Annotated in this window: 54 protein-coding genes, 6 pseudogenes and 1 riboswitch (2 of these 61 running past the window's edge); of the genes and pseudogenes, 28 read left to right on the top strand and 32 right to left on the bottom strand. The window is 59.8% G+C overall.

Annotation, left to right across the window (positions count from 1 at the left end):
- A protein-coding gene (locus LPU83_RS63240) for an NAD(P)H-dependent oxidoreductase (protein ID WP_024315618.1) crosses the window boundary here: on the top strand, positions 1-364 show its 3' portion. It extends 218 nt beyond the left edge of the window; 364 of the gene's 582 nt are visible here — the last part of the coding sequence; its start codon lies off the left edge, out of view; it ends in the stop codon at positions 362-364.
- 51 nt (positions 365-415) lie between these two features.
- Here the strand turns inward: LPU83_RS63240 and LPU83_RS63245 are convergent, their stop codons facing one another.
- Positions 416-805 (bottom strand): RidA family protein, encoded by a 390-nt coding sequence (locus LPU83_RS63245; protein ID WP_024315617.1) that lies wholly within the window; start codon positions 803-805, stop codon positions 416-418.
- A gap of 48 nt (positions 806-853) precedes the next feature.
- Positions 854-1,546, bottom strand: a complete 693-nt coding sequence (locus LPU83_RS63250) for a GntR family transcriptional regulator (protein ID WP_082321301.1) — start codon at positions 1,544-1,546, stop codon at positions 854-856.
- A gap of 301 nt (positions 1,547-1,847) precedes the next feature.
- Here LPU83_RS63250 and LPU83_RS63255 point away from each other — a divergent pair, with 301 nt between their 5' ends.
- The 10 genes and pseudogenes from LPU83_RS63255 (at position 1,848) to LPU83_RS63300 (ending at position 10,563) form a co-directional block, all read left to right on the top strand.
- Positions 1,848-2,972 carry a BMP family ABC transporter substrate-binding protein gene (locus LPU83_RS63255; protein WP_024315615.1) on the top strand — a complete coding sequence of 375 codons (1,125 nt, stop codon included), beginning with the start codon at positions 1,848-1,850 and terminating at the stop codon, positions 2,970-2,972.
- Positions 2,973-2,990: 18 nt separating this feature from the next.
- The gene (locus LPU83_RS63260; RefSeq protein WP_024315614.1) at positions 2,991-4,121 is read left to right on the top strand and encodes an ABC transporter permease; all 1,131 of its coding nucleotides are present in this window, start codon (positions 2,991-2,993) and stop codon (positions 4,119-4,121) included.
- Positions 4,121-5,047, top strand: coding sequence for an ABC transporter permease (locus LPU83_RS63265; RefSeq protein ID WP_024315613.1), 927 nt, complete (start codon positions 4,121-4,123; stop codon positions 5,045-5,047). Before LPU83_RS63260 ends, LPU83_RS63265 begins: the two co-directional genes overlap by 1 nt.
- Positions 5,048-5,057: 10 nt before the next feature.
- Positions 5,058-6,073: pseudogene (locus LPU83_RS63270) on the top strand (formamidase).
- A 9-nt stretch (positions 6,074-6,082) separates the two neighbouring features.
- Complete coding sequence (biuH, locus tag LPU83_RS63275) at positions 6,083-6,784, top strand: biuret amidohydrolase (RefSeq protein WP_024315610.1); 702 nt, start codon at positions 6,083-6,085, stop codon at positions 6,782-6,784.
- The gene (gene atzD, locus LPU83_RS63280; RefSeq protein WP_024315609.1) at positions 6,784-7,839 is read left to right on the top strand and encodes a cyanuric acid amidohydrolase; all 1,056 of its coding nucleotides are present in this window, start codon (positions 6,784-6,786) and stop codon (positions 7,837-7,839) included. Before biuH ends, atzD begins: the two co-directional genes overlap by 1 nt.
- Before the next feature lies 1 nt (position 7,840).
- Positions 7,841-9,391 (top strand): ABC transporter ATP-binding protein, encoded by a 1,551-nt coding sequence (locus tag LPU83_RS63285; RefSeq protein WP_040680828.1) that lies wholly within the window; start codon positions 7,841-7,843, stop codon positions 9,389-9,391.
- Between the two features lie 2 nt (positions 9,392-9,393).
- Positions 9,394-10,062 carry a cysteine hydrolase family protein gene (locus tag LPU83_RS63290; protein ID WP_024315607.1) on the top strand — a complete coding sequence of 223 codons (669 nt, stop codon included), beginning with the start codon at positions 9,394-9,396 and terminating at the stop codon, positions 10,060-10,062.
- On the top strand, positions 10,055-10,408 hold the full coding sequence (locus LPU83_RS63295) for a cupin domain-containing protein (RefSeq protein ID WP_024315606.1): 354 nt from the start codon (positions 10,055-10,057) through the stop codon (positions 10,406-10,408). Before LPU83_RS63290 ends, LPU83_RS63295 begins: the two co-directional genes overlap by 8 nt.
- Complete coding sequence (locus LPU83_RS63300; RefSeq protein WP_157997384.1) at positions 10,405-10,563, top strand: hypothetical protein; 159 nt, start codon at positions 10,405-10,407, stop codon at positions 10,561-10,563. Before LPU83_RS63295 ends, LPU83_RS63300 begins: the two co-directional genes overlap by 4 nt.
- Before the next feature lie 678 nt (positions 10,564-11,241).
- Here LPU83_RS63300 and LPU83_RS63305 read toward each other — a convergent pair.
- Positions 11,242-11,586, bottom strand: coding sequence for a hypothetical protein (locus tag LPU83_RS63305; protein ID WP_024315604.1), 345 nt, complete (start codon positions 11,584-11,586; stop codon positions 11,242-11,244).
- Between the two features lie 432 nt (positions 11,587-12,018).
- On the opposite strand from LPU83_RS63305, the gene LPU83_RS63310 reads away from it, so the two are divergent.
- Positions 12,019-12,228 carry a dodecin gene (locus tag LPU83_RS63310; protein WP_024315603.1) on the top strand — a complete coding sequence of 70 codons (210 nt, stop codon included), beginning with the start codon at positions 12,019-12,021 and terminating at the stop codon, positions 12,226-12,228.
- A 118-nt stretch (positions 12,229-12,346) separates the two neighbouring features.
- A pseudogene (locus LPU83_RS75950) lies at positions 12,347-12,433 on the top strand (VOC family protein); the annotation flags it as partial.
- A 119-nt stretch (positions 12,434-12,552) separates the two neighbouring features.
- On the opposite strand, the gene LPU83_RS63315 reads toward LPU83_RS75950, so the two are convergent.
- Entirely contained in the window at positions 12,553-12,912 is a 360-nt protein-coding gene (locus LPU83_RS63315; RefSeq protein WP_051166680.1) for a TetR/AcrR family transcriptional regulator C-terminal domain-containing protein, read from the bottom strand.
- A gap of 117 nt (positions 12,913-13,029) precedes the next feature.
- On the opposite strand from LPU83_RS63315, the pseudogene LPU83_RS63320 reads away from it, so the two are divergent.
- A pseudogene (locus LPU83_RS63320) lies at positions 13,030-13,231 on the top strand (flagellar basal body rod C-terminal domain-containing protein); the annotation flags it as partial.
- 189 nt (positions 13,232-13,420) lie between these two features.
- Here the strand turns inward: LPU83_RS63320 and ribB are convergent.
- From ribB to LPU83_RS63355, 7 genes are all read right to left on the bottom strand, one after another.
- On the bottom strand, positions 13,421-14,050 hold the full coding sequence (ribB, locus tag LPU83_RS63325) for a 3,4-dihydroxy-2-butanone-4-phosphate synthase (protein ID WP_029710111.1): 630 nt from the start codon (positions 14,048-14,050) through the stop codon (positions 13,421-13,423).
- A gap of 113 nt (positions 14,051-14,163) precedes the next feature.
- Positions 14,164-14,310: riboswitch (FMN riboswitch) on the bottom strand.
- Between the two features lie 105 nt (positions 14,311-14,415).
- Positions 14,416-15,198, bottom strand: coding sequence for a glucose 1-dehydrogenase (locus LPU83_RS63330; protein ID WP_024315602.1), 783 nt, complete (start codon positions 15,196-15,198; stop codon positions 14,416-14,418).
- A gap of 71 nt (positions 15,199-15,269) precedes the next feature.
- Positions 15,270-16,004, bottom strand: a complete 735-nt coding sequence (gene tpiA, locus LPU83_RS63335; protein ID WP_024315601.1) for a triose-phosphate isomerase — start codon at positions 16,002-16,004, stop codon at positions 15,270-15,272.
- 4 nt (positions 16,005-16,008) lie between these two features.
- A complete protein-coding gene (locus LPU83_RS63340; RefSeq protein WP_024315600.1) occupies positions 16,009-16,797 on the bottom strand; it encodes an SDR family oxidoreductase in 789 nt (262 codons plus the stop codon).
- Between the two features lie 21 nt (positions 16,798-16,818).
- Complete coding sequence (locus LPU83_RS63345; RefSeq protein ID WP_024315599.1) at positions 16,819-18,297, bottom strand: sugar ABC transporter ATP-binding protein; 1,479 nt, start codon at positions 18,295-18,297, stop codon at positions 16,819-16,821.
- A gap of 28 nt (positions 18,298-18,325) precedes the next feature.
- Positions 18,326-19,255 carry a sugar ABC transporter substrate-binding protein gene (locus LPU83_RS63350; RefSeq protein ID WP_024315598.1) on the bottom strand — a complete coding sequence of 310 codons (930 nt, stop codon included), beginning with the start codon at positions 19,253-19,255 and terminating at the stop codon, positions 18,326-18,328.
- A gap of 117 nt (positions 19,256-19,372) precedes the next feature.
- A complete protein-coding gene (locus LPU83_RS63355) occupies positions 19,373-20,353 on the bottom strand; it encodes an ABC transporter permease (protein WP_024315597.1) in 981 nt (326 codons plus the stop codon).
- Positions 20,354-20,565: 212 nt separating this feature from the next.
- Between LPU83_RS63355 and LPU83_RS63360 the strand changes: the two genes are divergently transcribed.
- The 4 genes from LPU83_RS63360 to LPU83_RS63375 all read left to right on the top strand — a co-directional run bounded on the left by LPU83_RS63360 (position 20,566) and on the right by LPU83_RS63375 (position 24,839).
- On the top strand, positions 20,566-21,375 hold the full coding sequence (locus LPU83_RS63360; protein ID WP_024315596.1) for a transketolase: 810 nt from the start codon (positions 20,566-20,568) through the stop codon (positions 21,373-21,375).
- Entirely contained in the window at positions 21,375-22,331 is a 957-nt protein-coding gene (locus LPU83_RS63365; protein WP_024315595.1) for a transketolase family protein, read from the top strand. The genes LPU83_RS63360 and LPU83_RS63365 overlap by 1 nt, the downstream gene beginning before the upstream one ends.
- Before the next feature lie 66 nt (positions 22,332-22,397).
- Positions 22,398-23,864 carry an FGGY-family carbohydrate kinase gene (locus LPU83_RS63370; RefSeq protein WP_024315594.1) on the top strand — a complete coding sequence of 489 codons (1,467 nt, stop codon included), beginning with the start codon at positions 22,398-22,400 and terminating at the stop codon, positions 23,862-23,864.
- Positions 23,865-23,885: 21 nt separating this feature from the next.
- A complete protein-coding gene (locus LPU83_RS63375) occupies positions 23,886-24,839 on the top strand; it encodes a sugar-binding transcriptional regulator (protein ID WP_024315593.1) in 954 nt (317 codons plus the stop codon).
- A 401-nt stretch (positions 24,840-25,240) separates the two neighbouring features.
- Here LPU83_RS63375 and ctlX read toward each other — a convergent pair whose 3' ends face one another.
- Together ctlX and LPU83_RS63385 are read right to left on the bottom strand one after the other, a co-directional pair.
- Positions 25,241-26,170 carry a citrulline utilization hydrolase CtlX gene (gene ctlX, locus LPU83_RS63380; protein ID WP_024315592.1) on the bottom strand — a complete coding sequence of 310 codons (930 nt, stop codon included), beginning with the start codon at positions 26,168-26,170 and terminating at the stop codon, positions 25,241-25,243.
- A gap of 11 nt (positions 26,171-26,181) precedes the next feature.
- Complete coding sequence (locus LPU83_RS63385) at positions 26,182-27,237, bottom strand: ornithine cyclodeaminase (protein ID WP_024315591.1); 1,056 nt, start codon at positions 27,235-27,237, stop codon at positions 26,182-26,184.
- A 141-nt stretch (positions 27,238-27,378) separates the two neighbouring features.
- On the opposite strand from LPU83_RS63385, the gene LPU83_RS63390 reads away from it, so the two are divergent.
- On the top strand, positions 27,379-27,816 hold the full coding sequence (locus LPU83_RS63390) for an Lrp/AsnC family transcriptional regulator (RefSeq protein ID WP_024315590.1): 438 nt from the start codon (positions 27,379-27,381) through the stop codon (positions 27,814-27,816).
- 479 nt (positions 27,817-28,295) lie between these two features.
- Here the strand turns inward: LPU83_RS63390 and otnK are convergent, their stop codons facing one another.
- From otnK to LPU83_RS63410, 4 genes are all read right to left on the bottom strand, one after another.
- Positions 28,296-29,576 (bottom strand): 3-oxo-tetronate kinase, encoded by a 1,281-nt coding sequence (gene otnK / locus LPU83_RS63395; protein ID WP_024315589.1) that lies wholly within the window; start codon positions 29,574-29,576, stop codon positions 28,296-28,298.
- A 3-nt stretch (positions 29,577-29,579) separates the two neighbouring features.
- Positions 29,580-30,356 carry a 2-oxo-tetronate isomerase gene (gene otnI / locus LPU83_RS63400; RefSeq protein WP_024315588.1) on the bottom strand — a complete coding sequence of 259 codons (777 nt, stop codon included), beginning with the start codon at positions 30,354-30,356 and terminating at the stop codon, positions 29,580-29,582.
- A gap of 12 nt (positions 30,357-30,368) precedes the next feature.
- Complete coding sequence (gene ltnD / locus LPU83_RS63405) at positions 30,369-31,304, bottom strand: L-threonate dehydrogenase (protein ID WP_024315587.1); 936 nt, start codon at positions 31,302-31,304, stop codon at positions 30,369-30,371.
- Between the two features lie 81 nt (positions 31,305-31,385).
- Positions 31,386-32,702 carry an MFS transporter gene (locus LPU83_RS63410; protein WP_024315586.1) on the bottom strand — a complete coding sequence of 439 codons (1,317 nt, stop codon included), beginning with the start codon at positions 32,700-32,702 and terminating at the stop codon, positions 31,386-31,388.
- Positions 32,703-32,924: 222 nt separating this feature from the next.
- On the opposite strand from LPU83_RS63410, the gene LPU83_RS63415 reads away from it, so the two are divergent.
- Both LPU83_RS63415 and otnC read left to right on the top strand, forming a co-directional pair.
- Entirely contained in the window at positions 32,925-33,923 is a 999-nt protein-coding gene (locus LPU83_RS63415; protein ID WP_024315585.1) for a LacI family DNA-binding transcriptional regulator, read from the top strand.
- Between the two features lie 16 nt (positions 33,924-33,939).
- Positions 33,940-34,614 carry a 3-oxo-tetronate 4-phosphate decarboxylase gene (gene otnC, locus LPU83_RS63420; RefSeq protein WP_024315584.1) on the top strand — a complete coding sequence of 225 codons (675 nt, stop codon included), beginning with the start codon at positions 33,940-33,942 and terminating at the stop codon, positions 34,612-34,614.
- A gap of 27 nt (positions 34,615-34,641) precedes the next feature.
- On the opposite strand, the pseudogene LPU83_RS63425 reads toward otnC, so the two are convergent.
- Positions 34,642-34,844 (bottom strand): annotated as a pseudogene (locus LPU83_RS63425) (carbohydrate ABC transporter permease); the annotation flags it as partial.
- A 1,097-nt stretch (positions 34,845-35,941) separates the two neighbouring features.
- Between LPU83_RS63425 and LPU83_RS63430 the strand changes: the two are divergent.
- The 3 genes from LPU83_RS63430 to LPU83_RS63440 all read left to right on the top strand — a co-directional run bounded on the left by LPU83_RS63430 (position 35,942) and on the right by LPU83_RS63440 (position 37,543).
- The gene (locus LPU83_RS63430; protein WP_024315582.1) at positions 35,942-36,292 is read left to right on the top strand and encodes a hypothetical protein; all 351 of its coding nucleotides are present in this window, start codon (positions 35,942-35,944) and stop codon (positions 36,290-36,292) included.
- 199 nt (positions 36,293-36,491) lie between these two features.
- Entirely contained in the window at positions 36,492-37,058 is a 567-nt protein-coding gene (locus tag LPU83_RS73525) for a hypothetical protein (RefSeq protein ID WP_024315581.1), read from the top strand.
- 167 nt (positions 37,059-37,225) lie between these two features.
- Positions 37,226-37,543 carry a hypothetical protein gene (locus LPU83_RS63440; protein ID WP_024315580.1) on the top strand — a complete coding sequence of 106 codons (318 nt, stop codon included), beginning with the start codon at positions 37,226-37,228 and terminating at the stop codon, positions 37,541-37,543.
- Positions 37,544-37,936: 393 nt separating this feature from the next.
- On the opposite strand, the pseudogene LPU83_RS63445 reads toward LPU83_RS63440, so the two are convergent.
- The 10 genes and pseudogenes from LPU83_RS63445 to LPU83_RS63490 form a co-directional block, all read right to left on the bottom strand.
- Positions 37,937-38,736, bottom strand: a pseudogene (locus LPU83_RS63445) (transglutaminase-like domain-containing protein).
- A gap of 465 nt (positions 38,737-39,201) precedes the next feature.
- On the bottom strand, positions 39,202-39,447 hold the full coding sequence (locus LPU83_RS63450; protein ID WP_024315579.1) for a hypothetical protein: 246 nt from the start codon (positions 39,445-39,447) through the stop codon (positions 39,202-39,204).
- Between the two features lie 910 nt (positions 39,448-40,357).
- Positions 40,358-41,956 (bottom strand): dihydroxyacetone kinase subunit DhaK, encoded by a 1,599-nt coding sequence (locus tag LPU83_RS63455; protein ID WP_231052439.1) that lies wholly within the window; start codon positions 41,954-41,956, stop codon positions 40,358-40,360.
- A 31-nt stretch (positions 41,957-41,987) separates the two neighbouring features.
- The gene (locus LPU83_RS63460) at positions 41,988-42,704 is read right to left on the bottom strand and encodes an amino acid ABC transporter permease (RefSeq protein WP_024315577.1); all 717 of its coding nucleotides are present in this window, start codon (positions 42,702-42,704) and stop codon (positions 41,988-41,990) included.
- A gap of 1 nt (position 42,705) precedes the next feature.
- A complete protein-coding gene (locus tag LPU83_RS63465) occupies positions 42,706-43,353 on the bottom strand; it encodes an amino acid ABC transporter permease (RefSeq protein WP_024315576.1) in 648 nt (215 codons plus the stop codon).
- Positions 43,350-44,125: pseudogene (locus tag LPU83_RS63470) on the bottom strand (amino acid ABC transporter ATP-binding protein). The gene LPU83_RS63465 and the pseudogene LPU83_RS63470 overlap by 4 nt, the downstream one beginning before the upstream one ends.
- 55 nt (positions 44,126-44,180) lie before the next feature.
- Positions 44,181-45,068 carry a substrate-binding periplasmic protein gene (locus LPU83_RS63475; RefSeq protein ID WP_024315575.1) on the bottom strand — a complete coding sequence of 296 codons (888 nt, stop codon included), beginning with the start codon at positions 45,066-45,068 and terminating at the stop codon, positions 44,181-44,183.
- 33 nt (positions 45,069-45,101) lie between these two features.
- Positions 45,102-46,256, bottom strand: a complete 1,155-nt coding sequence (locus LPU83_RS63480) for an NAD(P)/FAD-dependent oxidoreductase (protein WP_024315574.1) — start codon at positions 46,254-46,256, stop codon at positions 45,102-45,104.
- Positions 46,243-47,628, bottom strand: coding sequence for an FAD/NAD(P)-dependent oxidoreductase (locus LPU83_RS63485; RefSeq protein ID WP_040680831.1), 1,386 nt, complete (start codon positions 47,626-47,628; stop codon positions 46,243-46,245). The genes LPU83_RS63480 and LPU83_RS63485 overlap by 14 nt, the downstream gene beginning before the upstream one ends.
- The gene (locus LPU83_RS63490; protein ID WP_024315572.1) at positions 47,625-47,939 is read right to left on the bottom strand and encodes a (2Fe-2S)-binding protein; all 315 of its coding nucleotides are present in this window, start codon (positions 47,937-47,939) and stop codon (positions 47,625-47,627) included. The genes LPU83_RS63485 and LPU83_RS63490 overlap by 4 nt, the downstream gene beginning before the upstream one ends.
- A gap of 144 nt (positions 47,940-48,083) precedes the next feature.
- On the opposite strand from LPU83_RS63490, the gene LPU83_RS63495 reads away from it, so the two are divergent.
- Together LPU83_RS63495 and LPU83_RS63500 are read left to right on the top strand one after the other, a co-directional pair.
- Complete coding sequence (locus LPU83_RS63495; RefSeq protein WP_024315571.1) at positions 48,084-49,415, top strand: MmgE/PrpD family protein; 1,332 nt, start codon at positions 48,084-48,086, stop codon at positions 49,413-49,415.
- Positions 49,416-49,478: 63 nt separating this feature from the next.
- On the top strand, positions 49,479-50,309 hold the full coding sequence (locus LPU83_RS63500; RefSeq protein ID WP_024315570.1) for an IclR family transcriptional regulator: 831 nt from the start codon (positions 49,479-49,481) through the stop codon (positions 50,307-50,309).
- A gap of 36 nt (positions 50,310-50,345) precedes the next feature.
- Here LPU83_RS63500 and LPU83_RS63505 read toward each other — a convergent pair whose 3' ends face one another.
- The 3 genes from LPU83_RS63505 to alr are packed head-to-tail and all read right to left on the bottom strand — an operon-like array spanning position 50,346 to position 53,187.
- Positions 50,346-51,227 carry a TIGR01459 family HAD-type hydrolase gene (locus LPU83_RS63505; protein ID WP_024315569.1) on the bottom strand — a complete coding sequence of 294 codons (882 nt, stop codon included), beginning with the start codon at positions 51,225-51,227 and terminating at the stop codon, positions 50,346-50,348.
- A complete protein-coding gene (locus LPU83_RS63510; RefSeq protein ID WP_024315568.1) occupies positions 51,224-52,102 on the bottom strand; it encodes a DMT family transporter in 879 nt (292 codons plus the stop codon). Before LPU83_RS63510 ends, LPU83_RS63505 begins: the two co-directional genes overlap by 4 nt.
- A complete protein-coding gene (gene alr / locus LPU83_RS63515) occupies positions 52,099-53,187 on the bottom strand; it encodes an alanine racemase (RefSeq protein ID WP_040680832.1) in 1,089 nt (362 codons plus the stop codon). Before alr ends, LPU83_RS63510 begins: the two co-directional genes overlap by 4 nt.
- A 129-nt stretch (positions 53,188-53,316) precedes the next feature.
- On the opposite strand from alr, the gene LPU83_RS63520 reads away from it, so the two are divergent.
- Positions 53,317-54,480: a Rossmann-fold NAD(P)-binding domain-containing protein gene (locus tag LPU83_RS63520; protein ID WP_024315566.1), complete on the top strand. Its 1,164-nt coding sequence runs from the start codon at positions 53,317-53,319 to the stop codon at positions 54,478-54,480.
- Here the strand turns inward: LPU83_RS63520 and LPU83_RS63525 are convergent.
- Positions 54,477-55,544, bottom strand: a complete 1,068-nt coding sequence (locus tag LPU83_RS63525; protein WP_082321304.1) for a C45 family autoproteolytic acyltransferase/hydrolase — start codon at positions 55,542-55,544, stop codon at positions 54,477-54,479. The two genes, LPU83_RS63520 and LPU83_RS63525, sit on opposite strands and share 4 nt — an antisense overlap.
- Positions 55,545-56,123: 579 nt before the next feature.
- On the opposite strand from LPU83_RS63525, the gene LPU83_RS75220 reads away from it, so the two are divergent.
- Positions 56,124-56,188 carry the start of a hypothetical protein gene (locus tag LPU83_RS75220; RefSeq protein ID WP_258579645.1) on the top strand. The gene runs 67 nt beyond the window's last position, so the window shows 65 of its 132 coding nt (coding positions 1-65); the start codon lies at positions 56,124-56,126; the stop codon falls past the right edge of the window.

Consider the following 56,188-nt stretch of genomic DNA (forward strand, 5'->3'; position numbering starts at 1 on the left):
GAAGCGAGCGGAGGGCCTGGTGATCGTCACGCCGGTCTGGAACTTCGGCTTCCCGGCAATCTTGAAAGGCTATTTCGACCGCGTCTGGCTTCCCGGCGTTTCCTTCGAACTCGTCAACGGCAAGGTGGAATCTCGACTGCGCTATATCCGCAAGCTCGGTGCGGTGCTGACTTACGGCGCGACACCTTTCCGCGCCTTCGTTGCCGGTAATCCGCCGAAAAAGATCGTCAAGCGGGTGCTGCGTGCGCAGATCAATCCGGTGCGACCGGTGACCTTTCTGGCGCATTACGACATGAACAACTGCACCGACCAGACGCGGGCCGCCTTTCTCAGCAAGGTGAAGGCGACAATGGAGCGGTTCTGATACCACAAACCCGCAGGGTCAAACTGCGGCTTAAGCTCCGGCGTTTCCCGATCAAACCACCTTGGCTGCGGTTACCTCAACTTCGACCAGAAACTCCGGCCGTGTAAACCCGCCGACGACAATAAGCGTCGAGACAGGTTTGGGCTCAAGCGTATAGCGATCGCGCACCGCCATATAGGCCGGAAAATCTTCTCTCTTTGTGACATAGCCAGAGATGCGTATGACGTCCGCAAAGGTCATGCCGGCCTCTTCGAGGATCGCATCGATCGCCTTGAAGCAAAGTTCTGCCTGAGCAGTCACATCCTTCGGGATTACATCATCAACGCCGATCCCGAGCTGACCCGATGTGACGAGAAGCGACGCACCTGGGGGCACCAGCAGCCCATGATTGTAGTTCCCGAAGGGCGTGCGGACAGAGGGCGGATTGAATACGCTTTTCATAAAACATCCATGCGAAACAAGGGTTGCAGTCCTGGAAATACTTAGGAATCAATTTCCTTTGGTCGACGCAAAGACGATGCTGGCATCGCTAACGATCGCAACATGGGAATACGCCGCCTGGCCGGCTGCCGCTGCCTCCCCCCGCATGATCGCCGTCACGATGACGTCGTGTTCATCATAGGATCGGGCAAGGCGCCCCGGCAACCTGAACTGCGCGCGACGGAACGGCGCCAATCGTGCACGGGTCTGCGTCACCAGCTCGAATATGTGATCGTTGTGAGCCCCGCGATAGAGGCGCGTATGAAATTCGGTATTGTAAGAGGCATAGTCTTCATCGGCACCCGCATGCACGAGTTTTGCCGATGCCCGGTGCGCGAGCTCTAGAAAACGCCGCTCCTCGACTGTCATGCGTTCGGCCGACAGGCGCGCGCAGATGGCTTCCAGTTCTGACATCGCCTCGAACATGGAGTGGAGATAGCCTTCCGTTACATTTGCAACGACGGCGCTTCGGTTCGGCTCGCGATCAACCAGCCCCATGGCGCCGAGTTCGCGCAGCGCTTCCCGGACCGGTGTCCGGGAAACGTCGAAGCGGGTGGCCAGCGAGAGCTCATCCATTCTTTCACCTGGAGCGAAAACCCCGGTTACGATCATGTCCGCTATGGCGCGCACCATCTGTTCCACGGTGGTGCCCGCCCTCGTTAGTTGCTTGCGCTTAATCTGTGACACGGAAGAGTTCTGCATTTGTCGACTGTATACAGATGCACTTACCGCGAAAAAAAGTCAATTACCCTGTATTTTTAAGATATTAAACGGAGGCGCTGGAAGGGTCGTAGGGCAGCCCGGCTTACGGATTTGGCACTAGAATTAATCACCGGTTATTTTTTGTTCATCAGTTCCATGAAACTGCATACAGTTTGCACATGTCAAGACATACTTGTAAAGTTTTTCATTTATATTCAGTTACTTATGGCTTGGCATGGCCATTGCATACAGTTTCTTGCAACGTTTTTTCGAACCGGCACTCGCCGCAAGGAGCATTCCGATGACCAAACTCCTTTCCATGAACCGTCGCCATTTCTTGCAAGCATCCGCTGCCGGCGCACTGACCCTGGCGCCCGGCCTGCTGCCGGGCCGTGCCATTGCCCAGAACGCGCTGACGGTCGGCTTCATCTATGTCGGACCCAAGGACGACTACGGCTACAACCAGGCGCATGCCGAAGGTGCGGCCGCCCTGAAGGCGTTGCCTGGCGTGACGATCGTCGAGGAAGAAAATGTGCCGGAGACGGTCGATGTCCAGAAGACCATGGAGTCGATGATTAACCTCGACGGTGCGACGCTGATCTTCCCGACATCATTCGGTTATTTCGACCCGCATATGCTGGCGATGGCCGCAAAGTACCCCGACATTCAGTTCCGCCACTGCGGCGGGCTCTGGCAGGAAGGACAGAACGCTACGAACACGGGTTCCTATTTCGGCTACATTTTCCAGGGCCAGTATCTCAACGGTGTCGCGGCCGGCTACACCTCAAAGAGCAAGAAAATCGGCTTCGTCGCCGCCAAGCCCATTCCGCAGGTGCTGCAGAATATCAATGCCTTCCTACTTGGCGCGCGCTCGGTCGATCCGTCGATCACCTGCCAGGTCATTTTCACCGGCGAATGGTCGCTGGCCGTTAAAGAAGCAGAGGCCACCAACGCGCTGATCGACCAGGGCGCAGATGTAATCACCTGCCACGTCGACAGCCCGAAGGTGGTCGTCGAAACGGCTGCCGGTCGCGGCGCTTTCGTCTGCGGCTACCATGCAAACCAGAGCCCGTTGGCACCTGAAAAGTATTTGACCGGCGCCGAATGGGCGTGGGGCAACGTCTACACCGGTTTCGCCAAGAAGGCGCAGGCTGGCGAAAAGCTCGGCAACTTCGTGCGCGGCGGCCTCAAAGACGGCTTCGTCAAGATGAGCCCGCTCGGGCCTGCCGTGCCGGCGGAAGGCCGTACGAAGTTCGACGCCACGTTCGCCGAGATGATGACCGGCAAGTTCTCCGTCTTCAAGGGGCCGATCAAGGACAACAAGGGCAACGTCGTCGTTGCGGCCGACAAGAGCTATGCCGAAGACGCCATCGAGCTCGAGAGCATGGGCTACCTCGTGGAAGGCATCGTCGGATCCACGGCTTAAGCCTGAGGGAGAAGCGTCATGACAGTCGAGGCGAACACTTCCGCAATATCCATCGCGTCCGAACGATCGTCCGTGCTCAGACCTATCCTCGAGTGGCTGGCACGGCGGGCGGAACCGATTGTCATCAGTTTCGGCGCGATCCTCTTCGGGCTGGTACTCTTCTCCATCTTCATTCTGGTGATCGGCAAATCGCCGGCCACCTTGTTCCGACTGATGTACACGGGCGGCTTCGGCAGCTGGTTCTCGATCGAGAACAGCCTTAGCCGGGCGGCTCCGCTTCTTCTGACAGCATTGTGTGTCGCCTTGCCGGCTCGTTTGGGGCTCGTCATCATTGGCGGCGAGGGTGCCGTGGTGTTGGGTGGCGTTGCTGCTGCGGCCGCCGCGTTACCGTTCGTCGGAACGTTGCCGGCCCTCCTCGTCCTGCTGCTGATGGCTGCGGCAGCCATGATCGTCGGCGGCATTTGGATTGGCCTTGCGGGCTTCCTGCGACACTATCGCGGCGTCAACGAAACGATCTCCTCGCTACTGCTCGCCTATATCGCCATCGCTCTGATGAACCAGTTCGTCGAAGGCCCGCTGCGCGACCCGGCGAGCCTGAACAAACCCTCCACGTCTCCCCTGCCCGCCGAATACATGCTCGGCAAAATACCTGGGATGGACGTGCATTGGGGGCTCGCGATCGGCGTCATCGCCTGCATCGCGTCCTGGGTGTTGATCGAGGTGACGAGCTACGGTTTTGCGGCGCGCATCGCCGGCGGCAACGTTCGCGCCGCACAGATCCAGGGGTTGCCTGTCGGCCGCCTGATCGTCGGTTTCACGGCGATCGCCGGCAGCTTTGCCGGCCTTGCCGGAATGATCGAGGTTGCCGCCGTCCAAGGCAGTGCCAATGCCTCGCTTGCAGCGGGCTATGGCTATACGGGCATCCTCGTCGCCTTCTTGGCGCGGCACAATCCGCTGGCGATTATTCCGGTCGCCATCTTGCTTGGCGGCATCGATGCGTCGGGCGGCCTGATCCAGCGCCGCATGGCATTGCCTGATGCGACCGTACTGGTGCTGCAGGGCACGCTCTTCGTCGTCATCCTCTTCTGCGAGACGTTTTACGGCCGTTTCAAGGTCTTCAATCCCGACCTCTGGAAAAGGAGCGCCTGATGGAAGCGACCGGCATCGGCATCTGGGGCGTACCCATAGCCATCTTCGCGGGCGCGATTCGCGTTTCGACGCCCTTCATCTTTGTCAGCCTTGGCGAGACAATCACCGAGCGATCCGGCCGTATCAATCTTGGGCTGGAAGGGACGCTGGTCTTCGGCGCGATGACCGCCTATGCGATCGCTGTCCTCAGCGGTTCGCCCTGGCTCGGCGTGCTGGCGGCCATGGCGACCGGCGCCATCTTCGGGCTGGGACACGGCTGGATCTGCAAGTGGCCGAAGGTCAACGACATCGCGATCGGCATCGCCATGATGCAGTTTGGACTGGGGTTCGCCTTCTTCCTTGGCAAGCCCTTCATCCAGCCGGCAGCGCCGCATCTGCCGTCGATCCCGTTCGGCGCCTGGTCCAATCTTCCGCAACTTCAGGCGGCCCTGAACATCAACGTGCTTTTCATTCTGGGCGGCATACTTGCGCTCTTTTTGTGGTGGGCGTTCAGGAACACACGTATCGGACTTGTGTTGCGCGTCGTCGGCGACAGCACCGATGCGGCGCGTGCGATGGGGATTAGCCCAGACCGCGTGCGTCTGCTCGCCACAGCCGTCGGCGGATCGCTTGCCGCCGTTGGCGGAGCCTATCTCTCGCTCTATTACCCCGGCTCATGGAACGAAGGCATTTCCTCCGGGCAGGGCCTGATGGCGGTGGCGCTGGTGATCTTCGCGCGCTGGAACCCGATCGGTTGTTTTCTGGCGGCGCTTCTGTTCGGTGGCGCAGGTGCTCTGGGCCCTGCCCTGCAGTCGGTCGGCGTCACACAGGGCTACTACCTGTTCTACGCGGCACCCTACGTGCTGACGCTTGTCATTCTGATCGCCACCTCCTCGCCCACCCGCTCGCTTGCCGGAGCGCCCGGCGCATTGTCGCTCACGAAATGAAGGATCTGCCATGAATGGTCTCGGCGGTCTCAACAAGTCCGAACATGGCGTCGGCATCGGTCTCGTCCAACTGCAGCTTCCGGTTACGGTGACAAACGACGACCTTGCGCGACAGACGCAGGTGATCGTCGATCTGGTCGCCAAGGCGCGGCGCAACCAGGCGGGCTTGGATCTGGTCGTTTTCCCGGAATATGCGCTGCATGGCCTGTCGATGGCTATCAATCCGGAGATCATGTGCTCGCTCGATGGGCCAGAGGTGGCTGCCTTCAAGAAGGCCTGCTGCGACAACCGCATCTGGGGTTGCTTCTCCATCATGGAGCACAATCCTGACGGGATGCCGTACAATTCCGGCATCGTCATCGACGCTGCCGGCGAGTTGAAGCTTTACTATCGCAAGATGCATCCCTGGGTTCCGGTCGAGCCCTGGGAGCCTGGCAATATCGGCATTCCCGTCATCGACGGCCCTCGGGGCGTGAAACTGGCGCTCATCATCTGCCATGACGGTATGTTCCCGGAAATGGCGCGAGAATGCGCCTACAAGGGCGCCGAGATCATGATCCGGACGGCAGGCTATACGGCTCCGATCCGCGAGAGCTGGAAGTTCACCAACCAGTCAAACGCCTTCTGCAATCTCATGGTCACCGCCAGCGTCTGCATGTGTGGTTCGGATGGCACATTCGACTCTATGGGCGAAGGCATGATCTGCAATTTCGACGGCACGATCATCGCCCACGGCAGGTCCGGCCGCCGAATGAGATCATCACCGCCGAAGTGCGGCCAGACCTGGTGCGAGAGGCACGGCGCAACTGGGGCGTGGAGAACAACATCTACCAGTTCGGCCACCGCGGCTACGCCGCTGTTGCCGGCGGCGCGGGCGATGCCCCTTACACCTACATGCACGACCTCATCGCTGGCCGATACCGGCTGCCCTGGGAGGATGAGGTCACGGTCACCGATGGCACGTCTTGCGGCTTCGACAAGCCGGCAAGGCGCTATGGGGAAACATTCAAGCTTGCAGGGGAATAGGAGAAGACGATGGACGCGTTGGTCGAAACCAAGGGACACTATATCAATGCCGATCCCTATGCCTGGCCCTACAATGGTGCATTAAGGCCCGATAACACGGCGCTCATCATCATCGACATGCAGACTGACTTCTGCGGTCCGGGCGGCTATGTCGATCACATGGGCTACGACCTGTCGCTGGTGCGCGCGCCGATCGAGCCGATCAAAAAGGTGCTCGCGGCCATGCGCGCCAAGGGATACCACGTCATCCACACCCGGGAGGGCCACCGGCCGGATCTCGCCGATTTGCCCGCGAACAAACGCTGGCGCTCGCAGCGCATCAACGCCGGCATCGGCGACGCCGGCCCCTGCGGCCGCATCCTCGTCCGTGGCGAACCCGGCTGGGATATCATCGACGAACTGAAGCCGATCGAGGGCGAGATCATCATCGACAAGCCCGGCAAAGGTTCCTTCTGCGCGACGGACCTGGAACTCATCCTCAACCAGAAGCGTATCGAGAACATCATCCTGACGGGCATCACCACTGATGTCTGCGTCCACACGACGATGCGTGAGGCGAACGACCGCGGCTTCGAGTGCCTGCTTGTCGAGGACTGCTGCGGCGCCACCGACTACGGCAATCACCTCGCCGCCATCAAGATGGTGAAGATGCAGGGCGGCGTCTTCGGTTCCGTCTCCAATTCGGCCATTCTGATCGAGGCGCTCCCCTGATGCCTTCCTTGCGTGCCCATGTCTTTCGCGTACCGGCAGATGGCCCGGACGATGTATCCCTCGTCGAGGCATTGTTTGCTGACCGCATTGACGTCGGCAATGTGGTCGCCGTGCTCGGCAAGACCGAGGGGAACGGCTGCGTCAACGATTTCACCCGCGGCTACGCGACCCAGAGCTTCGAGCGGCTGTTCGGAAAACACAATGTCGAAGGCGTGTCGATCATCATGTCGGGCGGCACGGAAGGTGCGCTTTCGCCGCACTGGACCGTGTTTGCGCGCGAGCAGGTCAATGAGCCCGGAGAAGGAGCGCTCGCGATCGGCGTGGCGCGGACCGCTGCCCTGCCGCCTGAACATCTCGGCCGGCGCGAACAGGTCTGCATGGTCGCGGCTGCGGTGACCGAGGCGATCCGGGATGCCGGCATCGAGGATGTCGCAGACGTTCATTTCGTGCAGATCAAATGCCCGCTGCTTACCTCGCAACGGATTGCGGACGCGGAAGCAGCGGGCAAGACGACCGCGACGCGCGACACCTTGAAATCGATGGCGTTGTCACGCGGCGCCTCCGCCCTCGGCGTCGCCGTGGCGCTCGGCGAGCTCGAGATCGACGCGATTGCCGACAGTGACATATGCAGCCGCTTCGACCTCTATTCCCGGTGTGCCTCCGCTTCCGCTGGCGTCGAACTCCTCGATCATGAAATCATCGTGCTGGGCATGAGCGCGAAATGGTCGGGGCCACTTGCCATCGACCATGCCGTCATGCACGACGCAATCGACACGCGATCCGTTCGCGCCGCCTGGGAGCGCCTGCCGGCTGACGGCAAGCTGGCGGCGGTACTGGCCAAAGCAGAGCCTGACCCATCGGGTCAGGTCGGCGGCAGACGTCACACCATGCTGAATGATTCCGATATCGCCGGCACGCGTCACGCCCGCGCCTTCGTCGGCGGCGTGCTCGCCGGCATCTTCGGTATGACCGACTTGTACGTCTCGGGCGGAGCTGAACATCAGGGGCCGCCGGGCGGCGGGCCGGTCGCAATCATCGTCGAAAAGGAGATTTGAAGTGAGCATCGTACGCGATACGCCTCTTCCGAAGGCCGGCAAGGCCGTCGGCATCCAAACCCTCGACATGACCATGCGGTTCGGCAGCTTCACGGCGCTGGACCATGTATCGATCGACATTCCGGCCGGCACTTTTCACGCGCTTCTCGGCGAGAACGGCGCGGGCAAATCGACGCTCGTCAAATGCATTATGGGCTTCTATCACCAGACCTCCGGTTTGGTTTCAGTTGATGGCCGTGAGGCGGCGGTCACCTCGCCCAAGGACGCCGCGACCTATGGTCTTGGCATGGTCTACCAGCATTTCACGCTGGTGCCATCGCTCACAGGTGCCGAGAACCTGGTCATAAGCCGCGCAGCAGTGCCGACGGTGATCAACTGGGCCAAGGAGCGCAAGGATCTCGCCGCCTTCATGGTGCGGATGCCGTTCAAGATTCCGCTCGATCGCCCCGTCAGCGAACTCGCGGCCGGCGAAAAGCAGAAGCTGGAAATCGTCAAGCAACTCTACCTCGGCCGTAGCTTCCTCGTGCTGGACGAGCCGACATCTGTGCTGACGCCGGCCGAGGCGGACGAAATGCTCGGGCACGTGCGCGGCATGACGGAGCGCGGCGAGCTGACCGTGCTGATGATCTCGCACAAGTTCCATGAGGTTACAAAATTCGCTGACGCCGTCTCGATCCTGCGGCGCGGCAAGCTGGTCGGCGGCGGCAAGGTTGGCGAATTGTCGACGGCGAAGATGGCTTCCATGATGATCGGCGACGTCAAGCTCGCCGAACTCGACACGCGCGTGCCGGTATCCGAAATGGCGAAACCCGTTCTCAAGGTGGAGAAGGTCAAGGCGCCTGACCGCTCCGGGCTGAAGACGATCGAGATCGAGAGCCTGATGGTTCGCTCCGGCGAGATCGTCGGCATCGCCGGCATATCGGGGAACGGCCAGAAGGAGTTGACGGAGATCCTTGCCGGTCAGCGGCCGACTGAGACAGGCAGCGTGCTGGTAAACGGCGGTGCCTACGGCGCAACGCGGCTGGAAACGCGCAGGAACAATGTGCGGTTCATACCGGAGGAACCCCTGCAGAATGCCTGCGCACCACGCATGACCGTGAGCGAGAACCTGGCCTTCCGTACGTTCGATCTGAAACGGGATGGCAAGGACGCGATCTGGCTCAACAAGGGCAGGATGAAGAAGCGTGCGACGGACCTGATCGCCGACTTCAAGGTCAAGACCGCCTCGTCTGCATCGCCAATTGCGGCACTGTCCGGCGGCAACGTGCAGCGGGCGGTTCTGGCACGCGAGCTGACGGGAGAGGTCGATCTTCTGATCGTTTCCAACCCATGTTTCGGCCTCGACTTCTCGGCCGTGGCGGAAATTCGCGCCCGCATCATGAGAGCGCGCAACTCCGGCGCAGCGGTGCTGCTACTGTCTGAAGACCTCGACGAGTTGCTGGAGATGTCGGACCGCATCATGGTCATCTCGGAAGGCAAGCTCGTCTATGAAACCGCAGCGAGAGCGGCCGACATTTCCGTTATCGGTGCGCATATGGCAGGGCATCACTGATGATGTTTGAGATCAAGGCGCAACCTTTTGCCTTTCCAACAAGACGCGACCAGCTGGCGCTCATCGTGATCGATATGCAGCGCGATTTCGCCGAGCCGGGCGGCTTCGGCGCGAGCCTCGGCAATGATGTCAGCCGGGTCGCGAAGATCGTCCCGGACGTCAAGCGACTGCTTCAAGGGTTTCGCGATGCCGGGCTGCCGGTCATTCACACGATGGAGTGCCACAAGCCTGATCTTTCCGATCTCCCGTCTGCCAAGCGCGATCGCGGCAAGCCGAGCCTCAGGATCGGCGACGACGGACCGATGGGCCGGATCCTGATTGCCGGCGAGGCCGGCACGGCGATCCTGCCCGAGCTTGCCCCGATCGACGGCGAGATCGTGATCGAGAAGCCGGGAAAAGGTGCGTTTTATGCGACCGAACTCGGCGACGTCCTGAAAGCGAAGGGCATCAGCCAGCTCGTCTTTGCGGGTGTCACCACCGAGGTCTGCGTACAGACGACAATACGAGAAGCCAACGATCGCGGATATGAGTGCCTTCTCGCCGAAGAGGCAACCGAGAGCTATTTTCCCGAATTCAAGGAGGCCGCCATCGCCATGATCCGCGCCCAGGGCGCGATCGTCGGTTGGACCGCGCATGTGGACGACATATTGGAGGTAATCGGCCATGCCTGAGACAACGCGTGAATTGTTGAGTCCGGACGCCTGGAAAGACCTGACATTCGGTCCATTTCGAGGGGATGTCACAATCCACTGGATCCGTCCCTTCGAAGGCGACCAGCCGGGTGTCGCCCTCTTGAAATACGAGGCTGGCGCCTCGGTTCCGCGGCATCGCCATGAAGGTCTCGAAACCATCCTGGTTCTGGAAGGCATGCAATCCGACGAAGCCGGCGATTACGGCCGCGGCAGTTACATCGTCAATGCAGCAGGCACGGAACACTCCGTCTGGAGCGACACCGGCTGCGTCGTGCTGATCCAGTGGGATCGGCCCGTGAAAATCCTGGAAGAGGAAATAGCATGACCGGCGCACCGGCCTTCGATATCGCATCGCTGCACGAATTCTACGCCGGCAGCGGAACCATTGGCGAGGTTATCGACCGCGTCTTCGCACGCATCGCCGAGATAAACGATAAGGGTATTTTCCTGCATCTTTCGCGTCGGGGGTCTCCTTCGTAGAGAACGGCGCCCGTGCTGGAGACCACCAGGCGCTCTGGGGGGCGCCCGAGAAAAGTCTCACTCTTTCGCACCGTGACGGTCAAGTCGGGCCGAACAAGGGCTATCGTTGATGAACCATGTTACATTCCAACTAAGGCGATGGTGATTTCTCACACTCACACGAGAGATTGTTGCGGTAGTTGCGCCCTTTCCAGCCCTCTAGAATTCCCGGGCTTCCGTTTAGTATTTGCGTATATACGGCTCGACCCGTCATTCGCTATCATCGTATCATAATCGTCGTCGGCTATCCGACAGGTAGGTACAAAGCCCCTGATGGGCAAGCAGCGGCTCTTGCACCTCCGGTCCATTGCCGCTCCACAGCCATTCTCCCTCATCGGGCCTGCCGCTTCGTAACGTATCAGGCCGACCGGCCTTCCCCATCCTACCCTTGGAAGTCTTGCCGCTGTTTGCCGTCCAGGCCGGTCTCACCTTGCCAGGTCACCAGCTATATTCGGTTGGTATTTGGGCGTGCGCACAGGGCACCTTGAAGACGTTGCCGGCCGCCGCTTGTCGATGGTTTGGATTATCGCTCCGCCCGAGCGTCGTGACAGAAGGCGTTGTTCGTCGGCCGCGTCCCCGCTGCTTGGCAATCGGGCTGCCGTGCTGGGTCAATTTGTGCGGACAATATTGAATCACTTGCTAAAATGTCTTCACAAGCTGGTATTCATTCGCTTCCCAGGCTCGGAGTTCGCCGGCTTCGCAAGTGTAGTTCTCGTCCGTTTCGACTAGTCCGACGCCGATGCCGTCAATGTTCGGATCGTCGAATGTCACGTAGATCTTTGACTTGCGGATTTTTCGCTCCTGAAAGTCCTTCAGTATGTAAGCGAGGCATTGAACGTTCTGCCTCGTGTTGCCGCGTTGAATGTGGCTCTCAATTTTGCGATCAACTTTCGAGAGCTGAAGCGTGTCCGCCCGAGCTGCTACTGATACAAGCATGGCCGGCAAGGCTAGCATGAAGATCCTTATCAAACGCAATTTCATCATCTCAGAGTCCCTCGTCTGCTAGCAATAAGTGGCAATGTGGATGCCTGCTTTGATGGCCGCATTCCGGGCCTTTCGAGCCGACTGCGTAGGTTCTAATCTCGACACGCGAGCATACCGGCTTGGCGGCTGCTCAACGGTGGGACCGGTGTCAGGTATGTCAGACCCTGCTTGTTCTGTCGCATGGTAGCCCTCTTCGACGCATTTTCATCAACGATGATCGCACTTTTGGAAGTTTGATCTGAACGTTGGTCGCCAACCAAAACTGTCCGATCGCCTCGTCTCGTAGTCTGAACTCGGCGCATTTGACATCAAGAGATTATTATCTGATCCTTGGCTTGATCAAGCCAAAGCAGACAGAACGCACGCTCGAATACTGGTCGCAGGTGAGCGGCCATTAGGATTGAGCCGCCAGCGCCGAAACCGGAGGATCGAATGAGCGATCATGTATACAAAAAGGTGGAACTTATCGGCAGTTCAAAAGTATCGGTCACAGAGGCTATTGAGACCGCAATCGCGCGAGCCTCGAAGACGATGCGAAATCTCGATTGGTTCGAAGTCGATCAAATTCGAGGTCACATCAAGGATGGCGCGGTAGAACACTACCAAGTGGTAATGAAGGTCGGATTTCGAATTGACGACTGATGTATCTAGGATCGTGTCAGGCGATGTCATGACGGCCCGTGTCGTTCTCGAGGCAACTGTGGAGACACCACGCTCTTTCGAGCAATCTCCAAATTGTCCTTTGAGGCGGGTCCGGACTGGCACCGACAAAGCAAAGCGCGCGTTTGAAGCCATGATCACGATGAGGAAAATCGACGTCGCCGCGATCGAGGCGGTGCGGAGGTGATGAAAGGTCACCAAAGCCTTACCGTAGTACTTATGCGTACCCAAAAATCAAGGTGCTGTCCCTCTCATAAAAACCATGATGCACAGCCGAAGCTGTTCCATCTTCTGCTCCGGGCTGCTCTATCCATCGGGCGGTTCCATGCCTCCGAAGATCATGTCCATTAACAGGCGCGCACCACTCAGCGGGTCGTCGAGGCGCAGCAAGCCTTTCTCGACCTGCCCGCTTAGCCATTCGGCCAGGTCTTGCCTGGAGCGAAGAACCTCGTTTGTACCCAGCGCTTCCGCCAGTTCGGGAACACCAGACGAGTCCCTGACAATCGTCCGGACAAGGATTGCCTGATCGTCGCCGCCCCGGTCAATGCGGAATATCCTCGCGATCATCTCCTCGATCGGCGCCCAAAGTGGTCGGGCGCCGGATGCATTGACCTGCACGACTACGCGCAGGCTACAAATCACGACATTCGAAACAACGTCAACCATTTGCCACTAAAAGCGAACGCTGGCAGGACTTTCCACGGTTTTGCGGTGTAACCGTTGGGGATCGAAGTTCAACGGCCACAGAAAATAATAGATGATTTCAGGGATTGAAGGCGTCCAGGCGCCTCTGGCGTGACGTTCACCGGTTTTCCGCAATCGAATGGCCTTGGCTCCATCCAATCGGGTGCGCTGGAAAGTTCGAACGTCGATCTCGCCGGCGAATTGACCGAAATGATCGAGGCCAGCGTTCCTACACGGCCAATTCCAAGATGTCCAAACGGGCTCCGACATCATGGACTTGCTCGTCAACCTGAAGAGATAAGGACAGCCCGTAATGTGACAGGCTGGGCGTCACCGGCACACCGGTACTTGCGGCAACGTACTCGACGATCGTCCAGGCCCTTGCGCGTCCTCAGTGGGTCCGAGAATGGGGCGAAATGCCGACCCATGAGTACGGGCGCCGATTCAAGGGAGAGATCGCATCCCAACCGAACGCGATCTCTACGAAAGTTCAAGCCGCTCTCTCGGATAAGGTCATCGCGGTTCTATAGGCTATCAAGTCTTCGATCGTAACGAGATGGAGGCGATGGCGCTCAGCAAACGCCTCGAGTTCCGGTAATCGCGACATCGTACCGTCGTCGTTGGCCACTTCGCAGATTACGCCCGATGGAACCAGACCAGCAAGCTTGGCGAGATCTACCGCAGCTTCGGTATGGCCAGGACGGGAAAGAACCCCATTAGAATGAGCTCGAAGCGGGAAGATATGCCCCGGCCGCGCGAAGTCCTCCGGACGTGAGCCACCAGTGACAAGCGCTTGCACGGTTGCGGCACGGTCGGCAGCAGATATCCCGGTCGTCGTTTCCGGAATATAGTCCACGGAAACAGTGAAGGCGGTCTTGAGCACTTCGGTATTGCGCGGCACCATTAGAGGGATATCGAGCTCATCGAGCCTTTCGCCTTCCATCGCGACGCAGATGAGGCCACGTGCGTGGTTCATCATAAACGCGATCGCCTGCGGAGTAATTGCCTCTGACGCAATCACGAGATCACCTTCGTTTTCCCGGTCACGGTCATCGACAACGACGACAATTTCACCGCGCGCAATCGCGGCCACCGCATCGTCAATTTTGGAAATCGTCACTTTCTTGCCTTTCAAGGGTTAGCCGTTGTGAGTGGCGTGCATGGCCTGTCAAAGCCACCATTTTCCCTTGGGCGAACAAGCGTCCGGTTCCGCCCATATAGCGGAATCGTCTGCATTGCTCTCTTCCATCCGGACTGTAACCGTCGGCTCCGGCATCTCACCGGATCTGCTGACCCTCCGTTTATCCACGAAGGCGCTCGCGGGCTCCGAGTTGCCTCGATACCGCCGGTGGGGAGTTGCACCCCGCCCTGAGAACACCAGTAACATAGGGGATCGATGCGTTGTTTTGCAAGAGGCTTCCAGCCGCCGAGCAATCGAGAATATGATTCTTCTCGTGAACGCACCGTTCCCCATTGTCGAATAAGCTACGACATGATCAGGCCGCCATCGACATTGATCGTCTGGCCGGTGATGTAGGCAGCATCGTCGCTGGCGAGGAAGGTGACGAGACCGGCGACGTCCTCGCCCGACCCTGCCCGCTTCATCGGAATGCCTTCGACCCATTCCTTCATGAGTTCCCCAGGGCCATAGTTGCCGAGGAGCTTTCCCCAGGCCTGATCGTTGTAGGCCCACATGTCCGTCTCGATGATGCCAGGGCAAAAGGCGTTGACGGTGATATTTTCGGTCGCGACCTCCTTGGCGAGGCTCTGGGTGATCCCGACGACGCCCATCTTCGATGCGGCGTAGTGTGGCGTATAGACGAAGCCCTCGCGCGCTTGGCCGGAGGCGGTGTTGATGATGCGGCCGGCGCGTCCATGCTTACGCATGCGCAGAATTGCTTCTTGTGCGCACAAGAATACGCCCTTCGTGTTGACCGCCATGACTTTGTCCCACTCGCCTTCCGTCATGTCTTCGATGCGCGCGATGGTGATGACGCCGGCGTTTTGGATCGACACGTCGACGGTGCCGAAAGCCTTCTCCGCCGCGTCATAGAGGGCCTTTACGCTAGCCTTGTCGGTGACGTCTCCGACGAATGAGACAGCATTGCCGCCATCGGCCTTGATCTGCTCGGCGACCGCATGGACCGACTCTTCATTAGCGGAGACCACTAGATTGGCCCCTTCCCTTGCGAAGCGCTTGGCGATCCCAGCACCGATGCCGCGGCTGCCTCCGGTGATGACGACGGTCTTGTTTTCGAAGCGTTTCATACTCTCTTCCTTTCGCGGTGCCTGACGATGTCGGGCGGCCGCAAAGCAGCCCAAGTGCGTCACGCCTTCTTTCAAGCGGCTGCAGATATGATCCCGGCGAACTCTGTCGCCTTCAGCGATGCGCCTCCGACCAAGGCTCCATCCACGTTTTCCGCCCCGAAGATGGCGGCGGCATTCGAGGCCTTCACAGAGCCACCGTAAGGAATCCTTACGTTGCGCCGATCTTCGCCAAGCTCTTCGAGCCTCTGCCTTATCGAAGAATGGATCTCCTCGATCTGCTCTATGGTCGGAACCAGACCGGTTCCAATCGCCCAGACCGGTTCATATGCAATGACCAGGTTCGAACTGGAAGCACCCGCGGGAACTGACGCGCGTAGCTGTGCGCCAACGACTTCGATCGCCTTTCCGTCACCGCGTTCACTACGGGTCTCGCCGACACAGATGATTGCGGTCAGTCCGGCCGTGCGAGCTGCGGTGACCTTGGTCGCGACCATGGCATCGGTCTCGTGGTGGAATACGCGACGTTCGGAATGACCTAGAATTACGAAGCGTGCGCCTGGATCGACGAGCATCTCCGCCGACACGTCTCCAGTATAGGCGTCCGAAATCTGCCGGTGGCAGTCTTGCGCGCCAATAGCGACGGTCGAATCCTTTGCTCGTTCGGCGGCCTTTTCTAGCAGCGTGAAGGGCGGGCAGACGACGATATCGCACGCCGCCTCGCCCGTGAGCCCCTTCAGCGCCTCGATCTCAGCCAGGGAGGAAGCGAGACCGTACATTTTCCAGTTGCCGGCAACCAACTTTCTCATCACATCACCAGCAGCAAAAGCCGCCGTCGACAAGCAGGTCAACGCCCGTCACAAAGCTTGCCGCATTCGACAGCAGGAACACCGCCGGACCGACAATTTCGTCGACCGTCGCCATGCGCTGCATTGGCGTCTGCTCTTCGAAGAGTCTGGTCTGATCGATCATCTCGGGGCGCGTGTTCATCGGCGTCGCGGTGTATCCGGGCGAGATTGTGTTGACGCGGATGCCGCGGTCGACCCATTCCATCGCCAGGGATTTCGACATGTGAATCACGCCGGCCTTGGAAGCGTTATAATGCGCCTGGCTCAGTCCCCGATTGACGATCACGCCGGACATGGAAGCGATGTTGACGATGGACCCGCCTCCGTTCTTCAACATGGCGCGAGCCTCGGCCTGGCAAGAGAGGAAGACCCCTTTCAGGTTGATGTCCATCAACGTCTGATATTGTTCCTCCTCCATCTCCTCGGCGGGGTTGGCGTTGGCGATACCTGCGGCGTTGACTGCAAGTGTCAGTGCACCGAGTTCCGCCTCAATGCGAGCCACCGCATCCCCAAGGGAAGACTTGCTCGTGACGTCAGCTGCGATCTGGATAGAACGACGGCCAGTGGCCTGAATGTGATGAGCGGTATTGGCCAGCCCGTCGTCGGTTCGACGGTCGAGCAGCGCGACGTCGGCGCCGCACTGTGCGAGGCCGATGGCAATGCGCTGCCCAATCCCGCTGCCGGCGCCGGTGACGACGGCGACCTGGCCGCTGAGGTCGAAAAGCTTCGGGGCGTTCAGAGTGATGTCGGACACCGCTCTTCCTTTCTCTGTCTGTTAGATTGTAGCTAGCTCCATGACCGAGACGTCATTTGCCTCGTCACGATTGAGAATGCCTGCTTGCTTTCCCTGGGCAAGCACGAGAATGCGATTGGACACGCCGAGAACTTCCTCGAGGTCGGAGCTCACGACGATGACCGCGACGCCCCGTTTCGCAAGATTGACGATGATGTCATAGATGCCCGCCCGGGCGCCGACGTCGATGCCTCTCGTGGGTTCGTCGAGCACAACGACCTTGGGATCGCGCATAAGCCATTTCGCGATCACGACCTTCTGCTGGTTGCCGCCGGACAGGTCCGAGGCATACTGCTCGGCGCGACCTTTTACGCCGAACTTGGCGACAGCTATTTCCGCGAACGAACGCTTGACGCGCGGCGTGATCCAACGCCCGCCAAGCTTGTCGAGGTTGGCGTAGATGATGTTCTCGCCGATCCGGTGACCGACGACCAGGCCCTGGTCCTTTCGGTCTTCCGGAACCATTACGATCCCTTTGGCGATCGCGTCCGTAGGATCACGCAGCCTAAGTTCTTCGCCTTCCAGCCTGATCGAGCCTGCGCTGATCGGATCCGCTCCCGAAATGGCGCGGACAAGTTCCGTGCGGCCGGCGCCGACCAGTCCGGCGATTCCAAGGATTTCTCCTCCCTTGACGTCGAAGGTAACGTCGCGGAACGAATTGGCCGGAGAACTCAGCCCGGACACCTGAAGTATTGGCCGATCGGTCGGCACCGGCAGCGTCGGGAACAAGCGGTCAAGCGAGCGTCCGACCATGCTCTCGACGATGGTTCGCACGGGTGTCGCGCTGTCGGCGAATTCCTGCACGCGCTCCCCGTCACGAAGTACGACGATCCGGTCGGTGATCTTTTTGATCTCCTCCATGCGGTGGGAGATATAGATGATGCCGACGCCCTCCGACCGAAGCTTCCTAACCTGTTCGAAGAGGGCTTCCGTCTCCGCGCCGCCAAGAGCCGCCGTCGGCTCGTCGAGGATCAGGAGCTTCGCATTGAGAGCCAACGCCTTCGCGATCTCGATGAGCTGTTGATTTGCGGTCGAAAGCCCTGCGACTTTCCGCGTTGCCGGTATGTGAAGGTTCAGGCGAGCGAGCTGCTCCTGGGCGCGACGAACCATCTGGGCACGGTCGACGACGCCGTTCTTCATGGGCCAACGTCCGATGAAGACGTTCTCCGCGATGGAGAGCTGCGGCAGAAGCTGCAGCTCCTGATGGATCAGGACGACGCCCTTGTCGATCGCCTCTCTTGGGGTGGCGGGGGCATAGGGCTGCCCCAGCCATGTCATCGACCCTTCGGACGGCGTGCGTGACCCGGCGATGATGCCGGAAAGCGTTGACTTGCCTGCTCCGTTCTCACCGAGAAGTGCAACCACTTCGCCCGGATAGACGTCCAAGCTGACATTCTTCAGAACCTGGAGCGGTCCATACCACTTCGATATGCCCTTCAGGGAAAGAACCGGATCAGTCACGGCACACCTCCTCAAGACCTTGACTATGTTACGGGTGGCTGGCGATGAAGCCTGCGACGTTTTCCTTTGTCGTCAGCGTGGCGTCCATAAGCTGTACCGGAGGCACCTTCTCTCCGGCGACAAGCTTGGCGGCGTTTGCCACCGCATCGCGGCCCATCTTCTGCGTCTGCTGTGTCGCAGTCACGTCGAAGACGCCCCTGCCCAGAGCTTCGAGTGCTGCAGTGTCACCGTCGAAGCCGCCAACGACGATCTTCTGGGAGGGATTGGCGACCTTGATGGCCTGCGCGGCGCCAAGTGCGAGCGCGTCGGCCTGCGCGAACACGATCGAGACGTCCGGATTTGCCTGGAGCATGTTCTGCATGATCTGGAAGCCCTCGTCCTGGCTCCAGATATTCGAGTACTGTTCGGCAACAACCTTTACATCAGGATTTGCCTTGAGGGACTCAGCACATCCCTTGGAGCGGTCCACCTCGGGCGTCGTGCCCTTCTGACCATGGATGATGACCATTTTGCCCTTGCCACCGGCTTGCTTCAGAATGTAGTCGCAGACGGCCTTGGCGGACGCTACGGAATCCGTTGCAAGGAAGGTGTCGCCCGGTGCGCCGTCGGCGTTGCGGTCGACGTTCACCACCGGAACGCCGGCACTCTTAGCAAGTTTGACCGGAACGGTCGCAGCGGCGGCTCCCGCCGGAATGTAGATCAGTGCATCGATGTTCTGGGTTAGAAGGTCCTGGATCTGGTTGACCTGCGTCGGTCCGTCGCCCTTCGCATCGACGGTGACGACTTCGATGCCACGCTTTTTGGCTTCGTCTTCGACCGACTGCTTGATCTGATTGAAGAAGTTTGCCTGAAGGTTGGCAACGGCGAGGCCGACTTTCTTCAGCTCTGCGGCGTGTACAGGTCCGAGCGTAAGACCGAGTAGTGCGGCAGATGCGAGCATGGTGCGCGCAATTTTCATTGTATTTCCTCCGTTGTTTGATGGGACCCTCGGGTAATACCTCCCCCTCGGGGTATTGATCCGCTCCAACCCTTTGGGGCGGAATTCCAGGGCTTTGCCGACCTGGCGGCCCCTTCGTCAGGCGCGACGCCGACGAATAGTCTCCGCGCCGACCGCAAGTACGATGACGATTCCGATGATCACCTGCTGAAGGAACGGCGAGACATTGAGAAGGTTGAGACCGTTACGAAGGACGCCGATGATAAGGACACCGATGAGGGTTCCTCCGATACCCCCGGCTCCGCCGGAGAGCGAAGTGCCGCCGATAACGACCGCAGCGATCGTATCTAGCTCATAGCCGAAACCACTGGACGGCTGGACCGAGTCAAGGCGGGCGGCCAGCACGATGCCAGCGAGTCCTGCAAGGACCGCACTCGCCACGTAAACGCCGATCGTCACGAGCTTGACGTTGATACCCGCAAGGCGGGCGACCTCCGGATTTCCACCCACTGCGTAGAGCATACGACCTTCGGAACGGAAATGCAGGAAAAGCCAGGCCACGAGGACGACGGCAAGCATCAGGAAGACAGTGGCCGTCAGCACGCCGAAATGGCGGTCGATTGCAAGCATCATGAACCAGTCGGGGAATCCTACGATCTGCTGACCATCCGTGATCATGTTCGCGACGCCGCGAGCTGCGGACATCATGGCCAGAGTGGCGATGAACGCCGGAACCTTGAACTGCGTCACGAGCAGGCCGACGATCAGCCCCGAAATGCCGGAGGCAATTAGGCCGAAAGCGATCCCGACGGCGAGTGGAAGGCCGGCGATGTTGGCGGTCCAACCCATCACCATCATAGCGAGCGCAAGCACCGAACCGACCGACAGATCGATGCCGCCGATGAGGATGACGAAGGTCATTCCAACCGCCATGATGCCAAGGACGGTGATCTGATCGAGGATGTTGAGGCCGTTTCGAACTGAGAGAAACGCGTCTGTGCTGAAGCTTAGGAAGGCGCAAAGTGCGAGCAGCCCCACGAGTGGACCGGTAGCTCCCTTGACCTTACCAAGCCAGGTGCCGGCCGAAAGCCTCTGTTCATTGATATCGAGCGCCACCATCGTTCCTCCCTAGGTCTAGGCTGGTTGTCAATATTTGTTCAGGGCAGAATAATTATGCACGCCTGCTGGAAAATTCATTAACAAGTTGCTTTAAGGCTGTCAACAACATTTGTCCGTGCTCCTCCTGGCATGATGTTTGCCTGAGGGGGTTGACTAAACGCGCTCGTATGCAAAAATATTGAGAACTGAATATTTATGCATGAGAGGAACCCATGGATACGACAGAACTCGAGCGCCTCGCTCGCGAGATCCGATTGCGCGATCTTCAGGCAGTCTTCGAATCAGGCGCTGGCCATATCGGCGGGGAGATGTCGGTCATCGATATCCTGACGGCCCTTTATTTCCGCGTGCTGAACGTTTGGCCGGACCAGCCGAAGCACCCCGCTCGGGACAGGTTCGTTCTTTCCAAGGGGCATACGGCGTGCGCCCTGTATGTGACGCTCGCAAAGCGCGGTTTCATTCCGGAAGAGGAGATTTCCACCTTCCTGCAGCCGCACTCGAGACTGAATGGGCATCCCAACTGCAACAAGGTTCCAGGTGTCGAAACAAACACCGGCCCGCTCGGCCATGGTCTGCCAGTTTCGGTGGGCATGGCGAAGGCCGCCAAGCTCTCCGGCGCAAAGTATCATACGTACGTTGTCACCGGCGACGGAGAGATGCAGGAAGGTTCCAACTGGGAGGCGATCATGGCCGCGGCCCAATTCAAACTGGATAACCTGACGCTGGTCATCGACCACAACAGGTTCCAGCAGGGCGCCGCTCTGGCCGACACCAACGATCTCGCGCCGCTCCGTCCGAAGCTCGAAGCCTTCGACTGGGAAGTCACCGAGATCAACGGAAACAAAATGAGCGAGGTCGTGCCGGCCCTCGAACACCGGGGATCGCGACCGCACTGCATCGTGGCCCACACCAACAAGGGTCATGGAATCTCGTTCATGCAGGATCGCGTCGACTGGCACCACAAGGTCCCGAGCAAGGAACAGTACGAAATCGCATTGGCAGAACTGTCGGAGGCACTGTGATGAACGCGCCAGTAAACGCACCCAAGCTCTACGATTGCCGCGACGCGTTCGCAGCGACGCTCGAGCGCCTGGCAGCCGAGAACGAAACGATCGTCGCGGTCTGCAATGACTCCGTAGGCTCCTCCAAGCTCGGCGGCTTCAAGTCGAAGTTTCCGGAGCGCCTGGTAAATGTCGGCATCGCGGAACAGAACATGGTCGGCGTTGGGGCAGGCCTCGCCAACGGCGGGCGCCTTCCATACGTCTGCGGCGCCTCTCCCTTTCTAACCGGACGATCGCTTGAGCAGATCAAGGCCGACATTTCCTACTCGAACGCGAACGTTAAACTCGTGGGCATTTCCTCTGGTATGGCCTATGGCGAGCTGGGGCCGACCCACCATTCGATCGAAGACTTCGCCTGGACTCGCGTCCTGCCCAATCTTCCTGTGATCGCGCCCTGCGACCGCATCGAAACCGCCGCGGCCGTCGAGTGGGCGGCGACCTACCACGGGCCATGCTTCCTCCGCCTGTCGCGCGTGGGCGTGCCCGACCTTCTTCCGGAAGGTCACAAGTTCGAGCTTGGCAAGGCAAATCTCCTGCGCGAGGGTTCGGACGTCACGCTCATTGCCAACGGCACTTTGACTCATCGCATGTTGAAAGCTGCCGAACTCCTCGCAGTACGTGGCATCAGCGCCAGGGTGCTCAACCTTGCAACGGTTCGCCCGATCGACGAGGAGGCCATCATCGCCGCAGCGAAGGAAACGGGCGCAATCGTCACGGCCGAAGAGCATTCGATCTTTGGCGGGCTTGGCTCTGCGGTTGCCGAAGTGGTGGTCGACAATGCTCCGGTCCCGATGAAGCGTCTGGGTGTTCCCGGCATCTACGCTCCGACCGGATCGGCGGAGTTCCTACTCGACGAGTTCGGCATGGCACCCTCGGCAATCGCCGACGCCGCGCAGTCGCTGATCAAGCGCAAGTAAACTAGTAGTACCTCATCAACCCGGGGCACACTCCGCCGCCCCGGTCGAATGATCTGGGAGGATACGATGCGGGCTATTCTGGCGATCGACCAGGGCACGACCAATTCCAAGGCAGTTCTCGTTTGCGATAAGGGAGAAGTCATCGCCAGAGGCTCGGCCCCTGTCGGCATCTCCTATCCGAAGCCCGGCTGGGTCGAACAAGACCCGCGCCGGCTCTACGCCTCCGTCTGCGAAGCAATCGACGCCTGTTTGAAGGCCGCACCCGATGTGACCATCGAGGCCGTGGCGATTTCCAATCAGCGCGAATCGGTCACCGCCTGGGACGCCGACACGGGCGAAGCACTTGGCCCGGTGCTGAGCTGGCAGTGCCGACGCACGGCACCGGATTGCGAACGTCTACTTGCCGAAGGTCGTCTTGACCGAGTGCAGGCGCTCACCGGCCTCCCCTTGGACCCAATGTTCCCCGGTTCGAAATTCCGATGGCTGCTAGAGCGCATGCCGACAGGCCGATCGGTCCGGCTTGGAACGATCGACAGTTGGCTCGTGCACTGCCTGACCGGCGGGAGCCGGCACCTCTGCGATGCCTCGAACGCTGCTAGAAGCCAGTTGTTCGACCTTCAGGAGCAGAGATGGAGTGAGGAACTCGGAGTGATTTTCGGCGTCGATACCGCACTCCTCCCGGAGGTGCTCGACAGCTCTGCGGATTTCGGTGCGACACAGGGGCTTCCGGGCGTACCGGACGGCACACCTATCAGGGCCGCGATCGGCGATAGCCATGCCGCCCTGTTTGGTCATGGAGCATTCAAGCCGGGTGATGGCAAGGTAACCTTCGGAACGGGCTCCTCGGTGATGACGACGCTTCCTCGGTTCATCGCCCCGCGCAACGGCGTCACGACCACGGTCGCATGGCGCATCGGTGGAAAGCCGACTTTCGCCTTCGAAGGCAACATTCTCGTTTCCGCCGCAAGCCTCCCATGGATGGCGGGCATTCTCGGCCTGCCTGATGTGGCCGCCCTTGTCGACCTGGCGGCGACCGCCGAACCAGGAGGACCAGGCTTCGTGCCCGCCTTCGTAGGACTGGGCGCACCCTACTGGAACTCCGACGCACGCGCGCTCTTCTCGCTGATCAATTTCAGCACGACGCGTGCTCAAATGGCGCGCTCTGTGACGGACTCGATCGCCTTCCAGGTCCACGACGTGATCGCTGCCATGCGCGCGCAGAGCGGCGGTGAACTCGGCGCCCTCTATGTCGACGGTGGACCAAGTCAGAACCGATTTCTCATGCAGTGCGTCTCGAACCTTGTCGAACGCGCCGTCATCCAATGCGAGGCGCCCGAGGCGTCGGCACTGGGTGCCGCGTATCTTGCAGGACTGTCACTCGGCCTGTGGAGCGATCTCGGGGTCATCGCGGGACTGCCCCGAAGCAAGCAGGTCATTGCCCCGGAACGCGTGGATCGAGAAGCGCTCCTGAATACCTGGAATGATGCTCTCGCCCGCTCGACGTCGCGCCAAACACCGGCTAAAGGTGAATAAAAATTCACACCGGGATCAGCGATGTCTCGCCTAAACGAACTCCGCCTCATTTCAAGAGTCGCCCAGATGTATCACATCGAGGGACGGCGACAGGCGGAGATCGCGCAGCATCTTCGGCTGTCGCAGGCAACAGTCTCCCGGATGCTGAAGCGCGCTGAGGCGGAGGATATCGTCCGGACGAGCGTCATACCTCCTGTTGGCACCTACAGCGAACTCGAGGCGGGCCTCCGTGAGAGGTACGACCTGGCCGAGGCAGTTGTTGTGGAGTGTACGGAAGACCGCGACGGAGCCATCATGGCCCGGATCGGCGAAGCGGCAGCTCATCTCCTGGAGGTCACGCTTGCCCCTGGAGAGATCATCGGGGTTTCGAGTTGGAGTCAAACCATCTTCAAGATGGTGGAAAACATCCACCCTCAGAAGAGCGCGCAGGCGAAGTACGTCGTTCAGACCCTCGGCGGCATGGGCGATCCGTCGGTTCAGACCCACGCCACCCAACTTACCACACGGCTTGCGCGGCTGACCGGTGCGGAGCCCAAACTTCTTCCCGTGCAAGGAGTGACCACCTCGCGAGAGGCCAAGCTCCTCATGCAGTCCGATCCATTTGTCAGAGAGACGATGGACTTGTTTGGCAGTATCACGCTTGCGATAGTAGGCGTCGGAGCAGTCGAACCCTCAGAACTTCTCGCACGGTCGGGGAACATCTTTTCGTCGCGGGAGCTTGCTGATCTCGCGGATGCGGGTGCCGTCGGCGACATCTCGCTCCGTTTCTTCGACAAAAACGGCAAAGCGGTGAGGACGCCTTTGGACGAGCGTGTTATCGGCATCCCGCTTGAGGATCTTGCTCGGGTCGATCGTGTCATTGCTTTGGCCGGCGGCTTGAAAAAGACGGCCGCTATTGCAGGCGCGCTGCGACTTGGGGTCATAGGTATGTTGGTGACTGACAAGTTCACCGCTCAGCGATTGATTGATCTGTAGAATCGCTCTCCAGGCGACACCGAGCCCACCTAAAGCCGAAGCAGAGACTGCACGCCTTTCCAGCCGCCGAAGGCTGGCCGCGTCACCCGCGCCGAACTCCACTGTCGAAGGTGATTGGAACCTTGCGTTCCAACAGCGCTCCGCCAGCGCAACGCGCACGTAGACGTCATCCCGGTGCGTGCAGGCCATGCATTGGACCTCGCCGATGTGGATGCGGGTGGGCGAGCGTTGCCGCTGCTAAAAACGGCCTCGAGGTGAAAAAATACCGGGAGAGGTCTCGCGCAAATCGACGGCTCGGATGCTCGCGTGCTCAACCCATGACGAGCACCATTTGCGGCGGCGCCAAAACTGCACCTGGTTTGGTTTGCGCGTCCGGTTTGCGCCGCAACGCTCTGCGCTTATCAGCGCTGTACCAGATGGATGCCTGCCAGCGTGCAACGGACCGATCCGCCAGCTTTTTCGATCGTCGGAATATCAAGGGCGACGGGTTTGACGCTTTCCTCGATCACGGCAAGTTGATCCCGGTCGAGCGAGGCAAGCGCCGTGGTCGAAAGCGCCAGGATACGACCATCCTTTCCTTGAAGCTCAAGGGCGTTGCCGGCAAAGCGCGAAATCTGCTCGTTGATGAGCGCAACGATGCTCCGGCCGGACCGCTCCAGTCTGGTGACGATCTCCTGCCGTCTGGCAGGATCGGTCATCATCTCCAGCCCGATCATGGCGAAATCGGTGGCGATGCACATCAGAACATTGGTGTGATAGACGCAGACGCCGTTTTCGTCGCGGGCGTCGAACACCATCGGCTCGTAATTGAAATGGGTCGAGAAGCGTTCGAGCGCGATCGGATCGGTGCGGTCGGAGTGCACCGCGTAGGCGACCCGGTCAATGTGGTCGAGGACCATGGCACCGGTGCCCTCGAGAAAGAGCCCGTCGGGTTCAAGGCCCGAATAGTCGATGACCTCCTGCACCCGATAGCGGGTCTTCAGCATTTCGGTGACGTCGCTGCGCCGTTCGCGCCGGCGGCTGACGGCCTTCATCGGATAGATAGCGATGTGACCGCCGGCGTGGGTGGAGAACCAGTTGTTGGGAAAGACCGAATCCGGCGTCTGGCACCCCGTGTCCTCGAAGAGATGCACCTCGACGCCGAGACGTCCGAGCGTGTCGGCGGCCTCATTTATTTCACCATACGCGACGGATGACAGATCCTCCCTCACGTCCTGACTGGTCTGGAAATGGTTGTCGGCCGCCGTTTCCGTGTTCACGGTAAAATGGTGCGGACGCACCATGACGACCGCGCAGGGCGCCTGGATGGAATAGGCTGAATGTCGCGGCATCGTTTTTGCTCCTACGCCTGCCTTGCCCGCTGCAGCATGCCGAAGAGATCACGCGGATCGTCGGGGTCGGCGATGATGTCGAGGTCCTGGTAGAGCCCTGTGCCCTTGAGCCGGTCGCGGACGTAGCGGAGCGCGGAAAAATCCTCGATCGCGAAACCCACGCTGTCGAACAGGGTGATCTGGCTGATATCGCGCCGCCCCTGCGCCTGCCCGGTGATTACTTTCCACAATTCCGTAACAGGGTAGTCCGGTTCCATCTGCTGGATCTCGCCTTCGATGCGCGTCTGCGGCGGATATTCGACGAAGGTGTGGGCGCGCAGCAGGATATCGCAATGCAACTCGGTCTTGCCGGGGCAGTCGCCGCCGATCGCGTTGATGTGGACGCCGGCGCCGATCATGTTATCGGTGAGGATCGTCGCATATTGCTTGTCGGCGGTGCAGGTGGTGATGATGTCGGCGCCTTCGATTGCGGATTGCGACGAGGTGCAGGCGGTAACCGTCAAGCCGGCGCCCGACAGGTTGCGTACCATCTTTGCCGTTGCCAGCGGATCGATATCGTAGAGCCTGATGCGATCGATGCCGCAGACGGCCTTCATGGCAAGCGCCTGAAATTCAGCCTGCGCGCCGTTGCCGATCATCGCCATGGTGCGCGCACCCTTTGGTGCCAGATGCCGTGCCGCCATGGCCGAGGTGGCGGCGGTGCGAAGCGCAGTCAGCAGCGTCATTTCAGTCAGCAGCACCGGATAGCCGGTCGAGACTTCCGCCAGGAGGCCAAAGGCGGTGACAGTCTGCAGGCCCTGCGCCATGTTCTTCGGATGGCCGTTCACATATTTGAAGCTATAGATCTCGCCATCCGAGGTCGGCATCAGCTCGATCACGCCCTCGCGGGAATGGGAGGCGACCCGCGGTGTCTTGTCGAAGAGCTCCCATCGGCGGAAATCCGCCTCGATGACGTCGGTGAGCTCGGCCAGCAAGGTTTCCAGCCCGATATGGTGGACAAGCCGCATCATGTTCTCGACGCTGACGAAGGGTACGAAGGCTTTTTCCGATGGAAGGGGTGACGGCATCACGAATTCCTCTGGCGCTGAGCTGATAGAGCGAGGTTAGCGTTCCCAACTGTTGGCCGAAAGCGCAAAACTGTGCTAATTCCGGCAGTCGATTGTACAATTTGTTCAGATTGTCTAAATTTATCAGCCTGGAGGGGAAACATGGATGTTGCGAAATATTCGCCGGATGATCTCGACCGCCGCATCATCGGCCATCTTCGCGCTGACGGACGGGCATCGTTGACCAAGCTTTCGCTTGCGCTCGGCGTTGCGCGCGGGACCGTGCAGAATCGACTGGACCGCTTGATCGAGACGGGGACGCTGCTCGGATTTACCGTACGGGTGAGAGAAGACTACGATCTGAGCGCGGTGCATGCGGTGATGATGGTCGAGGTCGTCGGCAAGTCGACGACGCAGGTCATTCGCAAGCTGCGCGGCCTGACGGAGATTTCCGCGTTGCACACGACCAACGGCAATTGGGATCTCGTCGCCAATATCCGGGCGGCGAGCCTTGCGGATTTCGACCGCGTTCTGCGCGAGGTGCGCATGATCGATGGCGTTGCCAACAGCGAAACGAGCCTTCTGCTGAGCAGCGTTTGACAAGCAGAGAGGGGCGGCGGAAGCACGATCCAAGATATCGGCAACTCGCCGGCCGCGCCGTGCGATGGCGCGTCGTTGTTCGGACGTCGATCAGGCGGTCATGAAATCACGTTTCGCACGAACCTTACCGGCATATCAGCCGGATTGATGTAGGAATGATCCTGAGCCGTGCAGTAAACGCAAAATGTGCCAGCCCTATTCCCGGATCTCTCCGGACAACTTGCGTCGCCTCACGCCCGAGGCCACATAGATCATTCCATGCCATCTCTTGGACAGAGAGGCCCTTATCCCTGATATCGACGCCGGGGCTTTGTTTCCTCTCGAAAGATGTCGACGCCCCACCACGAGCAAGCCGGCGGTGGATGTCAATTGGTCCTCCGGGAATGACTGAAGCTTTGAGAACTTCAGCTTTCCCGGCCGGGGCCGTTCGGAGTACCCTCCTGAAAGCTCACAGCTAGAACGTCGATTATCGCACTGCTTCAATGCATGATTGCCAGTGCTTCCATGAAGAATTCCTCGCCTCCGAAATTGCCGGATTTCAGTGCCAGAAGCATGTCGCCCTGCGTATTGCCCACGGTTCGCAAGACCGGCACGCCCGGGGCAATTTCGGGTCCGATCTGGAAGGCTGGAATGCCAAGCCTGTCCACGGTCGCACCGGAGGTCTCTCCGCCGGCGACCACCAGACGACGTACACCTCGTGCCACCAGTTCGGCGGCAATGGTCGCGGTCGCTTTTTCGATCGCGTGACCTGATGCTTCCCGCCCGTATTGCGATTGCAGACGGGAAACAACTTCAGGGGTGCTGCTTGCGGCAATAATGACCGGAGACGAGCAAATACGCTCGCCGGCCCAGGAAATCGCCTCGGAGATCGCATCCGGACCGGCGAGCAGCCTTTCGGGATCCAGCCTCAGAACGGGCATCGACCGTTCGGCAACATCGAGTTGGCGAAGCGTGGCCTTGGAGCAACTGCCGGAGACGATTGCGCAAAGACCACCGACCGGCTCAATCACGTCAGCGGTGGCCGCGGTCGCGGAAGATACCCGCCCTGAGCGCGTGAGGGCGCGGGCGAGACCAAGGCCTAGGCCCGATGCGCCGGTTGAGACCGGTGCCTGCAGCGCCACCTGCCCGAGCGTTTCAAGATCGCGTTCGAAGATCGCGTCCGCGATCGCAGCAGTCGCGCCCTCTGCACGCAGAGCCTCGAGCCGCGCCTTTACCGCACCAGCTCCAGCCGAAACAGTCGCCAGATCGACAAGACCGACCGTACCACGCGACTGCCGGGCCATAACGCGCACCAGATTGGCGTCATGCATCGGATTGAGGGGGTGATCTTTGAGCGGGCTTTCGTTCAGCGGCTGTCCGCCGACGAAAAGGTGGCCGAGATAGACGGTGCGCCCGGTTTCCGGAAAGGCCGGTGTGACCAACACCACGTCATTGCCCGCCGCCTTGCGCAGCGCGTCAGTGACCGGACCGATATTGCCAGCATCGGTGGAATCGAATGTCGAGCAGATCTTGTAAAGTACATGGGCTGCCCCGCGCTCGCGCAGCCATCTTTCAGCCTCCGTCGCTGCAGCCACAGCCTCCACGGCCGCGACAGAGCGGATCTTTAAGGAGACGACGACCGCGTCCACATCTGGCAGTACCAGAGACGGATCGGGAATGCCGACCGTCTGCACCGTGCTGAGGCCGTTCTTCGTCAGCGTATTGGCGAGATCGGATGCACCGGTGTAGTCATCGGCGATCGACCCAAGCAAGATTGGCATCAGCTACCTCCGTGCAAAAGGTTTGAACCAGTCGAGACCGTCAAGCGTGCGGTCCCGCGGGATGTATTCGCAGCCGACGAAGCCGCGGTAATCGAGGCGGTCGATTTCTCCGAACAGATAGGGGTAATTGAGCTCTTCCCCGTCGGGCTCACTGCGCGACGGTACGCTGGCGACCTGGATATGGCCAGTGATCGGCAGCAGGCGGCGCAGCGCCATGGTCACGTCGCCATGCAAGATCTGGCGGTGATAGACGTCGAACTGAAGTTTCAGGTTTGGCAGGCCGAGGTCGGTGATGAGCCGCTCGGCGGCGCCGAAATGATTGAGGAAGTATCCCGGCATGTTTCGTCCGTTGATAGGCTCGATCAACAGATCTATCCCGTTCTCGGCGAGCCGCGCTGCGGTGTAGGCGACGGAACGCCGATAGCAGGATGCGGCCTCTGCGTCAGAGGGGTCGGCAAGCCCCGCCATCAGATGCAGCCGCTTTACGCCGGTCGCCGCTGCATAGTTCAGTGCTCGTTCCACGTCGGACTTCAATTCGTCGAAGCGCCCGGGAAGAGCCGCGATACCACGCTCGCCCGCTGCCCAATCACCAGGCGGCAGATTGAACAATGCCTGCTGCAGCTTGTTGCGGGTTAGCCGTTCGGCGATTGCCTCCGGCGACGCTTCATAGGGAAAAAGATATTCAACGGCGGCAAATCCGGCATCCGCTGCAGCATCGAAGCGATCGAGGAACGACCACTCGTTGAACATCATCGTCAGGTTGGCGGCGAAAGTGGGCATACCTACAATCCTTTATCGCGACCCTTTGACTGCGCCGGGCAATTTCGCACCCGAGAGCTGGGCATAGAGCCGGGCGAGAGATGAATCGTCATCGCGCCCCATGCCGGCGCCGGAAGCCGCAAGGTACATCTGCAACGCAGCCGCTACGAGCGGTACCGGATAGCGTTCCGAACGGGCCATGTCCTGAACGATGCCGAGATCCTTGACGAAAATCTCGATGGCGCTGAGCGGCGTATAGTCTCCCGCCAGAACATGCGGGATCCGGTTTTCAAACATCCACGAATTACCGGCGGACGCCGTGATCACTTCGTAGACCTTGTCGAGATCGAGCCCTTGCTTGGCAGCGAAGGCAATCGCTTCGCAGGCGGCTGCTATGTGCACGCCGGCAAGGAGCTGGTTGATCATCTTGAAGGCCGCGCCTGTGCCAGCCGCATCGCCAAGTTCGTAGACCTTGGCGGCCATAGCGTCGAGGGCCGGTTGAGCCGCTTCGAAGGCAGGCCTGGAGCCGGACGCCATGATCGTCAGCTGGCCGCTCGATGCTTTCGCCGCGCCGCCGGAAATTGGCGCGTCGAGGTAGTGTAAACCGAGGGACTCGACCTGTTGTGCCAGATTGCGCGCGACTGCTGGGTCCATCGTCGCCGACGAAATGAATACTGACCCGGGTTTCATTACGCCTGCGACACCCCCGGCACCAAACAACAGGGCCTCGGTCTGCGCGCCGTTTACGACGACTGAAACGATGATGTCTGCGCCCCGAACCGCATCGGCGGGCGAGGTCGCGCCGCGGCCGCCGTCCGCCACGAAGCGATCGATGGCGGCAGGTGCGATGTCGTACCCGACGACGTCGAGGCCCGCGCGCTTCAGCGACCGGGCCATGCCAGCCCCCATCGAGCCGAGGCCGATCGCGGCAGCCACCGTCTGCCCCAGATTTTCAAAGTTCGATGCCATCACGAAATCTCCAGCTTATCGAAAGGTTAGCAGGCTGGCCCCTCCGGCTGTAGACCTCCGGAGGGCGGCAGCTTGAAAGTTTTAGCGATTGACGGTTTTTGCGGGCACGGTCAGCACGGCCAGCGAGCCGACGACAAGAGTTGCGGCCAAGAAATACATGCCCGCGCTGTTGTTGCCGGTGAAGTCTTTCAGATAGCCCACCAGAAACGGTCCGAGAAACCCGGCGAGATTGCCGACCGAATTGATCCAGGCGATGCCAGCTGCAGCACCTGTGCCGGCCAGAAAGGCTGTCGGAAGGGACCAGAAGAGGGGTGCGCAACTGATGGCGCCTGCGGCGGCCAGCGAGAGGCAAGCAATGGCGACTGTCGTGCTTGTTGCCGCTGTTGCCGCGACAAAGCCGCCGGCTGCCATCAGGGCGGGCAGGACAAGATGCCACCGCCGTTCGCGCAACCTGTCGGAGGAGCGCCCAAGCGCCAGCATGACAACGAATGTGCAGATATAGGGGATTGCGGAAATCAAGCCGATATTGAGGTTTCCGGTCACACCGGTTCCTTTCACGATCGTCGGCATCCAGAAAGTCAGACCGTATTGTCCTAGTACGAAGCAGAAATAGATGAGGCACATCAGCCAGACTCGGGGGTCGGTCAGTGTTGCGGCAACGCTATGCGGGCTCGATGCCTTGGCCCGGTTCTCCGCTTCGATATTTGCTGCGAGGATATTTCTTTCGTCTTCGCTTAGCCACCTCGCGTCCCGGATCTTATCGTCCAGGTAGAAGAACGTCACGATGCCGAAAACGATAGCCGGGATGGCTTCGATCACAAACATCCATTGCCAACCGGAAAGGCCATGCGTCCCGTGGAAGCCGTCCATGAGCAGACCAGAAACCGGATTGCCGACGATAGCCGAGATCGGGATGGCGGACATGAAGGTGGTGACGACCTTGGCGCGGCGGTGCGCCGGATACCAGGATGTCAGATAGAGGATGATCCCGGGAAAAAATCCAGCCTCAGCTATGCCCAGCAGGAAGCGCAGGACGTAGAATACCGTTTCCGACGAGGTGAACACGAAGGCGGCGGAGATCACGCCCCAGGTTATCATGATGCGAGCGATCCATACGCGAGCGCCGATCTTGTTCATGATGACGTTGCTGGGCACTTCAAATAGGAAATACCCGACGAAGAAGATACCTGCGCCGATGCCATAGGCCGCTTCCGAGAGACCGAGCTCACTCGACATCTGCAGCTTCGCGAAGCCGACATTGACGCGGTCGAGATAGGCGACCACGTAGCACAGCATCAAAAAAGGAACGATTCTCCAGAATACCTTTCCATAGGCGCGGTCTTCCAACGCCTGAGCGGGGTACACGCCATTGACTGGCGCCTGCGTTTGCAGCGTCATGATTTTCCTCCAAGGGTTACCGCAAATCTCCTTCCGCGGTGCGACGACCAGAAATGGCAGCGCTGCCATTCTGTTTAGTTTATTTTGGCAGCGCTGCCAATCGAAAATCGGCAGCGCTGCCAAAAAAAACTTGCTTGTTGGAGTGAGGAGGGTGAGAAATGTTGACATGGACGGTTGTCGCCGCCACTGAGGCAGCCTCCAGAGTGGGATTCAAGCATGACTGTGGAATTCAAGCATCAGCCGACGGTAACACTTGCCGAGGTCGCAGACGCGGCCGGCGTCGGCGAGAGCACGGTGTCGCGCGTGCTGCGCAACTACGGTTCGTTTTCCGAAAAGACGCGGGACCGGGTCATGGCGGCGGTTGATCGACTGGGCTATGTGCCGAACCGGATCGCGGGAACACTGGCCTCCACTGGGTCGCGTCTTGTTGCGTTCGTCATTCCATCGCTTTCCAACATCGTCTTCCCCGATGTACTGCGGGGCGCCAGCGCCATTCTTGAGGAAAGCGGGTATCAGGCCGTTTTCTCCGTCACAGACTATGATTCGCAGAGGGAGGAAGCACTGGCCGCCGCGATGCTCGCCTGGCGACCGGCAGCAGTCATGCTCGCGGGATACGAGCACACTGACGGCACCCTCAAGATATTGCGCGCGAGCGGTTGCCGGATTGTGGAACTGCTTGATCTCGACGGTGCTGCGCTGGATCTGGCGGTCGGTTTTTCCAACCTGGCCGCGGGCCGCGCCAGCGCCGAGTTCCTGTTAAGGCGGGGCTATCGCCGGATCGGCTATGTCGGTCACGACCTGAACCGTGACACCCGCGCCGGCAAACGGTTTTCCGGCTTTTGCGGAACGCTGGGCGCGGGCGATGCGCCCCTCGCCGACCGCGAGATTCTCGCGGGGGCATCATCCGTGGAGAACGGCAGGCTGGGGCTGGAACGGTTGCTCGACCGCACCCCCGATCTTGATGCAGTTTATTTCTCGAACGACGACATGGCGCTTGGCGGTTATTTTCACTGCTTGGCGCGTGGGATTTCCATTCCCTCGCAGCTTGCCATTTTCGGCTACAATGGCCTCGACATCGGTCGGGCAATGCCGCAACCGCTATCGACCATCCGTACGCCGCGCGTCGCGACCGGAAAGGTGGCCGCACAGCTTGTCGTCACAAATGCGCCACCCCAAGTCGTCGATCTCGGTTTCGAACTGATCGAAGGGGCAACCGCCTAATACTGGAGGAACTGTCATGTCCGACGCGCGCCTGCGTGAGGAAATCTGCCGCTATGGCCGCTCGCTGTTCGAGCGCGGACTGACGCCCGGTTCGTCGGGCAACATATCGCTGCGGCTGGAGGACGGCGGTTGGCTGGTCACGCCGACCAATGCCTCGCTCGGCTTCCTCGACCCGGCCCGCATCTCAAGGCTCGATGCAGAAGGCCGGCTCCTGTCCGGCGACAAGCCGACCAAGGAAATTCCGCTTCATACTGCCCTCTACGACACGCGCGGCAGTGCCCGTGCCATTGTCCATCTTCACTCCACCCACGCGGTGGCACTGACCATGCTGCCTGAGATTGATCCGCGCGCCGCCCTGCCCCCGATGACGCCCTATTATCTGATGCGCGCCGGGGAGACCGCGCTGGTGCCCTATTATCGTCCCGGCGATCCGGCGGTGGCCGACGCGATCCGCGGGCTGGCGGGAAAATATTCGTCGGTACTTCTGGCCAATCACGGACCGGTCGTCGCCGGCGACAGCCTGGAGGCGGCGGTTTTTGCAACCGAGGAGTTGGAGGAGACGGCGAAGCTCTATCTGCTGCTGCGCAACCTCAACCCCCGTTGTCTCAGCCCCGCGCAAGTAAATGACCTCATCAAGACCTTCGGCCTCGACCTTCCGTCTCATCACGACCACGACGACCATCACGATTGAGTGCGGGACTGCCCGCGCAACGGACATTCATTCCTTCACCGCACCGGTCATGGATGACACGTAACAATCGACGAAGAAGGAATGGAGGATCACCACCGGCGGCGAGCCAAACAGCGCGCCCGCCATCAGCGCGCCCCATTCGAACATGTCCACCGGACCAGTTCCGTCAGCACCACCACGGGTACGATCCTATCTGCCCAAGACTGGATGAAAGTGAGCGCATAGACGACGGCATTTTCGCGGAGACGCCACCCCAAAGGCCGCGCGTTGGCACCGTGATGACCTCTACGGTCGCTTGCGATTAAGGGGGCCAGGCCAGCGTGGTTCTCTCAACCAGTCTTTTGTAACGTGGGTGATTCCGGATCGGATCAAGGTCCAGGTCCGTGCTCCACCAGAAGCGATGCACGGAGGCTATCGGAATGACCTTCTCAACAGATCAAGCGCAGCCTCATGTTCACCCATGTGCAGATAGGCACATGCAATGTTATACATTCCATTGAGGTCATCTGGATCGATGGCCAAGGTTCGCGCCGCCCATTCCTTCGCGCGGTCCCGCTCACCGAGATACGCCAGCGCCAATGCCCCCAGTTGGGCAGGGCTTGAATTCTCTGATGCAGTGTGAGTTCGCTTCGGCCCGCTCCAAACCCAACCGACCCGCTCTCTCCATGTCCGCACGCCGTCCAAGCGCGAGATAGACGCAGGTCAACAAGAGACAGCAGCAGAGCCGAACTAAAACAGGCTCACGAGATGGTCGCAGTCGTCAAAGGGTTTATCTCCGGCTTCTGGCGAACTTACACGGGTTCGCGTGTCGCCATACCGGATGGAGTTCGAGTTGGGCGGCCGCAGGCGCTGCGTCGTCCGCAAGACCGGACGCTACGGCGGCCATCATAACCTCCGACAAAACCGCAATCCGATTGAGTTCGCGCTCGCTCATCAAGACCCATCCCATCCTGCGTCTCCAAATCGCCGAAACCAAGGAGCTGACATTTCAAATTGCAGAAACAGGAACACTTCAACTTTGCGGCTGCACACATGCCTGTCAGTTCATCATTTTTATGGAACGGGCAGCCTTGACCGCCTTCACTCGAAGCAAGTTTTTAGCCCTGGAAGGAGGTCTTTTCAGAAATGCTCGAAAGTATTTGTCATATTCACGAAAATGATTAGGGAGTGCGCGTAAAGCATAGCTTGAATTCTCGAGTTTAAACAAAATTCAAATCATTAGAAAATTATACAATATTTTTAAAATTCTTATGTTTTATTAAAATTGTGTTATGATCTGTTATTGCCGCCAATCGGGTTGGCTCTCAGTCGATAGATCGGAATTCTCGTGGAAAAATTTCAATGGTTCAAACCAGCTTTAACCGGCGCGGTGTGTGGAGCAATTGCTCTTGCCATCGTCGGCTTCTCCTGGGGCGGTTGGGTAACGGGCAGCAGCGCAAAGAGGTCAGCCGGTGTCGAACGGACATCTGCCATCGCCGCCGCCTTGACGCCCTATTGCCTCGAGCGGGCAAAAACTGACCCAGCCTCCGCCCGGATCATGGCAGAGTTAAATGCCGCTGGAACATACGGCCGCTCAGACATCGTCAAGAAAGCCGGTTGGGCGACACCACTCGGCACCACAGAGCCTAATGCAGATCTCGCCCAGGCGTGTCAGATCGCGCTTGGCACTGCCGGCTGATCCTTCGCGGCGGTGCACTTGCTACCGCGCCGCCTCAAGCTCGAACGCCTTTCCAAGGCATCGGCTGGCATCAATTGCTCCATTGCCTATTCGTTTGCATTGGGTATGCGAACGGCGCATGCTGCGTCATCCAGTAGTCTTGATCGGGGTATTACTGGTGGAGAGTTGCAACCCTCGCCCCGGCCGAAAGGAGGACAATGTGTCTTCCGCCACTCCCGTTAAACATCTGACGTCCGTCGATCTGCAGTTTCTTCAGAAGATACTCACCGACGCGGAATACACCGGCAAAGTCTCAAGCACCACGCCAAGGGACGTAGCCGCGAAACTGTTGGTGAGGTTGTTTCGACAAGGTGTGAAGGACCCTACCGTCCTATCCGCCGAGCTTAGAAAGCACTTCGGCTATTTGCCCGGCAAAGCCCTGTTAAACAAACCGATCAACGAAAACCGCCACGCTATTCAGGGCATTGTAACAACCCGAATCCCGCCGGTAAAAGAAGCAGGTGGCGCCCACACGTCGCAAGCTGTTGCACCTGAGGAGGTGCTCTCTTCGGAAAATGATCAATTGCAGGCCGACCTCACGCGAACGCGGAAATACCTGACAGATGATGCCCTCAATGTCGCCGCACAAGAGGCTCGAATCGCAGGAGCGTCGCTTCGCGGTGAACCGACGTCATTGGCGCAGCAGGAGCTTGCCGGGTATGTTGCTCGGCAACGCTATCACCGCTTCGAATTGAGGTTAGTCGAGGCGCGCATCAAAGCACGTTAAAGTCCGCTCCAGCGTGTCGGCCACCACGGGTTCAGTCCCCTCCCCTCCCTGCACGGCAAACTAGCTGAAACCTCAAGCCGCCACCTTACGCAGGTCTCTCCCGCACTTTGCGGAATGCCGACGCTGGCTGATGGATCGCGGCACGGTTCGAGTAACAGGGAGTGAACATGACCAGGGACAATATCGCCAATCCGGCCTCGTCCGCCAACAGGGCGCATCTCAGCGCCAATGAGAAGCGCCCCGCGGCAAGCCCCTCGGCCCAGGAACTGGTCGCGCAGGCTTCCGCGGCGCGCGCCGCACTGGATACTAAAACACTCAATGCTGCGGGCGGCGATGAACAATCGCCACCGCTAGCGCCTGACGGCATCGAAGTAGAGGAAAATGCCTCGCCGCGCGACGAGCTTCCGACTATGGAAGAGCTCGAGGTGGCGCGGGACAACCTTAGCAAAAAGATCGCCGCCGAAGGAGCCGACGGGAAAGACTGAGATCCGCCGCAATCCGCCTCGGCGAGAGCGCAGGCGGGACCGGAACGGCAGGCTCAGCGCTACAGCCTGGTGACGCCTGGATCCGATCTTGGTGGAAACGATGGTTGCCCAGATCCTCGGTCAGCTCCAACAGCCTTTCGCGCCCCTCCGGCGGGCTCCCGGTGACCCATCAATCAGACGCTCCTGCGCAGAAAATGATCTGCCGGTCGGCGGCCACTTACCGGCACACAACAACCAGGTCCTTCAGAGAATATGTCATGAAAGATCATATCACCTGCGGCGTCAGCTGCACGGAAATCATTGGGGCCTCCAGCCATCCGTGAGGGAAATCCAGCCTGTGTTGCTCACGCAGACGGCCCCCGCGTTCAGGGTTGATCACCCTCGTTGGATCGTTCAGGTAGAGATTTCATCCGTGATGATTTCGAAGCGTTTCAGGATTGCAGGGCCGAACGCCGTCGACAATGCCACGTCCGTTGCATCACGCCCCGTGGCCATCAGGATTCGTCCGATGCGGGGCCTGTTGTGGCGAGCATCGACCGTATACCATCGTCCGCTTCGAACCATGCACTGAAATCCATTGGATTAGGATCTTTCGACACACCTATGTCGCCCAGATACCCTGTGCAGTAGCGCGCCGGAATGTTCATGCAGCGGCACAGTGCGATGGCGAGGTGGGCGAAGTCGCGGCAGACACCGGTCCGGTCCGTGAACCCGCCGAAGGCCGTTCTGAGCGGGTCAGCCTTCATATAGTCGAAGGCAATCCGGTTATGCGTGAAATCGAGAATCGCCTGCACGCGCGGCCAGCCGAGCGGCGTGTCGGAAAATGTCTTCCAGGCGAAATCCGCAAGGCGATCGGTATCGCAATAGCGGCTGCCGAGTAGGTAGACGAGCACGTCGTCGGGCAGATCGTTGATATCGTGCTGGATCGCGTCTTCGGGAACAGGATCGGGAAAACCGCTGTCATAGATTTCAAACGACGTGGAGATAGTCGTCATACCAGGAGGCGCAACGATTCTGCTGCATGCATTGCCGAAAACATCGTTATAGCCCCACGCTTCGATGGTACGGTCGAAACTTAAAACCTGTTCAGTCAGAAGATCGACGCGTCGGGAGGGATGGATGTTGAGCACAAGAAGCATCGGCGTTTCGTGTTCGCATTCGTAGCCCAGATGAAAGCCTGCGCGAATCTTCATGTGGCACTGGTCCTTTGGCATGAGCGATCATCAAGATAGTGAACGCACGGATATGGGGAGCCGTTCCGCTCACCGGTGTTTGCACGTTCATGCTGTCGAAATCGACTTGCCGCCAACGGGTCCTGCTTTAAGTTAACGGCTTCGGTGACATCTTAGGTGAAGGGAAAGCTGAGGGCATGCGTGTCTATCTCAACGAGGGGAATCTGCGCTGATAATCAAGGCGGATCCCCAATTTCGACACGCGGCTCGGACGACTTAGTGGCGGTGTCGATCGACACGACGCAGGTTTCAAAAACGCGTGAATCCAGCCGACGCGACCCGGTTGCGGAATGAGATCCAGACTGCAAGTCAAAGTGTCTGTTCGAACTGTCGCAAAGGGCACGTCAGCCGACGCTAACCGAAAGCCACCTGCCTCTTTGCATTCTTCCCTGAGGTTTCACAGCGCACGGCCGCCACGGCTTCTGGTCATTCGCCCCGGCGCCTCAGCGGATAGCCGGGATCGTCATAAAGCATGCGGATCTGCCTATCGTCGAAACGCGCCTCGTCCACTTCCAGCACAGACCCGCGCAGTTGTCGTATTGGCATTTGCTCGATGGCGAAGCGTAGGGCTTCTGCTGCGGTTTCAAACCGCCTGTAACGGGGAGCACTGACACCACGGAGCTTCTTGCCAGCGTAAAGTCCGGCTCCAGTCGTATAGTCGAATTCAACCATGTTCATGATCCAATGCGCTCGCAATACAACCGAATGCGCGCATATGAGGAGGATGAGGATAGCACAGGCAAAGAAGTGTGTCCCTATTGTCTTGACGGGGCCAATGGCTTCGTGCGCCAAAGCACAGATTTGTGCAGTTTCATCCAGCTGAGAACGCCTCAGTTCCGCGCACTTCCTGTCGCTGGTGCTTTTTGCTGATCGGCGCAAGCCTCACGCCGAACCTCGCCCATTCGGGCAATGCCGGCTCGCCCAACGCTATTGCCAGGGCCAATTCGATCCGATCAAGTTGTGATCGGGGGCTCTCGTCGGACCCGACTTCAACGCAAACCTCGACAGCGTCAGCAGCCGGCCATTCCGATGGTCCGAGTGCTCTGTTTTTCGTGTTCGAAGCTAATCCGAGGTCGCGAGCGTCATAGATGCCATGAAGATTCACAAGATCATCGTGGCCTTCAATCAGATGAACGGAAACTCCGACGAGCAGGCCAGCTGTTGGTCGTCACCTGTAACTCTTGCCGGGTGACCGCTACCTGGCCAAGGACGTCTGGAGCTTCCCGGAAAGACCACGCTGGATCGGGCCCCTTCTCGCTTTAAGTGCGAGCGGTGCAACAAGAAGAACTATATGGCGCTCAAGCGGCATTTCCCTCACGGGAGCGAATACGGCCAAACCGAAATCCGGCGTTTGAAAGCCGCCAAGACAATGCGCGTCCCCGTCTGGCGGGGCAATAAGCTTTTGACGCGATGGATGGCGAGTTGATGCAAGGGCTTGGCTCGCGCTCGCTTTATGTCCTATGTCGTTCGGCCTTAATCCTCGACACCGATCCCTGTGTCGTCCGCTCGTGCGACACTAAAATGGTTTCGGCGTCGGCCGACGTTTCGTTCACTTGTACACAATAGGCATTTCAGGAGGCGGTCACGGGTCCGAGTGTGGTGTCCCAATCGCTCGCACTATGCCTGCCAGAGCTACCATGCCTGGATCATCAAGCTTCGTGCTCTGCTCGGTCCAGATGCGGGCGCGGCCGACCCTGCAGGGCTTTCCTTTGAACTCTCGGATTGCGTGTTTGGCCGCTTCATCTGCAGCCAGCGCAAGCTCGTCCTGCGTGGTCCGCCCTTCGATAGCCATCGCTACCGCATGCAAACCGTCGATGATTGTTTTGTCACCCAGCTGCGAACGACCAAGTGACAGCATCTCGTCCCTGGCTGTTTTCAGCAATGCCGACAGTTCGACGAGCGGGAGTTCCGAACGACTTCCGCAAGATCTGCTCATCGAAAACAGCGCCGCACTGATAAGGGTTCCAAGACTTGAACCGGTGCTCTCCGCCGCAGCCATGGCCATAGCTGCGAATGTGTCTCCAAGGTTCTCCTTATCCAAGTCAGCGGCTTCGATGGTCGATAGTAAGCGTGCGAGCATCGTGCCGGTGTCACCATCACCCAGGCGACTGTCGGCTGCGTTGAGCTCGGCTTCCATCGCTCGTGCCGCGATCGCACTACGGTTTGCGGCGGTGATCACGTCTTGGTAGGTTAGAGATCTCATTGAATGCTCCAGAATGGTGAACAGGCGGGCCGAAAACAGAGGTTCGATCTCATCATCGATGAAGCAGACGCTAATCGACATGCCGGCCATCTCCATCGATGTGGCGAAAGACCCGACGAACGACCGCGCAATCGAGATGTCGTTTGCTGTTAGCACCTCGTGAGCACGTCGATAGGCGATAAAGAGCTCGTCTACCGGCGTGGCACCGAGATTGTTGACCATCAAGACGACTTTGTTGCCATCGCTTTCAGGCAAGCGGTCTTCCAGGAGCCTCTCAACCATCTCCGCGACCAACGCATCAACTGGCGCCATTGGTCTTCGCCAAATTCCTGGTTCACCGTGAATGCCGATCCCCAATTCGACGTCACCGTCGCTGATATCGACAAGCGGTTCATCTGCGGAGGGCAGCCTGCATCCGGCCCAGGCAATGCCTATCGAATGTGTCCGCTCGACGGTCTTTTGTGCGATCCGTGTGACCTCCTCCAGCGGGGCTCCGCGTTCCGCAGCGGCGCCTGCGGACTTAAAGACGAGGGTAAGTCCGGCCACGCCACGGCGCTTGTGACGCTCATGCGGTCCCGCGCTCGCGATATCGTCAATCCCAAGGACAGTGCGCACCTGCTCCACCCGGGTCATCTTCGATGCCATGTCGAAATTCATCCGATCGCCACCATAATTGCCGTAGAGAAGCAGAACGCCGGCCCCTGCATCCGCCATATCGATAGCGTCGAGGCAGGATTGCAACGTCGGCCCCTCAAAGACGTTACCAACCGCACAGGCATCCAGCAGCCCCGGACCGACGTAGCCGCAGAACAAAGGTAGATGGCCAGAGCCGCCGCCCGTTACGATTCCGACCTTACCGTTCCTGGCGCCGCCACGGCGGACGATCGTGCGGCCGGCCTTGCCCGCCCGAACGAGGTCGGGATAGGCAAATGTCAAACCCGAAAGGCTGTCATCGACGTAGGTCGAAGGGCTATTCATCAACTTCTTCAATAGAGTCTCCCTTAGGTGCTCAGGTGGGCTGCGCCAACAGTGCGTTTGACGCAGCGATGGGTCTTGATGACTTCACACCGCGTGCAAGCCGTCGTTCGACGAACCTGACGGCAAGCGAGGCCGGCCATGCCATTGCGAAATACAGACCCGCCGTCAGCGCAAACACGTGGAGCGGCAAAAAACTCTCCGACATGATCGCTCGCGAGGTCAGTGTCAGCTCGGGCACCGCAATCAGCGCGCAGATCGAACTGTCTTTCAGCAGCGAGACAAGGTTGATCAGCAAGGGTGCGAGCATATGCCGGATCGCTTGGGGCAGCAGGATAAGACGGAACGTCTGGGCGGGCGTCAGCCCGGCGGCGAGCGCCGCCTCACGCTGCCCTGGCGGGATCGCGTTCAAACCCGCTCTGAACACCTCGGACAGATATGCGCCGTAGACGAGCGCCAGTCCGAGAGATCCTGCAGCAAAGGCCGACAGGACGATGCCTGTACCCGGCAAGCCGAAGTAGATCAGATAAAGAATGACAAGGATAGGAACGCCGCGTGCCGCGATGACATAGGTTCCAGCAGCGGCGCGAACGACAACAGAATGGCGCGACCGGAGATATTGCAGCACCAGCCCGAGTGCGAAGGCGAGACCGAATCCAGCACATGTCAGCGCAAGACTCACCCCCAAAGCGTCGACTAGTCTCGGGCCCCAATCTACGAGATTGGCGATGATTGTCCGAAGGAAACCCATATCAATACTCCAGCCGACGCTCGACCAGGATGAAGGCCTGGCCAACAACGAAAGTTAGTGCGAGATAGAGAACTGCTGCGGCGCCATAGACCCAGGCGGTCGCGAAAGTCTCGTTTACGATCTGGCGCGCATTGAACATCACTTCGGGCGCGGCGATCGCGGCAACAAGAGACGTGTCCTTCACGAGACCGACGGCGTAATTGCCAAGCGGCGGCAGTGCGAGGCGCAGGCCCTGGGGCAGAATGACGAGGCGGAAGGCGGCCAGGGGCCTCAGGCCGATTGCTGCGGCAGCCTCGTTCTGTCCTTTCGGAACCGATCGGAAGCCAGCCCTAAATATGTCAATGACGACAGCGCCGCCGATCAGCCCGAGGCCTATGACAGCGGCGGTCATCGATGACAGGCGCACGCCGACCGCCGCCAGCCCAAAATAGAGGAGGAACAGGAATGTCAGGCTAGGCACGTTTCTCAGTGACTCGACATAGGATCGAATGAGGAAGCTGATTGCACGATTGACAGTAAGGTGCTCGATCGTGGCAAGCGTCAAACCGATCACGAGCGCCACGGCAAGCGCACCAACGCTGACTTCGACAGTGACGATTGCTCCGGTGAGCAGCGCGTCGATTATTCTGTTCAGCAACACCTCGTTCATGAGCACGCTCCCCGCGAGGACAGACTGGACAGAAATTGCCTGAGCCTGGGCTCCTGAGGCCGATCGAGAATCTGGCGGGCCGGACCCTCTTCAACGATGCGACCAGCGTCCATAAACAGGATCCGGTCGGCGACCTCGCGTGCAAAGGCGATCTCATGGGTGACGAGCACCATCGATCGCCCTTCGCTGGCGAGTTCCTTGATGACGTTCAACACCTCCCAGACAAGTTCGGGGTCAAGTGCTGACGTAGGCTCGTCGAAAAGCAGAAGCTTTGGACGTTGCGCGAGTGCGCGGGCAATCGCGACTCGTTGTTGTTGCCCGCCAGAGAGCCGCGAGGGCATTTCGCCGGCCTTGTGGCCGAGATGAACCTTGGCGAGCAGTTCCTCGGCGAGCTCTGTTGCCGCGGCAGCCGGAAGGCCGCGCACCTTCCTGGGTTGAAGAGCAACGTTCGCCCTGACATTCAGATGCGGCCAGAGGTGGAAGTGTTGAAACACCATGCCTATGTCAGCGCGCTGCGGTGCCAGTTCCGCATCGGTCATCCGCCGGCCATTGGGTTGTTCACCGATCAGTCGACCGTCGATCCTGATCTCGCCACTGGTCGGAGGATCGAGAAAGTTGATCGCCCTGAGGCAAGTTGATTTCCCAGATCCGCTGGGACCGATCAGGGCTATGCGCTCTCCGCGCCGAAGGGAAAACGAAACATTTTGAGTACAGCCAGCTGGCCATAGGATTTGTTGAGCTTGTCGACAGTCAAAAGTATGTCGCCAGGCATGGGTGCCTCCACGTGAAAGAAAGATGCGACCGGCGCGCCGGTCGCAGGGGACCGATTATTGGCTGCAGACGGGCGGTTTCCAGTCGACTGGTCGATCGACACCAGCGCGGAAGTTTTGCGCCGAAGGTGTATAATTCGCCGCGCTGACGTTGCCGTATCTGCTGCCGATCGCCTTGACCTCGCAGGCGGTCCAGAGCTTGCGGATCTCTGCACTGATTGCGTCGGCAAGTGTCTTGTTTTCCTTGGAGAGGCCGAAAACGTACTGGCGGCCGACGCCGGTCAGCAGGGGGAAATCCGACTTGTTGTCGGTGAAAGGCAGATTGGCGAGGCCCCAGGCGGGGTTCTTCGAAATCGCATAGTCGATGACGGGTGGATCGCCGACAAGGGCCTGAATGCGCCCTGCAACAAGATCGCGCAATGCTGCATCCGAGCTGTCATAGAGCGACAGTTCAACACCCGAGATGCGCCGCAACTCCGGCAGAAACGAAAAGCCGGTCATTGAACCGACCGTCTTGCCTTCGAGGTTTGTGAGCGTATGCCAGCCGTTCTCCGTCTTCGACGTGATGCCGTTCTGGAAGTAGCCGGTGGGGTCGGTGAGCGAGAGCGTGTTCGCCCGCTGCTCGGTCCAGGCGACGTTGCCGCCAATGATATCGACGCGGCCAGTTTGGACAGCTGCAATTGCCCCCGACCATTCCATCGGGACGGGCTTGACGGTAAGGCCAAGGCGATCGGCGGCGATTTGCAGTATCTCACCGTCATATCCGACGAGCTTGCCATCCCGGGCGACAAGTCCCGGCATGTCACCGGTTATCGCGACCGACAGGATCCCTGGTTCGACAAGATTGTAGGCAGCATTATCCGCCGCACTCGCCGGTGGGGCGCTGAGCGCCACCAGGAGTGCCAAGGCGCCAGCCGTCATTCCGGTCATCGTTAAAGGCTGCATGATCGTTGTTCCCTTTCCTTGTTTTGAGGTTGATCAGGTTTGACCGGCAGCAGCACGTGCTGCCGGATTGGTGGGCCGCCTGATGAAGCGGGTCATGGAGAGGCCTTCGAGTGAGGTTGGAGAACCGCCGTCGAGACACAGTTCCGCGAGCACTGCGCCGACCGCAGGCCCAAGCTGGAACCCGTGCCCGGAGAATCCGAAAGCGTGAAAGAGGTTGGATGTGGTCGGGCTTGATCCCACCACAGGCAGTCCGTCCGACATGCGCCCCTCAATACCGGTCCAACTGCGAACCAACAGGACGTTGGCGAGGGCTGGAACCATCTCGATCGCTGCCTTTGCCGCATCCATCGTGACATCAGCAAGCGGTCGGGCGCGCAGAGTGTCACGATCGGCGACGCCGAGTCCTGAGCCGAAGATCACGCTCCCGTGTCCCCTCGCCTGCCTGATATACATGCCGCCGCCGCAGATGCCGAGGTTCGGGCCGATTAGCGGTGCTATCGGTTCGGTGACACACATGTTTGGCGCCATCACATCTTCGCGCACGGTGTCTCCGAACCATTCTGCGACGCGCGCCCCCCATGCGCCTGCGGTGTTGACCAGCCGGCGCGCATGAACGGGCGTGGTGTCGCCAGCAATGAAGAGTGCAAAACCCGTGTGCGAGGCCGCTGCGCGCTCGATCGTGCATCCCTCACGGATCACGGCGCCAAAACGCTTTGCGGTGCGCGCGAAAGCGGGCGTGACAAGCCGGGGATTGGCCTGACCGTCTTCGGCACAAAGCGAGCCGCCGACAAATCCTTCGCCGAGATAGGGGTAGCGGCGGCGCAAGTCCGCACGCTCGAGAACATCGAGCGTCAGGCCATGCTGGCGGGCGATCTCTTGATGGGCGACCAGCTCAGCCATATCAGGGTCGCTCCGCGCAAGCTTGAGATGGCCCGTGACAGCAAACTCGCAGTCGCTTCCGACAAGTTCGGCGAGCCTTCCCCAAATTTTCCGGCTACGTTGGGCCAGCGGCAATTCAGCGGGGTGACGGCCTTGCTGGCGTACGCCTCCGTAATTGACGCCGCTGGACTGCGCGCCGCAGCGCCCGCGTTCGAGCAGAACGACGGAGGCTCCCTTCCGACGCGCGTGCAACGCGGCCGAACAGCCGGCAAGTCCGCCGCCGATGATGGCCAAATCAAATACCGTCACGGGCGCCTCCCGCAAGGGTGGTAAGCGTGAGCGGTTTAATCGGCGCCTGTCCACGCAAGCGGCCAGCCTGACTGACATGGACGGATCCTTTGGCGGCGATCAGTTCGGCAGCGACCAGCCCACAGATGCGCCCTTGGCAACGACCCATGCCTAGACGCGTGAACGCCTTGATGCGATTGATGTCGCACTCTCCCGATGCTCCCACGGCATCGCGCAAAGCATGAGCTGTCAACCCCTCGCAGCGGCAGATTACGGTCTCGTTTGGAAGTTCGGCCGCCAGCTGCTGGGGAAACGGGAAGACTTTATTGAGAGACCGTCGAAAACGATCCATTCGCTCGAGACCGCGGCGTAATCGCGCGGCGCGCGACGCATCCGCCCGTCCGGCATCTGCCAAAACTGCCAGGGCTGCAAGCTCACCTGTCATGGCCGCGACTTCGCTGCCACGGATCGCGAGCCCGTCGCCGGCGAGATAAACGCCGTCAACGGAACTGCGCCCGTCCCCGTCTGTGACAGGAAGCCACTGACGGTGCTGTTCGTCGAAGCGAAAATCGACCCCGAGTAGATCGGCAAGTTGTGTTTCCGACGTCAGCCCAAAGCCAATGGCGAGCGCGTCGCAGGACAAGGTGGTCTCAGCCTTTGACTGACGATAGAGCAAGCCGGCGACACGACCGTCTGAGGCTTTGAGGATCTCGAGTGGTTGGACGTCTGTTTTGATGGGAACGCCGTGTGTGCGAAGCCAGGCCATGTAATACAGGCCTTTGGCAAAGATCCGTCCGCCGACCATCAATCCTGGAAGGGCGGACACCTGTCGCAACGGCCTGCCGGATTCGAGGACGGCCACGACCCGTGCCCCGGCTCGCGCGTACTGGTATGCCACCAGGTAAAGGAGCGGCCCGCTGCCCATAAAGATGACGTCGTGGCCTATTGTCGAGGCTTGGGCCTTCAGGGCGATCTGCGCCCCACCCAGCGTGAAGACTCCTGGCGCCGTCCACCCGTTGATTGGCACGATTCGATCCATTGCGCCGGTCGCAACGATCAGTCGTCCCCATGGCTGTCGCATCACCTCGTTTCTGCGGGCCAGGTGAAGAACCCCAGGTTCGACACCCCAGATCAAGGTCTCGGCGCGATAGGCAATCGAGGGCAAAATGGCTGCGAACTGATCGCGCATCCTGCATGCGCGACCAGCATCGAATCCGTAGAGATCCCGGTCACTTCGCCGCAGCGGAGCCGGCGGACGGCGGAAAATCTGGCCCCCTGGAAACACTCCTTCGTCGATCAGAACAGGCTTGTGGCCGGCCGCTACCAAGGTGCGGGCAGCGCTTACACCTGCCGGGCCTGCACCGACGATGACGATAGGATCCCCGCCGCTCATGCCCTTACCTCCGGCGCGACGGTTGATAGCGACATGCCCGCTTCAACGAGGCTGGTGCACGCGCGGATACGTTCGCCCGAAGTCTTCCACAGCCAGCAATCTTGGCAGGCTCCCATGAAACAGAAGCCAGCCCTGCGTTCGTGGTGGAACTCAAAGTTGCGGACATGCCCAAGCTCGGTGTTGAGCGCAACAAGTACCGTTTCGCCGGCGCGCGCCATGACGGATTGGCCATCGACAGTGAGTTCGATGACGGGCGGAGCAATTGCGCACAGCCTCTTGAAGCTTTTTTCTCGGCATTTTTCCAAGGTCATGCCTCTTCCTCCCCATTGTCAGCCCAACCATATTAATCCATAATGTGGATGTCAATTGGGAATGGAATCCACGCTTGTCCATCTCTAGCCACGGCTGTTCGAAACTTTGAAACCACCTGAGGTAGTATCGAAAGGAAGTCCGCCTTGCCGAACGCAATATCCGAGCTCGCCGCCTTTTGCGGCTCAATTGAAACCGTAGGCGAAACGACCTTAAAGGCCGCCCGCAGAACGGTTCTTGACACGATCGGGGTCGCCGCCAGTGGTGCTGCCACGCCTGGAGGTCGCGCCTCCTTTAAAGCTGCGAGCGCCATCTGGGGCGCCGGGGCGTCATCGATCTGGTTCTCCAGCATGCTGCTCACGCCAGCCGGTGCCACCTTCGTCAACGCCACCTATGCGGCAAGCCTCGACCTTGACGACGGTCACCGCGCTGCTGCCGGACATCCGGCCGCTGCCATCGTTCCAGCAGTACTCGCGCTTGTCGGCTGCCACGTGGTTTCGGGTCGCCGGTTGCTAACGGCGATTGCCATTGGATACGAGATTGCGGTTCGTGCCGCGGCCTCCCGTGACGTCAATAGCCTGCGGACAACCGACACGGGCCTCTGGTGCGGTTATGGCGCGGCCGCCGCCGCCGGCTGGCTCATGGCGCTTCCTCTTCCGGCGATTGCGCATGCGATGGCGATCGCGGGTCAGACTGCGACTGGTCAATTTTCCACGGGCTGGACGCGTGTCGGCCACACGGTAAAGGAAGGAATTCCCTGGGCGGCAGCAAACGGTATTCAGGCAGCATATCTCGCTGCCGCCGGCCATAGGGGTCCGCTCGATCTGCTTGACGAGGAACCTGTCTACAACAGGACGCGGCTGCTTGCGGGGCTCGGAGACGCATGGGCTGTCGAACACGCGTATTTCAAGCGCTATAGCTGCTGCCGCTGGGCGCATGCCGCGATCGACGCAGCGGTGCTTCTACAGGACGAGCGCAAGCTACCCGCCCGCGCGATCGAGGGGATCGTCGTTGAAATATTCGACAGAGCGCTCACCCTGCCGAACCAGGTTATACCCACCTCGAACGAGGCTGCGCAGTACAGCATTCCCTTCTGCATCGCCGTGGCGCTTCTACACGGGCAAACCGCGTTGTTGCCGCTCGAGGATCGCCACCTCGCAGACCCCGATGTCATCGCACTCGCTTCGCGGGTTCGGCTGGAAGCTAGCCCAAGATATGTCGGCGCTTTTCCAGCAACGACCCCTGCCACAGTCAGTATCTCGGCAGGCGGCGAGATGTCTGCGCTTGAGATCACCTACCCAAAGGGAGAGCCCGCCAATCCGATGAGTGATGCAGAGCTTAGGGAGAAGTTCGCCACGCTGACATCACGGCTGCCCATGCCTTTTCTCCAGGCGCGCTCCATTTCCGATGCGGTCAGTGCACTGATGGACGGGACGGTAACGACTTCACTCCTCGACGCCCTTTGCAACGCCTCATAGTCATTCTACAAAGCTGCCATTTGATATACGAATCCGCCAAACCGGCAGACGGATGAGGTTGAAATGGCAAGAGACGAGGTCGCGGCAACAGGAACACAGCTGCTCGACAGAGCGGTCGCGATCTTGAAATTCCTCGGCGATATCGGACAGCACGGCGCGACGATGGCGATGATTGGCGATGTGCTTGGCCTGAAGCAGCCGACCGCCCATCGCATCATTACTGCGCTGGAGCGCCACGGTCTGGTCGATCGCGAACGCGAAACGAAGCGCTATCGCCTGGGGCTCGCGCTCTTTGCCATGGGCGCTGCGGCGGCTGATGGGACGGGATTGCGCGTGCTCGCTCGCCCTGCCCTGATGCGGATTTCGGCGGCGACCGGCGATTCCGTATTTCTGATGGCACGTGCAGGCTTCAACACGGTCTGCGTCGATCGTCAGCAGGGCTCTTACATCATTGACAGCTTGACCGGTCATATCGGGGGACAGATCCCGATGGGCGTCGGCCCTGCAAGCCAGGCGATCCTCGCCTTCCTGCCGTCAGCGGAGGCAGCGGTGATTGTTGCGACCAATGCGCCTCTTTACAAACAGTACGCACCGCTGACCGAACGAAAGGTCAAGGATGCTTTGGCGGCTGTCAGACAGAACGGCTACGCCATCGATCACGGAGAACTTGTGGCCGGCATATCGGCGATCGCCGTGCCGATCCTGCCACCCGGTCGTGACGCTGTGGCGGCAATCGCCATCAACCTAACAAGCGCCCGCTTGACGGAGGAGCGGCTCCCAACCCTGGTCAACATGCTGCAGAGTGAAGTCCGCCAGATCGAGGAAAGTCTTAATCCGCTTGACGAGCCACGTTTGGGATCGGCTGCCGCGGCCATGGTTTCGCCGCGGAGATGATAGACCCTGTTTGCATTCATCACGGTCGCGCTTACGTCATGATTGAACTCGCCTCCCCCACGTAAAGGCCGGCATAACGAAATCAGGCAGACGCTCGTGGCCTAAGCACAGGCGAGCGAGCCTGCCCCAGAGCACGTGGCCAGTCTTGGGATTGACGATTTGGTCATGATGGATGCCGGTCAGCACCAGGGCCGCATCCATTCCGGCTCTGCGCGCTCCAACGATGTCGGTTTCAAGCCCATCGCCAATCGCCAGAACATGGTCTCGGGCGAGGCCGAGGACTGAGAGGGCCCGATCATAAGCCGGTAGGAGCGGCTTTCCGTAATAGAGAACGGTTCCCCCAAGACACTCGTAGTGCGCGGCGATCGTACCCGCGCAATCGACGCGCGTCTTGCCGACCATGACAGCGTGGTCGGGATTGGCGCAGACCATGACAAGTCCTCTCACCTGCGCGTTCCCCAGGACGCGTTCAGCCTCCTCAAGAGCCTGGTTCCCACTTGCTCCCGTACACAACAGGAAGTCGGCCTGATCAACCGCTTCTGCGCGTTCCCGCCCGGATCCATCAAAAAGGCCGGACAATTCCGGTGGGCCGATATGGAAAAAGCGGCGTCCAAGATCTCGGTTAGCGTCGTTCGACAAGGCCTCGAAGGCAAGTTCACCGGACGTTACCAGGCCGCGGTATAGTTCTGGTGCGAAGCCCATTTGAGCGAGACGGGCGGCAACGTCCTCGCGCCGCCGAGGCGAGTTGGACAGGAGACACACGGCAATCTCACCTCGACGAAGCATGCGTAGGGCGTCGATGGCCCCGTCGAGAGGATTGAGGCCGTCATGCACCGTACCGAAAAGGTCGAGAATGATGCCGCGGTAACCCGAAGCGATATCCCGAAGGTTTGTCAGGACCGATGGCCGGCCAGTCATGGCGGACACCTCCATTGGCGATCTGCATCTCGCCGCCATCGCGTCAGAATATGACCGATGGCGGTCGTAACGATGATCGCGCCGCCGAGTACGCTTGGTAGTCCCGGCCGTTGGTCGAACATCAGCCAGACCCATAGCGGCGAAAGAGGGACTTCGACGAGTGAGAACAGCGCTACTTCGGCGCTGGGCAGCAATTGTGCTCCCTTGCTGTAAAGCACCAGGCCGAGCACCATCTGGATGAGCGCAAAGCAAGCGAGAAGGAGTGCCTCGTTAAGATCAATGCTGATGCTGGGTGCGAAACAGAGCGCAACAATTGCGGCAATCACATTGGATGCCGCGATAATCCAAAGAACCGATCGGCCCCGGTCGGCGCGCAACGCCACCGTCATGAACGCGATCGATATTGTCATTAGAAGTGCCAGCAGGTTGCCCAACTGACTGGAGCTTCCGCTGGGAGAACCGGTGAAGATGACTGCGGCGCCGACAAGTGCTGCGCCTGAAAAGAAGACTGTTGGGGGCGACGGTCGCTCACGAAGCGTGAGGGCAGACGCGATGGCGGCGAGGACAGGAAGCGATGCGTGGACCATCGCAACATTGGCGACCGATGTCAGATGCAATGCGGGGATGAAGGCGACCATTCCGAGCGCCGAGCAGCAGGTAGCGACAAACCACGATCGTCTCAAGACGCGTGGATGAAACGCTGCGTCACCGCGCATCAAGGCCGCTCCGCCGACCGCGATCGCCCCAAAGAAGCTGCGCCAGAAGAGAATTGTCCAGACGTCGAGTGTCACGAGCAGACCCATAAACAATCCGGCGGTGCTCCAAAGCATGGCTGCCCCGAGGATGTAGAACGTTCCCAGTTGCTGAACCTTCATGCGCCTACTCCGATGGACGGTTCCTGGCAGAGGAGCGCGTAGTGACGGGGACAACTTGATCCGAGCCGAACCAGTAGCTCTTGTGGGATTGTACCGGCTGCCCTTGCCATCGCTTCGACAGACAAACGAGGGCCCAGAAACTCGACAGCCCGCCCCGGCCTGCACAGAGCTAGGGGAACATCGCTGAGATCTATCGCGACATACTCCATGGCGACGCGGCCAACGACAGGAACCATGTATGAGCCGATCGCCGCGGCGATGGCGTTTCCCGCCGACCAGGGCAGGCCAACCGCGTAGCCCAGGGCGACGATACCAATACGCATGGAATGTGCGGCGCGAAAACTCGCGGCATATCCGACCGCCTCGCCGCGCTGGACGGTCCTGACATCGGCAAGGCGCGCAAAGAGCTGCACAACGGGCAGAAGAGGGTTTGGTTCTACGCGTGCATTGTTTAGTCCAAAGAGCGCGGACCCTGCTCGAACAAGATCGAAATGGAAGCTCTGATCGAGCCAGACAGCAGCCGAGGCAGCCAGGCTGCGCCTTCGCGGATCGAGCACTTGGCACATCGCTACGAAGCGGTCTCGTTGCAGACGGTTTGTGGGGTCATTGCGGGCATCAGCGCATGCGAGGTGGCTAATCACAAGATCAGGTGGGCGTTGCGAGCTGTGCACAAGGGCCCGTGCCTCGGTGAATGTAAGGCCGAAGCGTGAAAAGCCGGTATCGACGTTGATGACCAATTCAGGAAGTTGACGGGACGCAACGAGCGCGTCGGCCAGAGAATGGCAAACGGGGGTCAAGCGGAGGCTGAGACATGTTTCCAACTCGCTCTCTTGGGCCCCTGAGAGGATATAGATATGAGGCAGGTTTGCGAGCGTTCGGCGAACGTGAACCGCCTCGCGAAGGTTAGCGACAAAAATGCTCTTGCAGCCCGCTGCGACGAGGGTTGGAACGATCAGGTCGATACCCAAGCCATAGGCATCACTTTTGACCACGGCGGCGATTTCCGTGTCCGACCCAACCAGCGATCTTAGACGGTGAAAGTTTGCTCCAATCGCTGAGACGTCGATTCGCAGTTCTGCTGACATGGACGACAACCTGAAGGGATATTAAAATATTGTTGCAATCTACGGTAAAATGCTCCAGATTGCTATCTAGAAATGTGAAGGCCTATTAAATTCGTCTCTTGGTTGCTGTCAAAATTGGAGGAGATCGCAATGACTGCGAGTAGGAAAACACCCCGTATTCTCATTATCGGTAGCGGTGTGCTGGGTGGCGATGTTCTTGATTTTCTGCTTCAGAGCGGGCGGGACTATGCGTTGACTGTCGGCGCTCGAAGACTCGAAACCGCGTTGCTGCGGGTTAATCTCGCGCGCTATACAGCGATGAATCTCGGCCGTGAGCCACAGGTCGATATCATGCCTCTCGATTTGATGAACATCGAGCAGACGGCCGAGCGCTTGGACAAGCTCAAGCCCGACATCATTTTCAATGCGGCCACGTTACACAGTTGGTGGGTTATCACCAAACTACCGTCTGAGGCATACAAGTGTCTGGACATGGCGCGTGGGGGCGTGTGGACGCCCATGCACCAGGTCCTCGTGCGTCGCCTGATGAAGGCAGTGCGACTTGCTGACAGCCCCGCAGTCGTCGTCAACGCTTCCTATCCCGATGTCGTCAATGCGTCGCTTGCCGCAGAAGGGCTGGCGCCTGCGGTTGGCATCGGCAACATTGCAAATGCGGTCCCGGGTATTCGCCTCGCCGCAGCTTACATGCTCAGGCGGGATCCAGCAGCGATCGATATCCGCTTCTTTGCCCATCACTATCTGAGCTACCGAATGCCAAGCACCGGCGGAACGGATGGTGCTCCCTACCATCTGACAATTTATGCTGATGGCGCCGAGGTCCCCGCGGCCGAGATTGATCACACCATTCTGTTTTCTCATGTCGCCGGGCGGTTCCGGCGGGTCAAAGGGCTTGCCGGGCAGTCCGTCACCGCATCCTCTGCGACCGCGATGCTCCATGCGGTCGCCTCTCGCTCCGGCCAGATCGTTCATGGACCTGGGCCGCTCGGTCTTGTCGGCGGCTATCCGATCCGTGTGTCGCCGACGGGTTTTCTCGTCGATCTGCCGGCCGGTCTGACGCTTGACGAGGCAATCGACATCAACCGGCGATGCCAGCGCTACGACGGTATCGAGAGCGTCGATGATGACGGCACTATTCGCATGACGGAAGCGTCGTCGAAGATCATGAGGGAGGTGATCGGCTACGACTGCCGTCCGTATCGGCCGGAAGAATGCGAGGAACGAGCCGAAGAGCTTGCGTCCCGCTTGGCTGAATATGCTCGTAGATTGGGCATCAGCGATCTTGTCGTGGCCTAGGCCGCCGCGGTCCATGCGGTGTCGAAGGCGTGAAAATCACCCCGGTCCGGCCGTCCGAGGCAAATCGATGCGCGGCGGCTCCTGCAATCGAAGATGACGGAAAATGCAGTCTGTGTCGGTTCTCGCGAGGACGCGGTCTTGCATATCGCGTCCGGCGAACCGTTGGTGTCCGACAGAAGGCGGCGGATACCAGCGACGTCACTGATGCAATGGAGCTTGGCGGCTCGAAGACGCTCTCGGCTGGAGGGATAGACACGTGCCACTGTTTCTATGTCCTCCATGATCGCAACCGCCGGCGTGACAGGATGATTTGTATGAACGATTGGGTTTCCCGTGAGGGTGACAGGGCCGATTGATGGTGAAATCTCCACACCGTCCACCTGGCCCGAGGCGTCTGCGAGGAGGTAGCAGCGTCCGGACAGGTGGCTGACCCGTCTAAGTGTCGCCAGCGCACCGGCAGCGTGACGCTCCTTAAGGATCAGGCGTCTGACCACGAGGCTTGGTATTCCATGGGCGGCAGCATCAAGCATGAGATCGTTCGTCACGAACGCCAACCCGGCACGATTCATCCCAACCCAGCCGAGCGTGCCGGGGGACGTCACCATGATCAGGCCATCATGATCGTCAGTGCCATCGTGGACGAGAAGAACGAGCTCCTCTTCCGTGCCAGGATGCGCGTCCCAGTTTTGAGCCAAGACCGCGCCAGCTCCTGTGGCACATGCCACCGTCGTGCAGCCGCTGGCAATCGCACCATCGAAGAACTCGAAAGCGGAAAGGAGATAGATATCAAGGGGAGCCAATCCACTTCCGTCAGCGATACCTTTGATCTCCGCGACAAGGGTAGGCGCCACGCTCTCAAGCAACCTCCAGGAGTTTGCCGCGCGCCGCTCCGCGCACAGCCAGCTCCGATCCGCCGCCGATCGCCTGAGGCGCCCGAACGACGTTTGGATCGATGTGGACAATGCAACTCCGTGTAGCCTTCCCCGGGTGTAGGCATCGCCGCGCAGATGGAGAATCGGAATCTTACCAGAACTCATAGGTGGCCCGCTCTTTCGAATATGCATCCACAATATGGATTCTCGTTTTTTCCGAGTCTACGCGTGTACAAGCTGTCGCTGTGCGAAAGTTGAGTGCTACTACGGGTCGAGGTTCGGGCTCGTTTTGAAAAAGTAAGGTTCTTACCCCCAGACAAACAAACAAGACGAGATCGAAGCTTAAATAGCCGCACGGCGAGGAACCGGTGTTGCCAGCTCAACTCGCCGCGCGTCACCGTCGCCAACAACGATCGGCGCCAGGTGATTCAGATCGTCGGTGAAGCGGCGGCCCACTCACGGCAAACACTGCTCAACGCTATGAGCCGACCTCGCGCTGGTCGTTTTGGGAACGGGCCCAGCGCATTTTGATGTGGGGATTATAGCGTCTGGTTTCTAGGTTCCCCAACGTACGAAGTGAGATAGCAAAGCGGTAGGCAGCGTGCCTGTGGTCAGGTTGCAGGCGCATGACCTCCTGGGGCTGTTATTACCTTATCTTTGATCGAGCTCGATGCCGTCCTGCCTGACGTCGCCCACCTCAACACGAAGGGAGTTAGCTCGATAAGGAACTCTCCATCCTCGGCGTGCGTTCACGTCACGAGGAGACAAGGCATGGCACTTGGAATTGCAGTCGGAATTGGCGTTGGGACGGTCATCGGCGCCGCACTTTATGACAT

The sequence above is a fragment of the Rhizobium favelukesii genome (genome assembly GCF_000577275.2).
Classification (GTDB): domain Bacteria; phylum Pseudomonadota; class Alphaproteobacteria; order Rhizobiales; family Rhizobiaceae; genus Rhizobium; species Rhizobium favelukesii.

Bases quoted from the DNA above. Each gene is read 5' to 3' on its own strand.
- LPU83_RS63245 (WP_024315617.1), bottom strand. From the start codon at position 805: ATGAAAAGCGTATTCAATCCGCCCTCTGTCCGCACGCCCTTCGGGAAC.
- LPU83_RS63250 (WP_082321301.1), bottom strand. From the start codon at position 1,546: ATGCAGAACTCTTCCGTGTCACAGATTAAGCGCAAGCAACTAACGAGG.
- LPU83_RS63255 (WP_024315615.1), top strand. From the start codon at position 1,848: ATGACCAAACTCCTTTCCATGAACCGTCGCCATTTCTTGCAAGCATCC.
- LPU83_RS63260 (WP_024315614.1), top strand. From the start codon at position 2,991: ATGACAGTCGAGGCGAACACTTCCGCAATATCCATCGCGTCCGAACGA.
- LPU83_RS63265 (WP_024315613.1), top strand. From the start codon at position 4,121: ATGGAAGCGACCGGCATCGGCATCTGGGGCGTACCCATAGCCATCTTC.
- biuH (WP_024315610.1), top strand. From the start codon at position 6,083: ATGGACGCGTTGGTCGAAACCAAGGGACACTATATCAATGCCGATCCC.
- atzD (WP_024315609.1), top strand. From the start codon at position 6,784: ATGCCTTCCTTGCGTGCCCATGTCTTTCGCGTACCGGCAGATGGCCCG.
- LPU83_RS63290 (WP_024315607.1), top strand. From the start codon at position 9,394: ATGTTTGAGATCAAGGCGCAACCTTTTGCCTTTCCAACAAGACGCGAC.
- LPU83_RS63295 (WP_024315606.1), top strand. From the start codon at position 10,055: ATGCCTGAGACAACGCGTGAATTGTTGAGTCCGGACGCCTGGAAAGAC.
- LPU83_RS63300 (WP_157997384.1), top strand. From the start codon at position 10,405: ATGACCGGCGCACCGGCCTTCGATATCGCATCGCTGCACGAATTCTAC.
- LPU83_RS63305 (WP_024315604.1), bottom strand. From the start codon at position 11,586: ATGATGAAATTGCGTTTGATAAGGATCTTCATGCTAGCCTTGCCGGCC.
- LPU83_RS63310 (WP_024315603.1), top strand. From the start codon at position 12,019: ATGAGCGATCATGTATACAAAAAGGTGGAACTTATCGGCAGTTCAAAA.
- LPU83_RS63315 (WP_051166680.1), bottom strand. From the start codon at position 12,912: ATGGTTGACGTTGTTTCGAATGTCGTGATTTGTAGCCTGCGCGTAGTC.
- LPU83_RS63330 (WP_024315602.1), bottom strand. From the start codon at position 15,198: ATGAAACGCTTCGAAAACAAGACCGTCGTCATCACCGGAGGCAGCCGC.
- tpiA (WP_024315601.1), bottom strand. From the start codon at position 16,004: ATGAGAAAGTTGGTTGCCGGCAACTGGAAAATGTACGGTCTCGCTTCC.
- LPU83_RS63350 (WP_024315598.1), bottom strand. From the start codon at position 19,255: ATGAAAATTGCGCGCACCATGCTCGCATCTGCCGCACTACTCGGTCTT.
- LPU83_RS63355 (WP_024315597.1), bottom strand. From the start codon at position 20,353: ATGGTGGCGCTCGATATCAATGAACAGAGGCTTTCGGCCGGCACCTGG.
- LPU83_RS63360 (WP_024315596.1), top strand. From the start codon at position 20,566: ATGGATACGACAGAACTCGAGCGCCTCGCTCGCGAGATCCGATTGCGC.
- LPU83_RS63365 (WP_024315595.1), top strand. From the start codon at position 21,375: ATGAACGCGCCAGTAAACGCACCCAAGCTCTACGATTGCCGCGACGCG.
- LPU83_RS63370 (WP_024315594.1), top strand. From the start codon at position 22,398: ATGCGGGCTATTCTGGCGATCGACCAGGGCACGACCAATTCCAAGGCA.
- LPU83_RS63375 (WP_024315593.1), top strand. From the start codon at position 23,886: ATGTCTCGCCTAAACGAACTCCGCCTCATTTCAAGAGTCGCCCAGATG.
- ctlX (WP_024315592.1), bottom strand. From the start codon at position 26,170: ATGCCGCGACATTCAGCCTATTCCATCCAGGCGCCCTGCGCGGTCGTC.
- LPU83_RS63385 (WP_024315591.1), bottom strand. From the start codon at position 27,237: ATGCCGTCACCCCTTCCATCGGAAAAAGCCTTCGTACCCTTCGTCAGC.
- LPU83_RS63390 (WP_024315590.1), top strand. From the start codon at position 27,379: ATGGATGTTGCGAAATATTCGCCGGATGATCTCGACCGCCGCATCATC.
- otnK (WP_024315589.1), bottom strand. From the start codon at position 29,576: ATGCCAATCTTGCTTGGGTCGATCGCCGATGACTACACCGGTGCATCC.
- otnI (WP_024315588.1), bottom strand. From the start codon at position 30,356: ATGCCCACTTTCGCCGCCAACCTGACGATGATGTTCAACGAGTGGTCG.
- ltnD (WP_024315587.1), bottom strand. From the start codon at position 31,304: ATGGCATCGAACTTTGAAAATCTGGGGCAGACGGTGGCTGCCGCGATC.
- LPU83_RS63410 (WP_024315586.1), bottom strand. From the start codon at position 32,702: ATGACGCTGCAAACGCAGGCGCCAGTCAATGGCGTGTACCCCGCTCAG.
- otnC (WP_024315584.1), top strand. From the start codon at position 33,940: ATGTCCGACGCGCGCCTGCGTGAGGAAATCTGCCGCTATGGCCGCTCG.
- LPU83_RS63440 (WP_024315580.1), top strand. From the start codon at position 37,226: ATGACCAGGGACAATATCGCCAATCCGGCCTCGTCCGCCAACAGGGCG.
- LPU83_RS63450 (WP_024315579.1), bottom strand. From the start codon at position 39,447: ATGGTTGAATTCGACTATACGACTGGAGCCGGACTTTACGCTGGCAAG.
- LPU83_RS63455 (WP_231052439.1), bottom strand. From the start codon at position 41,956: ATGAATAGCCCTTCGACCTACGTCGATGACAGCCTTTCGGGTTTGACA.
- LPU83_RS63460 (WP_024315577.1), bottom strand. From the start codon at position 42,704: ATGGGTTTCCTTCGGACAATCATCGCCAATCTCGTAGATTGGGGCCCG.
- LPU83_RS63465 (WP_024315576.1), bottom strand. From the start codon at position 43,353: ATGAACGAGGTGTTGCTGAACAGAATAATCGACGCGCTGCTCACCGGA.
- LPU83_RS63475 (WP_024315575.1), bottom strand. From the start codon at position 45,068: ATGCAGCCTTTAACGATGACCGGAATGACGGCTGGCGCCTTGGCACTC.
- LPU83_RS63485 (WP_040680831.1), bottom strand. From the start codon at position 47,628: ATGAGCGGCGGGGATCCTATCGTCATCGTCGGTGCAGGCCCGGCAGGT.
- LPU83_RS63490 (WP_024315572.1), bottom strand. From the start codon at position 47,939: ATGACCTTGGAAAAATGCCGAGAAAAAAGCTTCAAGAGGCTGTGCGCA.
- LPU83_RS63500 (WP_024315570.1), top strand. From the start codon at position 49,479: ATGGCAAGAGACGAGGTCGCGGCAACAGGAACACAGCTGCTCGACAGA.
- LPU83_RS63505 (WP_024315569.1), bottom strand. From the start codon at position 51,227: ATGACTGGCCGGCCATCGGTCCTGACAAACCTTCGGGATATCGCTTCG.
- LPU83_RS63510 (WP_024315568.1), bottom strand. From the start codon at position 52,102: ATGAAGGTTCAGCAACTGGGAACGTTCTACATCCTCGGGGCAGCCATG.
- alr (WP_040680832.1), bottom strand. From the start codon at position 53,187: ATGTCAGCAGAACTGCGAATCGACGTCTCAGCGATTGGAGCAAACTTT.
- LPU83_RS63520 (WP_024315566.1), top strand. From the start codon at position 53,317: ATGACTGCGAGTAGGAAAACACCCCGTATTCTCATTATCGGTAGCGGT.
- LPU83_RS63525 (WP_082321304.1), bottom strand. From the start codon at position 55,544: ATGCATATTCGAAAGAGCGGGCCACCTATGAGTTCTGGTAAGATTCCG.